Here is a 57671-nt window from a genome sequence, read left to right as displayed (position 1 = left end):
CAATCCTGCTCGCCGTGATGCCGTTTCTGGCGCGTGCCTATGGACCGGCGGCGTTCGGCTCCTATGCGGTGATCGTCGCGGTGGCCGGCATCGTGGCGACGATCGCCGCGCTGCGGTTCGATCTGGCGCTGAGCGGCGCCGAAGACGCGTCGATCGTGCCGCTGAGCCGGGCCGGCTTGCTGCTCCCGCTGCTTACCGTACCGTTCGCGATCGCGGTGCTGGCGTTGGCATTGCGGCTTCCATTCGGCGCGCATCTGCCTTTCCGGAGTGACGACCTGTCGCTGATCGGCCTCATCGCGCTATTTCAAGGATGGGTCTTGCTGGGATCCGCGCTTAGCACCCGCCGTGGTCTCTTCGCGACACTCGCGGCTGCGAAGATCGTGCAGCCGTTGGTGTTCGCGTTCACCGCATTGCTGCTGTTGCATGATCTTTCGCTGGCGATGGCGGTGGGGTGGGCGGCGGCCATGGCCGCCACCCTGCCGGCCTGGCGCCACCTCCCGTCGTCCATGGGCTGGGCGGAAACACGTGCCACAATGCGTCGGCTTTGGCGCTTTCCGGCGATCTCCGCGCCGATGGCGCTTCTCGACGTGCTCGCGTTGTCGTTGCCGCTGCTGGTGTTTGCCGGGGCCTATGGCGAACGGACCGCAGGCAATTACGCGCAGGTGCAGCGACTGATCGGCGCGCCCCTCGTCCTGGTCGCGACCGCCGGAGGACAGACGTTCCTGAAACATGCCGGCGACCGCCTGCGCGCCGGCGTTTCGGTCCTGCCGCTTATCCGGCGCTTCGTGATGGTGATGCTCGCCCTAGCAGCCGTCGTGACCGTTGCCGTCGCACTGGTCGGCCAGCCGGCGCTCACGTTCGTGGTCGGACCCGGCTGGCGGACCGACACGGGATTTCTCCTTCTGGCGCTTTTGCCGGTATTGTGCCGCGTTATCGCGAGCCCGGTCTCCCATATCCTGGTGCTGACCCAGCGTCTCGCCACGCAGGGCCTGTGGCAGATTTCCTATTTCCTGGCGACTGCAGGCGTCCTCGCCATCGCGCCGCGGCTGTTCGGTTTGGAGGGAACGTTGGGGGCGCTGGCATGCAGTGAGTTTCTCCTGTATGGCGCGTATCTTGTTCTGGCAGTTCGCGCCGCCCGTGCGGCGAACCCGCTCCCGGCGCTCTCATCCAAGACGCGCCCGCTTTCCGCGTCGTCGTAGAGGTTCGCATGTGTGGGATCGTTGGCGCCTTCTGGAGACGTCGTCCGGCCGATGCGGAGCAGCGGCTGTCGAATGCGCTCGACAAACTCCGTCTGCGTGGTCCGGATGATCGCGGCGTAGCGATCGAGGAGCGGTGCGGCGGTGCGCTCGCCTTCGGCCATGCCCGCCTTTCGGTGATCGATCTCTCGGCAGCCGGGCACCAGCCGATGCACAGCGCCGACGGGCGGCTGGCGCTGATCTTCAACGGCGAAATCTACAATTATCGCGAGTTGCGTGCCGAGCTGGAGGCGCGGGGGGCGCAGTTCCGCACGGCTTCGGACACCGAGGTGTTGCTCACCGCCTGGCAGGTGTGGGGAGAAGACTGCCTGACGCGCCTCGACGGCATGTTCGCTTTCGCGATTCACGACCGCGCCAACGACCGGCTTACCTGTTGCCGTGATCGTTTCGGTATCAAGCCCTTCTTCTACGTGGTCGACGACGGAGCATTGTTGTTCGGATCGACGCAGGCCGCACTGGTCGCGCTTCGCGGACAGTCGCCGCGGGTGAACTGGCAGCGCTGTTACGATTATCTCGTTCATGGCGACTATGACAGTTCGGATCAGACCTTTGTCGAGGGTGTCCGGCACCTCGCACCGGCGCATCTAATCGAGTTCGACCTGACCCGGGGCGAAGTTGCGCGTCAGCGTCGATGGTGGGCGCCGACGATCGACCGGCGGGACGATCTGTCGTTCGCCGCCGCGGCCGACGCCGTGCGCGAGACCTTTCTGGACGGCGTCCGTTTGCAGCTGCGCAGCGACGTGCCGGTCGGAGCGGCGCTCTCGGGAGGCATCGATTCATCGGCGGTGGTCTGTGCGATGCGCGCCGTCGCTCCCGCGATGGACATCAAGACGTTCAGCTACGTGGCGTCGGGAACCCCGCTCGACGAGGAGCCCTGGGCGGATCTGGTCAATGCGCATGTGGGCGCACAGGCGCACAAGGTCAGCGCCGATGCCGGAGACCTGCTGCGCGACCTCGACGACATGCTCGCCGCACAGGAGGAACCGTTCGGCAGCACCAGCATCTACGCGCAATACCGCGTCTTTCGTCTGGCGCGCGAGACCGGCACGGTCGTCACGCTCGACGGGCAGGGGGCCGATGAACTGCTGGCCGGTTATTCGGGCTATCCCGGCTTCCGGCTGCTGAGCCTGGTGGAACGGGGCGAGTTGACGCGCGCGCACCGCTTCGCGCGCGATTGGGCGCGCTGGCCGGGGCGCAGCTATCGCCTTGCGATGATGGAGCTGGGCCGGGTCGCGATGCCCGATCAGCTTTATGCCGTGGCGCGTAAGCGGAGCGGACGTGATTTCCGCCCGCCATGGCTCGACGTCGCCACGTTCGAAGCGCATGGCGTCAAGTTCCGCGAACAGCGACCCGCCCGCGACCATTCCGCAAGAGGCCGGCGCGTCGTCGAGCAACTCTCCAAATCGCTGCAGGAGCGCGGGCTACCAGCGCTGCTCCGGCACGCCGACCGCAACTCGATGCGCTTCTCGGTGGAGAGCCGGGTGCCGTTCCTGACCGGGCCGCTGGCCGATCTGCTGTTGTCGCTGCCGGAAGAGTATCTCATTTCCCCTGCGGGAGAAACAAAGTCTGTTTTTCGTGCCGCGATGCGGGGGATCGTCCCCGATGCCGTCCTTGATCGGCGCGACAAGATCGGTTTCGCGACACCGGAGCAGCAATGGCTCACCGCGTTGGCGCCAGAATTGCGGGCCAAGCTGGCGACGGACCTCGCCGGAATCCCGTTCCTCCGCGCAGACCCGCTGCTCGCCGCGTTCGATGCGGTCATCGAGGGCCGTCAACGCTTCTCGTGGCAGCTTTGGCGCTGGTTCAATTTCGCGCGCTGGTATAGCGCGTCCGGGATGCGACCGTGACGTGCCGGTGCACGGACCGATCGGCGCAACGACATCTCGCGCGCTTTTGGAGGTAGAACGATCGTGAAGATATTGACGGTGGTCGGCGCGCGCCCACAGTTCATCAAGGTCGCGCCAGTGTCGCTGGCGATCGCCGCCGTTCCTGGAGTCAGCGAGGTGCTGGTGCATACCGGTCAGCATTTCGACGCCAACATGTCCGACGTCTTCTTCGACGAACTGGGTATCGCCGCGCCGCGATACAATCTGGGCATCGGCGGGGGCACGCACGGGCAGAATACGGGTCGGATGATCGAGGGGCTGGAACGCCTGATGATCGAGGAGAAGCCCGATTGGGTGCTGGTCTACGGCGATACCGACTCCACGCTGGCCGGCGCTCTGGCGGCGGTAAAGCTGCATGTTCGGGTCGCGCATGTCGAGGCCGGGCTGCGATCGTACAATATGGTGATGCCGGAGGAGGTGAACCGCCGGGTCACCGACCATGTCAGCACGCTTCTGTTCACCCCCAGCGCGCATGCCAGTACGATCCTGCGCGGCGAAGGGATCGCTGACGATCGCGTCCTGAACGTAGGGGACGTGATGTACGACGCCGCCCGCCTGTTCGGGGGACGGGCGACGCAGCGTTCGGAGCTGCTCGCGCGCTTCGGGGTGACGGCCGGCGATTACGTGCTCGCGACGATCCACCGCCAGGAAAACACCGATGACCCGGTGCGGCTCGCCGCGATCTTCGATGCGCTGGGTCGATCCGGTCGCCCGATCGTGCTGCCACTGCATCCGAGAACCAGAAACAGCCTGGCGCGGGCGGCGATCACGCCGGCGGCCAATATCGTCGTGACCGAGCCGCTCGGCTATCTTGACATGAATGCGCTCGAAAGCGCCGCCGCGCTGATCGCAACGGACTCGGGTGGGGTGCAAAAGGAAGCCTATTTCCACCGCGTGCCGTGCATCACGTTGCGCGACGAAACCGAATGGGTCGAGTTGATCGACCTCGGCTGGAATCGGCTCGCGCGGCCGGGGGCCGACGATCTTGCCGCGATCCTGCAATCGTCCCCGGCACGCGGGCGAGACGACGTGATGCCCTACGGCGATGGTGCGGCGGCCGTCAAAATCGTCGACGCTCTGGTGGAGCGCACAAGGTGACCAAGCCTGAACCGGATCGGGGTGTCGTCTGCCATATGACGTCGGTTCACCGGGTAAACGATATCCGGATATACCATAAGGAATGCGCCACGCTGGCGGCGGCGGGTTACGATGTGACGCTGATCGGGGTCGATGCCGATGCACCGGATCGCGGGGTCGACGTGCGGCGTCTGCCCGATGGGGGCAATCGCCTGCGGCGGATGGTGGGCCGCGGCTATGCGGTCTATCGTCAGGCGTTGATGCGAAAAGCCGACCTGTACCATTTCCACGATCCCGAGCTGCTGCCTTACGGATTGATGCTGAAGCGGCGCACCGGAGCGATCGTGATCTTCGACTCGCACGAATGTTTCCGCGAGGATGTCGTCGCCAAGGACTGGATTCCGCGTGTCCTGCGGCCGCTGGTCGGCGGCACCGTCGGCATGATCGAAGACCTGGTGGTGCGACAGATCGATCAGGTGGTCGCGGCCACCCCGCATATCGCGGAATCCTTCGCCGGCAACGCGCGACGGGTCGTGACGATCAACAACTATCCGCTGGGCAGCGAATTCGCGCACGCCGCCGGATCGACCACCACGCGCGACGCGATCTGCTATGTCGGCGCGATCAGCTTCGTTCGCGGGATCATCCCGTTCCTTGACTCCCTGTCGTTCGTTCCCGCCGACGTCCGGGTCGACGTCGCCGGCCTGTTCGCCAGCGATGCGGTGGAGAAAGCCGTTCGCTCACATGCCAACTGGCACCGCGTCACCTTCCACGGGCATACCGACCGCACGCAGGTCGCGCGCCTCTATGCACGGGCTTTCGCGGGGATCGTCACCTTCCTTCCGGCGCCCAATCATATCCACGCCCAGCCGAACAAGCTGTTCGAGTATATGTCCGCCGGCATTCCCGTGATCTGTTCCCATTTCGCCCTGTGGCGTGAAGCGGTGGAAAAGGGTGGCTGCGGCATCGCCGTCGATCCGGACGACCCACGCGCCATCGGCGCCGCTATCACCCGGCTGCACGACGACCGTGGTCTTGCGGAGCAGATGGGGTCGAGGGGAGGGCGCTGGTACGCGACCAATATAATTGGGAGCATGAGGGGCGACGCCTCGTGGAGAGCTACGATGAGCTTCTTGCCGGCTGAGCAGCGTCTCACGGGAGCCGACGCGGAAACCGCCGCCGCCATTCGGCTCGGCGGCGCCCGTTTCGTCAGTGTCGCGGCCATGCTCGGCCTCTATCTGCTGCTTGGCGGATTGTACGACAACGTGGTGGCGCCGCGCTATGCGTTCGGGGCGTTCCGGATCAGTCCGCGGCCAGACAGTTGGGTAGAACTCGTCACGGTGCTCGCGGCGGGCGTGGTCCTGCCTATCGAGACCAAGCGGATGAGTCAGATCTTCGCCTGGCTGTCGACGGTGTTCATTCTGATCCCCGCAGCCGTTCTGTCCGCGCGTCAGGGTAGCGACCGGGTGGCGATGTTTCTGATGTTCGGCGGCGTCTGGCTGGTGATGTTATTATGCCGGTTACTGGCCGACAGCAACATCCTGTTCGGTCTGGACACCACGCGCGCCACTGCGCGGATCGGCCTGTACAAGATGCTGGCAATGCTTGCGGCTGTGCTGGTCCTCCTGGGGCTTCATGTCGAGGGACGTATGAGCTTCTCGCTTGCGGACGTCTATGAATATCGCTTCGACTTCAATGAATCCCTGTATTTTCCATTGAATTACCTGCTGCCATTCGCCGCCGGGCCGCTTGCCGGATTTACCACCGCGTCGGCGCTTTACAAACGGCGCTTTGACGTGGTTGCGGCGGTGATGGTCATGGGCCTGCTGTTCTTCGGGTTTTCCTCTCACAAGGCGATGTTGTTCTATCCGCCTTTCGTTATCGCCATTTACGCAGCTATTGCTAGTCGCTATGGCCATCTCTATCTCATGGGGATTTTCTTCTTCCTCTCGGTGCTAACATTTCTCTCCGTTGGAACGGCATGGGAAGATTTGCTCGGCTCGTCCTTCGCCAATCGCCTTGTCTTCATTCCTGCCCAGATACACTATTTTTTCTTTCGTGAGTTTGGTGAGATCGGGCCGCAGATCTGGGCGGAAAGCCGGTTCGGGCTGGGGATTTTCCAGTCCGACTTGCCGATCCCGTCGGTCAATTATATCGGTCTGATCATGACCGGCGATGCGCAGATCGGTGCCAATACCGGCTGGATCGCCAACGGCTATATGAACGGCGGATGGTGGGGGATCATGTTGTACGCAACGATCCTGGCGGTGACGTTGCACGCCATCGATCGACTGGGTGATCGCTACGGCTATCCGCTGGTCGGTGCTTCGTTCGTGATTCCGATCTTCAGCATGATCAACTCCATCGACCTTCTTGCCGGCTTCCTTACCGGCGGGCTGCTGCTGCTCTTCGTTTTCGTATTCTGGCTGATCCGACCGGAGCGAACGGCTGCCGCGCCCCCGGAGCGGATTGCATGAGTGCCGCGAACAGCGAGCAACCACCGACCGTCACGGTGGTCATTCCGTGCTACAATCACGCGGCCTATGTCGCGCGCGCGGTCGCGAGCGTGCTGGACCAGGACTATCCCGGCATCGAGCTGGTCGTGATCGACGATGGTTCGCAAGACGGATCGATCGCGGTTCTGGAGGCGCTCGCGCAGGAGCGTCCCTTTCGACTGGTGGTTCAGGCCAATCGGGGGATTTGCCGTACGTTGAACCGCGCCGTTCGCGAGTTCGCCAGCGGGGAATGGATCGCGATCCTGGCGTCGGACGATTTCTGGCGGTCGGACAAGATCCGGCGGCAAATGGAGGCGCTACGCGAAACACCCGGCGCACGCTTCTGCTTCAGCCAGGCACGCGAGTTCCGCGACGAGACGCAAGCAGAGCAGGGGCGCGTGTTTCCGCGCCGTGTCCTTGGCGGGGAAGTGCTCGAGCGGGTCTTCGTACGTCAGCACGTGCCGGCGGGGACGATGCTGTTTGCACGATCCCTGTTCGACGAGTTGGGCGGTTTCGATGAAGCGCTTCGCGAGGAGGATTGGGACTTTGTGATCCGCAGCGCGGCTGCGGGCCCGCTCTGTGCGGTGCCGGAGCCCTTGCTCTATTACCGCGCGCACGCCGGCAACACCATGCGGACGGCGGGCCGACGACGCATCTTCCAGCAGAAGGCGATGATCCTGTCGAAGAACATGCATCTGGTTTCGCCGTGGCGCTGGCTTCTCGCCATCGGCGTCCACTTCGCGCATGACATCGTCCTCGCAGCGCTGCGCCGCCGCGGAGCCTGACCACCTCCCGGCAGGAGACCATGCTGTGACAAAGGCCTATATCCATCCGCTGGCGGACGTTCACGACGATTGCGAGATCGGCGACGACAGCCGCGTCTGGCAGTTCGTGGTCATCCTGCGCGGCGCCCGTATCGGAAGCGGATGCAACATCTGCGCACAGGTGCTGATCGAGAGTGACGTGCACGTCGGCAACCGGGTGACGGTCAAGTCCGGGGTGCAGCTATGGGACGGAATCACGCTGGAGGATGACGTCTTCGTCGGTCCGAACGTCACCTTCACCAACGATCCGCATCCCCGCAGCTGCGTTCGCCCGGACGCGTTCGCGCGCACGCTCGTGCGAAGCGGCGCCTCGGTCGGCGGTGGCGCGGTCATCCTGCCGGGCGTGACGATTGGCGAGCGCGCAATGGTGGGGGCCGGCGCGGTGGTGATCCGCGACGTGCCGGCCGGCGCGACGGTGGTCGGCAATCCGGCGCGCGTGATCCAGCACGACAAGGCTTGACGAAATGTCCGTGACCGATTGCCGCCTGCTCGATCTCCCGCATCTTGCCGACTCCCGTGGCGATCTCAGCTTCGTGGAGGGCGGCCGGCACGTGCCCTTCGATATCCGGCGCGTCTACTATCTTTACGGCATGCCGCAGGGGGCGGAGCGCGGTGCGCACGGTCATAGAGCGCTGGAGCAATTGATCGTCCCGCTCGCCGGCTCGTTCGAGATCGAACTGGATGACGGTCGTGCGCGCCGGACGGTCCGGCTCGACCATCCCGCGCGCGGTCTCTATGTTTGCCCGATGATCTGGCGTGATCTACGCGGCTTTTCGAAGGGAGCGGTGGCGTTGGTGCTTGCCTCGCTGGTCTATGACGAAGCCGACTATTTCCGTGACTACGACTGTTTTCTGGAGGCTGTTGCGAAACGATGAAAGTGCCCTTCCTCGACCTGCGTTCCGCTTATGATGAGATCCGCGGCGAGATCGAGCCGGCGGTGCTCGCGTCGCTGCGATCGGGGCAATTCATCGGAGGACCCGATGTCGCCGGGTTCGAGGCAGCCTTCGCCGATTATTGCAACGTCGGTCATTGCGTCGGGGTCGCGAACGGCCTCGAAGCGCTGCAACTCGCGCTGGTCGCTCTCGGCGTCGGAGAGGGCGACGAGGTGATCGTGCCATCTAACACCTTCATCGCGACCTGGCTGGCCGTCAGCCAATGCGGCGCCGTGTGCGTGCCGGTCGAGCCGGATCCGCGGACCTACAACATGGACCCGGATCGGATTGCCGCGGCGATCACGCCGCGCACGCGCGCGATCGTACCGGTCCATCTTTACGGACAGCCCGCTGAGCTGGACGCGATCCTTGCGGTCGCACGCGCCCACGGACTGCCGGTCATCGAAGATGCCGCGCAGGCGCAGGGCGCGCGCTATCGTGGACGCCGGATCGGCGGGCACGGCACCTTGTGTACCTGGAGTTTCTATCCAGGCAAAAACCTGGGTGCGCTGGGCGACGCCGGGGCGATCACCACCGATGACGCGGCGCTGGCCGAGCGGTTGCGGTCCTTGCGCAACTATGGCGCGCCCGTGCGCTATCAACATGATGAGCGCGGCTTCAATAGCCGGCTCGATCCGGTGCAGGCGGTCGCGCTTGCGGTCAAGCTGCGCCATCTCGATCGCTGGAACGAGCGTCGGGCGGCGATCGCGGCCCATTATCTGAGGGCATTTGCCGGGTCGGATCTGATCCTGCCGCATGTTCCCGATCATCTGGCGCCGGTATGGCACCTCTTCTGCGTCCAGCACGACCGTCGCGACGAGTTGCGCGAGCGGTTGCGCGCGGCCGGTGTGGAAACCCTGATCCATTACCCGGTGCCGCCGCATCTGCAGAACGCCTATGCCGACTTCGGCGCCGGGATCGGCAGCTTTCCCGAGGCCGAGACGATCGCGCAGCGGATACTGAGCCTGCCGATCGATCCGATGATGGACGATGCACAGCGTGATCATGTCGTCGCGGCGGTGCTCGAGGCGCTAGACGCGCTGCGCTGATGGCGGCCACTCGTACCTTGCGTCCGGCGAGCGAGGCCGATCTCGGCACCATCGCCGCGATCCATCGCGCGGCCTATTCCCGGCGTCACTTCACCTCGCGCCTCACTCCGGCGACGTTGATCGATTATTACCGGCTCTTCCTGTCGGGCGGACCGACGACGCTGCTGCTGATCGAACGCGCTCCCGACGGCGGCCACGAGGAGGTTCTTGGTTTTGCCGTCTGCGGAAGCGAGATCGCGGCGCGGATCGCATTGTTCAAGCGAACGCATATCGGCTCGATCCTGCGCGCCTCGGCGGCTAATCCGGTCGCCGCCGGGAGCAAGGGCATCAAGCGTCTGGTGACACGCGCGCTTCACGGCCCGGCCGGTCCGGCAGCCGACTACCTCTTGCTGTCGATCGCCGTGGCGCGCCCGGGGACCGGTGCCGGCGGAATGTTGCTCGATGCCGTGCTCGACCATGCCGCGTCCGACGGCGCCGGCCGCATCGGCCTCTACGTCAACGTCGACAATCTCGCGGCGATCAATGCTTATACAAGCCGTCGCTTTACGTTGCGCGAGCTTTACGGTCAGCAATATTACATGGAGCGCGCCGTCTGAGCGCGCCGCGCTCGCGGCCTGACCGATCGTCCAACGCCAAATCATCGGAGCATCATGTCTGCATCGACCCGAAAGGCTGTGGCGAACAGCCGGTGGAGCCTTCCCTTCATCCTCCTGTGCTTGCTGCTGGCCGTGCTCTGCCTGGCGGGTGGGGCGTCGCGCGGTGAGGTGAGCGGTCAGCTCGTGACGCGGGCGGCAACCTGGGCCTTGCTGGTCGGAGCGGCGCTGTTCGCGGATCGCCCGCGCGTCGATGGAACGCGACCCGTCTTGCTGATCCTGGTCGCCGCACAGGCGATCGTGTTGCTGCAATTGATCCCGCTGCCGCCGGCGTTGTGGCAAGCACTGCCAGGCCGCGCGCTGTTCGCGGAGGCGGCGGTAAGCAGCGGGCAGCCGCAGCCCTGGCGGCCGCTGTCGATCGTGCCGGGCGCCACGATCAATGCCGCCGCGTCGCTGGTGGTCCCATGGGCGGTCTGGGCGTTCGCGAGCGGGTTGCGCGATGCGGAGCGACGTCGATTGCCGGCGCTGCTGCTGGTGCTGGTGACGGTGGCGACGTTCGTCGGACTGCTGCAGCTGTCGGGTGGCGGCTTCGATAATCCGCTCCTCAACGATACACCGGGCCAGATCAGCGGTACCTTCGCCAACCGCAACCATTTCGCCCTCTTCCTCGCGTTCGGCTGCCTCATCGCGCCCGTGTGGGCCTTTCAGGAGGATCATCGCGCCGGGTGGCGCGGCCCCGTTGCGATCGCGTTGGTGCTGCTGCTGGTGTTGACGATCCTGGCGACCGGATCGCGTGCCGGCCTTGCACTGGGCGGCGTGGCGCTGCTGTTCGGGCTGGTGATCGTCCGGCAACGGTTGCGACGGCTGTTGGGTCGTTACCCGCGCTGGGTGTTCCTTGCCCTCATCGGGGGGATGCTGGCGGTGATCGCGATCTTCGTCCTCATCAGCGTCGCTGCCAATCGCGCGGAATCGATCACCCGCGTGTTCGACAATGACGTGGGACAGGATATGCGTCGGCTTGGGTTGCCGGTGGTCCTGTCGATGGTGCGGACATATTTTCCTGCCGGGACCGGCATGGGCAGCTTTGACCCGATGTTCCGGGTGCACGAGCCATTCAGCCTCCTGAAGCTGACCTACTTCAACCATGCGCACAACGATCTCGTGGAGGTCGTGCTGGACGCAGGAGCGGCAGGGCTCGTCCTGCTTGCGGCCGCGCTCTCGTGGTGGCTGTACGCTGGCTGGCGCTGCTGGCGCGGCGACGGTGCGGGCGGCGCAATGCTGCCGCGGCTTGGATGGACGATGATCCTGCTGATGGTCATCGCCAGCGCCTTCGATTATCCGGCGCGAACGCCGATGATGATGGCGGTGCTGGTGATCGCGGGCATGCTCATGGCTTGGCCCGACGTGAAGCCGTCGCGGGGCGGCGGCAGTGGTCGTGGTGAGAAGCCGTGACGCGGCCCTGCTTTACCGGGCGGGGAACAGCATCTATAGGCGCAGCCCTCCTAGATTAAGCCGAAAGCCGCTGACGAATATGCGTACGCTTGGTGCAGTTCTGCTGTGCGCCGCCGCTCTGACGGCTTGCGGAGAGCGACAACCGATCCAGAGTACGTCCAGCCTGACGGTCATCCCCGACCGCTCGCAGCTGCCCGCACCCGACCGCAACGATCTGACCGCACCCGATCGCCCCTCATTGATCGGACCGCTCGATACGATCCAGGTCGACGTGTTCAACGTCCCCGATCTGAGCCGCGAATTGCAGGTGGACGCCAGCGGAAGGATTTCGATGCCGCTGGCCGGTACGATCGACGCCCGGGGCAAGACGGCAGCCGAACTTGCGAGCGCGATCGAGGGTACGCTGCGGGGGCGTTACGTCAGAAATCCCGAGGTGACGGTCAATATCAAGAGCTCGATCAGCCAGGTCGTCACAATCGACGGGCAGGTCGTCGAGCCGGGCCTCTATCCGGTGACAAACCAGATGACGTTGATGCGGGCGGTCGCATCGGCAAAGGGGCTGTCCGAATTCGCACGACAGGATGACGTCGTGATCCTCCGTACTGTCAACGGGCGCAAGATGGCGGGCCTCTACAACATCGACGCCATCCGCCGCGGGGCCTATGACGATCCCGCGATCTACGCCAATGACGTGATCGTCGTCGGAGACTCGCCGCAGCGCCGCCTGTTCCGCGATTTTGTCTCGCTCACCCCGATCATCGCCGCGCCGCTCATCGCGCTTCTCCAGTAAGGCACGTCTAGTAGATGAATCTGCTCACATCACCTTCGCGGGGAATAATCGACACGCAGCAAGCCGTCGGCGGCGCGCGGGGCGACGAGGCGGAATGGAAACCCGTGATCCGTCAGTATCTGCGGATCGCGATGCGGTGGCGCTATGTCATTCTCGGCATCACCGTATCATGTGTACTGCTGGGTCTCATCATGACCTTGTTGACCACGCCGAAATACACGGCCGTGGCGACGGTCGAGATTTCTCGTGAGTCCGACAAGGTTACTGACTTCCAAGGCGTCGAGCGCGAAACCAGCGTGGCCGACCAGGAATTCTATCAGACCCAATACGGACTGCTCCGCTCGCGATCCCTGTCCGAACGGGTCGCGACGCAATTGCGGCTGGTCGACGACCCGAGCTTCTACCGGCTGCTCGGGGCCTCGGACCGGGATCCTGCGCTCGAGCAAGTCAACGGCCGCTACGCCGCGGCGGGACGCGCACAACGGCAGCGCATCGCCGGCGAGTTGCTGCTCAAGCATCTGAACGTGGCGCCGACGCGTCTGTCGCGTCTCGTCGACATTGGGTTCACCAGTGCCGATCCGCAATTTTCCGCCAAGGTGGCGAATGCCTGGGCCGAGAATTTCATCGATACGAACCTGGAACGGAAGATCCAGGCCACCTCGTACGGCCGCAACATGCTTCAGCGGCAATTGGTGCAGTTGAAACAGCGGCTCGATGAATCGCAGCGTCAGCTGGTCGGCTATGCTTCGGCCGAGCGCATCATCAATCTTCCCTCGCAGACCGCGGGCGACGGCAAGACGACCAGCGAGCGTTCGATCGTCGCGGACGATCTCGCGGCGCTGAACGGGGCGTTGTCGCAGGCCACGGCCGAGCGTATCCAGACCGAGGCACGGGTACGGCAAAGCGGGAAGAGCGGGGCGTCCACCGAGGCCCTGCGCAACGTGGCGATCAACAATCTGCGACAGCGCCGTGCCGAACTTGCAGCTGAATATCAGCGCCTGATGGTGCAGTTCGAGCCTGCCTATCCCACGGCACGTGCGATCCAATCGCAGATCAGCCAGCTGGATCAATCGATCGCGCGCGAGGAGGGCCGGGTTTCAAGCTCGCTGCTCGCCGACTATCGTGAAGCCGCCGACCGCGAGAGTGCGCTGCGTCGCAAGGTGGACGAGCTAAAGACCAGCTATCTCGATCTGCGCCGGCGCAGCATCCAGTACAATATTTACCAACAGGAGGTGGATACCAACCGGGCATTGTACGATGGGCTGCTCCAGCGCTTCAAGGAGATCGGGGTCGCCGGCGGGGTAGGCGTCAACAACATCTCCGTCGTCGATGTCGCCGATGTGCCGCAGAAGCCATCGAGCCCGCGACTGATGTTGAACCTGTTGGTCGCGCTGCTCGCGGGTATCGGCCTGGGTGGGGTTGCAGCATTCGCCCTGGAGCAGATCGACGAGGCGATCGCCGATCCGGCGGAGGTGGAGCGTCGGCTCGGCCTGCCATTGCTTGGCTCAGTGCCGAAGCTCAAGGACGGCACGCCCAAGGAAGCGCTCCTCGATCGCAAGTCCGATCTGGTGGACGCCTATCTGGCGGTGCAGACCAATCTAGGCTTCACGACAGAGCATGGCGTGCCGCGTTCCTTTGCCGTCACGTCTACGCGCCCGGCCGAGGGCAAGTCCACGACCGCATTGGCGCTGGCGACGACCTTGGCGCGTGCGCAGCGGCGGGTCATTCTCGTCGACGGCGACATGCGATCGCCGTCAGTGCATCATCTTGGCGGGGTCGGACACGAGCATGGGCTCAGCAACTTCCTCTCGGGCGTCGACGACGTGCAGTCGCTTACGTTCGAAATGAGGGATCTGGGCTTCACCGCCATGTCCGCCGGGCCGATCCCGCCGAATGCGGCGGAATTGCTGACCGGCAATCGCCTCGCGGTGCTCGTCGAACGCCTGCTGGAAAGCTATGATCACGTCGTGATCGATTCACCGCCCGTGATGGGTTTGGCGGATGCCCCGTTGATCGCCGCCCGGGTCGAAGGCGTGATCTACGCCGTCGAATCTCACGGCATTCGCTCGACGATGGTGAAAACCGCATTGCGCAGGCTGACCAGCGCCAACATCCGGGTCATCGGTGGCGTGCTCACGAAGTTCGAGGCACGCAAGGCGCATTACGGTTATGGCTATGAATATGGCTATGGCTATGGTCGCGAGCGCGCGGGGGATAGCTGATGTCGCGGCGCGTTGCCTTTTCGCGCCAATCGACTGGTGAGTGGCGGGTTCGCGGACTGATCACGCTTGTTGGCTTGCTGCTCGCCTACGTAAGCCTGTCACAGACGTTGGCCAGCGTGGTGCGACAGGGCAATCCGGAGCGTGCGCTGGCGCTGGCTCCCAATGACGGGCGCTCGGCGGCCGCGCTTGCGCAGAAGCTGTCGGGGCCGGAGGCGAGCGCAAGGCAGCGCGCGCGGGCTTCAGCGCTGGCGCGCAGCGCGTTGCGTGAAGACCCGACTACCGCCGCGGCGGCGTCGACGCTGGGGCTCAACATTCAGTTGACCGGCGATGCCACCCGGGCTCGGCGACTTTTCGCCTACGCCGAGCGCCTGTCGCGGCGGGACTTGCAGACGCAGATCTGGGCCATCGAGGACGCCGTCGCGCGCGGCGACGTAAGTGGTGCCCTTCGCCATTATGACATCGCGCTGCGAACCTCCCGCGATGCGAGTGGGCTGCTCTTCCCGGTCCTCGCCACCGCCATCGCTGAACCTGGCGTGCGTCAGGCTCTCGCCACGACACTGTTGGGGCGACCGGCCTGGGCAGCAAGCCTCATCGATTATCTTGCCGCAACCGGCCCGGAGCCGCGCGCGACCGCCGCGCTGTTCACACAGCTGCGTCGCGGCGGAATAATGATCAACCCGGCGGCGAGTGCCGGCGTGATCAATGCCCTGGTCGCCCGTGGCGCGCTCGACGATGCGTGGCGGTATTACGCCTCGCTGCGTGGCGTCACTGACCGGGGAGGTCGCGCGATCCTGGCTTTGCCGCGAATCTTGACGCGCCGTCGTCATTCGACTGGGTTCCGATCAATGCATCGGGAAGCAGCGCCTCAATCCAACGGACGGAGAACGGGGGCTGGTGGATTTTTCAGCGGCCTCCAGTGTTGGCGGGACGCTGTTGCAGCAGGTGCAACTGCTGCCGCCAGGCAATTACCGGCTTGATGGGCACAGTATTGCCATCGAACAGCCGGCCGGCGCAGCGCCGTTCTTTTCCCTGACCTGCCAGGGGGGCAGCAACTCGGGCGCGTTGAGGTTCCGAATTCGGCGGTGGCAGGCGGTCGCTTTTCCGGCCGTTTCAACGTACCCCCGGGCTGTCCGATCCAGGTGTTGATGCTAGTGGCGCAACCGTCGACGGCGGTCGGCGGGCTTTCCGGTCAGCTCGACCGGGTCAGTCTGACACCGGAGCGTGGATCATGACCGCGCGGGCGCTGGCGGCTACGGCGTTGCTGACGTTCGCCTGTCTCGCGGCAGGAGCCGCCGCTGCACAGAGTGCCGCGGGCCGCGTGTCTTCCTCTTCGGCGGGCAAAGTCGGCGAGCGGCGTGAGCGCGCCGGTGTGAACGGCAGCGTCGCCGCTGCACAGCGGATCGATTTCCGGATCAAGAACCGGGTCGATTCCCGGATCAACACCCGGATCGATCGCGTCAATGGCATGCAGGGAGACGCCATCGTCGCGAAGGTCGCCGCTGATCGGGCGCTGCAACGCGCTACGCAACAGCAATTACCGGCGCCCGGCGACCAAGATTGAGCCGGACGGCACCCGCCGGCCTGCCGGGGCACCCTGCGGCGGCAACCTGTGCGACCGTCGGCATCATTCCCAGCCGGTCATCAGGCCTGTGCGGGCGACGGAGGTCATCGACTGGATCAGATCGGCCAGCCCATCGCCGTTGACATCGGCCATCACCCAATCGGCGGACGCCGGTGCGACGGCGGGCCACGCCGACGCCGCTTCGAAGCCGGTTCCTGTCGCATGGAAAACCGTCGGACCCGCTCCATCGGGTAAGGACCGTACGAGGTCGTCGCGCCCGTCTCCGTCAACATCGCCGATATGCCATCCGCTGGCGCCCGATCCCGCCGGGCTCCATACCCCCTGGTAAACGAAGCCTTTGCCGGTCGAGGTAAAAATTTCGACGCCGACGCCGGCGATCGTTCGCAGAATATCATCCTTGCCGTCGCCGTTGAAGTCACCGACTTCCCACCGTGTGCCGCCGTTCCACGCGTCGGTCCACGAGCCGTCATGGACGAACCCCTTGCCGTTCGACAGGAACATGTCCGCACCGGACTGCCCCGGCATGTAGCGGAAGATGTCGGCGCGCCCGTCGCCGTTGAAGTCGCCCACATACCAGCGGGACCCGCCATCCCAGGCATCGGTCCACGAGGTGTCATGTACGAAATCCTTGCCTGTCGAAAGAAAGACGTCCGCGCCGGAGGAGCTGGGCATGTAGCGGAAGATATCGTCACGGCCGTCGCCGTTGAAGTCGCCCACGTACCAGCGGGATCCGCCGTTCCATGCGTCGGTCCACGATCCCGCGTGTGCGAAGCTGCTGCCGGTCGATTGCAGCATGTATGCGCCCGTCTCACCAGGAACATAGCGAAACAGGTCTGTCTTGCCGTCGCCGTTGAAATCGCCCTTGTACCACGGCTCGCCGCCTGAGGAGGCGATCGCCCACGATGCTGCCGCCTCCCACATCCTGCCGCCGGAGCGGCTCACGACGACGCCACCGTCAGTCGACGTCGCATCGGCTCTTTGGGAAAGGGCATTGACCAACTGATCGCCATACGTCCGCGTCCGCAGCCAGGCATCCAACGAATAGCTTGTCCCGACGTCCAGGCTGTCGTTGGCTGCCGAGACGAGAACGGTGTGCGGCAGGTTGGCCAGCGCAACGCTGTACGTTGATGAACCCCTCATGCTACCGGCCGCCGCGAATGCGATCGTGTTGACCACCGAGTCACCGGAACGCAGCGTGTCCCAGTCGCTCTCGAACGCAAGGTCGCTGGTCGGGTCCAGCACATAGGTGCCTTGCTCCAGTCGCGCCTCGACGAACATGTGGTTTCCGGCAGCGATGGCTCGGCCATCGATGCCGTCGCTCATCAGCAGCCACGCCAGCAGCGCAGCACGGTCGCCAGGCGAGGCATCTGCCGAGGACAGCAGGTCATGCGCAGTGAGGCCGCCAGGAAGGGTGTCGCTGCCCAGTCCCCAGAGACCCGAGACATATTGCAGCTGGCCCAAAACCTTTGCCGATGAACTTGAGACGGCATCGGGCGGAGACGCGACGTCGTTGATATGGCCCAGCAGGTCGCCGTAGCTGATGATCCGGTCACGCCAGTCGCTCGCACTCGCCGCCGAGGAAAGCGCGTCATGTTTCTCCGTGATGCGCAATCGCTCGAGTGAGGCCATGGCAATCAGCGATTGTGTATCGGCGGCGGATGCGGGCCGGTCGGCGATGCGCACGGGCGCTGATGCCGCCCATCCTGACAAATCCAGCGCGTCGGTGAACACCGCGCCATAATCGTAGCTCTTCAGAAAACTGATCGTCTGATACCGGCTACTGTCGGGAAAGACGCCTTCGTCGAGCAGGCTGAGATGCTCATGCATCGCTGCGGCGAGCCGTGCGCGGTACAAGGGAGATTCCTCGGTGCGGCCGACCTGATCGAACTTGATGACCCGCGGAGCCGTTGAAGGGTCGAGTACCTGATCGAACGCTCCCTCCATCGCCAGTCCGAAGCTGGGATCCAAGGTCCACCAGTTGCCGTCGATCAGCACCTCGTTGAACACATGGGATGGGTTCATGACGACCCGGTTCTGATAGCCATCAAGGGTCAGCAACACCGCAAGCGTTGAGGCGAAATCCTCGCAATCGCCGATCGGCGAACGCATAAAAAGACCGAAATTAACATTGGCGGCCGCCGTTCGCCCGAGCACCTCGTTGTCGGTGACTTGGCCGGCGCCGCCATGTTGAATGTTGCTGCCGTAGGCCCAGAGCCCGGACACGAACTGCAGCAGGTAGAGCGCCTCATCGAGCCGGGAAGCCGGCCCGCCGATCGGGGCGACCGGATCGGCCGCCCGATGCATCAGGATGGCGGTGCGCAGATCGGCGAAGCTGGTGACGTCGGCACGCCAGTCAGTGCCGCTGGCGAAGGCGGATACGTTGCTATGAACCTCCTCGATTTGCAGGCGGTGCACGGCGGCAACGGCCTTGCCTGCATCTGTGTCCATCACCATCGATGATCGACCGCCATAAATCTCGGCCGCAGCTGTCTCCACTCCACCCGCCCTGATCTGGACGGTCCAGTCATATTGCCCGGGGTGCGTCGGTACGAAGGTCAGATGATCACTGGTCGACCATGAGGAATAGGTGGCACCCTCCTCACTCGTCACCATCAACCGAGCTTCATAGTGCTGCGGCAGCCCCGTGATATGCACCACCTGCGGCGTCTGAACATAGCCGAGCCGTGGCGCCGCCTCGATTGTCACTCCGTCGAGCTCGGCGCGAGTGCCCAGCACGCCGGGAAGAAGGTTGGCGGGTATCGGTCCGGTGGCATCCACGGTGACCAGGCCAAACCCCGATGAAGTCTTCACCACGGCGATCGCCGGATCGACTATCGCCTTGGCGGGGGTGAACTGCGAGCCGTCCGACAGCATGACGTTGCCCGCGTTGTCGACCAGATCGTCACGGCCGTCGCCGTTCATGTCGACGACCGACCACCCACCAACCGGCGATACTCTCGACCAGACACGGCCTGGCATGAACGAACTGCCGGTGGAGAGCAGGACCTCGGCACCCGCAACGCCCGGCGTGACACGCAGGAGATCGGTCCGCCCGTCACCGTCGAAGTCGCCGAGTGACCAGCCGTGTGTGCCGAAGCCGGCAATGGTCCATTGTCGAGCCGGACCAAAATGGTTTCCCTCCGATAGATAGATGCTGGTGCGGAAGGTATTCGGATCGATCGTCAGCAGATCGTCGCGGCCATCCCCGTCGAAGTCGCCGACCTGCCACGGTCCGATCGCGGCATCATAGGGGAGCCACGAGCCGGCGGCGTTGAACTGCTTGCCATCGGAAAGAAAAACCTCAGCGCTGGAGCCACCGACAATGATGCGGAGGATGTCGTCCTTGCCATCGCCATCGAAATCGCCGATCGTCCAGCCTCCCGGGCCGTTCCACGCGTCCGTCCAGCTGCCGATGCCGGTAAAGGTCATGCCCGAGCCCAGATACATGTCTGCACCCGTCAGCCCCGCGACATAGCGAAAGGCATCAGAGACGCCGTCGCCATTGAAGTCTCCAAAAGACCATTCGCGACCGCCGGCTTTCCAGCTAACCATCTGGAACACGCTCCTTTACTCAACACTGCGCACACCGCGGAGCTAAGCGCCAATTCTACCATCTAGGAAGAATCTTAAGAAGGTGTGAGCCAATCCAAACTGTCAGAAACGATGGGGAATCAAGCAATTTACGTTAGTAGCTGGCGACGCTCTTGTTAAAATCGTCAGAGCAACTCACCGATCGCGGGCGTGATCGGTGGAGCGGACGTGTTTGGCGATCTTCGTTTCGGCAAAGTAGCGAGGCGGTTCGCTTTGTCCTTGTGCCGACCGGTGTCGTCCCGCGGAAACAAGCGCGGCACTGTTGCCGCCAGTTATAAAAGGCACATTCTGCGCCAGATAAGAATGACATTCGTGGTGGCAGCGGGGGCAGCGTGGAGCCTTCCCGCAGCGCAGCGCTCCCCCCTTCGCTGAGGCGGTGACCTCAAGGCTCATGTGCCCCGGACCCACTGCGTTAGCAGCGGGCTCGGTAACGCCAGTCGGATGTCTAAACGTGCCCCAATAGTACTTGCCCTTGATGTGACGTTTCGCCATCTCCTGCTGGCGGTTCGGTCAATCCCGGCCGTGGGGCGTCGTAACCCCGTTATCACGTTGTCTGGTCGAGCTTCTCGGCCGGGTGGCCGACGCACATGTCCAAGGTTCTGCCTAAAAGCGGCGGCGCCTTGTGCAACGTGCAGGGTTACGAACGCCCGGCTTATCGAGCCGGGCACGCCTCCGACTCTCGAGGAGGCAGAACGACGTGGAACATACCGGCATCTTTATTAACGGCGGCGCGGATCCGATGGAAGCGCGGCTGCGAGCAATGATCGACATCCTGCGGATGGAGTTCGGGGCGTCAGTCGACGACATTCTGGAGGCGACCGTGGAGGTGCTGTCACAGATTGATCCTGAGCTGATTGATCCTGCGGAAGTGTCGGATATCGCTACCGCGGCCAGTGAGACCGTGAGCTGGAACGTTGAACAGCGTCAGGTCAGCCGACGCAGGCTCCGAGCCCTCGGGCTCGACGACTGACGACGGAGGCACGACCAATGCTATTGACGTTTGCACGAGACGGAACCACCGTCTTCGAGGTTGAAACCGACGCCGCTCCACAGACGGGCGACAAGGTTGTTTTTCGCATGGCGGTCGATCTGGATGGCCTCGAAAAGGGGGCTTTGGTTTCGGCCATTGTCTCGGCGGATCATCGTCCAAAATATGATTTTGACACATTGGCGCCTCGCGTCTGGTTGGGTCTTACCATCCTGACGCCGAAGCCGATGTTCGAGTAGAAAGCTGGCTGAATGGCACCTCTAGGGCGGAGGAACGCGCCTGTTGAGAGAAGCATTTGATCTCAGCAGCCGGATGTCCCGGCGACCAGCTTCTTCGAGTGAAGAAATACTATGAAGTCGGCAACCGAAAACCTTTTTCCGAAGGGGTTGCCGATCTTCATCCGGCGGCTGGAGGGTCTATGATATCGTCGTGAACTCAGCCGCTGGCTTGCCGTTGATTGAGAGCACCGGGGCATAGGCCCGTCCCATGCCTGACCGGCGTGGGTGATATGACAACGAGCGCTCCGGGTTGCTGGGCGCGCCCGTATACCATCACGACGACACGATGGCAGCTCACCAATCAGCCAAGGAAACAGACATGATCGCGAGGCAGACTGACCATGTTACAGCGGTAGACCGAACACTGGCTGGTTGGGAGGTGGGACCGCTCAGCGGCATGCTGGGGATCGTCCATCTTCCTGTCTCCGCCATCATGCTGATGGGTTCGCTGGCAGTAACCTTTTTCGGCGACAAGACTGCGGCAATGACGCTGCTCGTCGGGTTCGCTTTATGGCTCGCTATCGCGGTTGCCAATTTCTCCCGAAGCATGTGGATCCGCATGCATCCCCTTGCTTCACAGCGGTGGCTGAGCGGGGTGAGAGAAGCAGTCGGTGACGAGGTCTTTAGCGACGCCATCAATCGCCTGAGGACATGCTTCGGGCGCGAGCCGGCTTATGCAATTCGCCGCGCCGATTTAGCGCTTGCGATCAGGGTCGTGCGCGCGATCGCTCGAGACGACCAGCAACGTGCCGGCGGCATCAGTCTGACTGCCTGACGCGTTCGAAGCACGATATAAGAGCTGCCCAGGGTTAGAGCGAAAGCGGGCGCTTTGACTGTATCTGCCCGCGACACGCAGGATCTGGTTTGCGCGGTTCGGACGACCGAACATCGTGCGTGTTCGTGAGTGCTAAAGTGACCATCGAAAGCTCGTCGTGATCAGGCCAAGTGCGCGTCAGATAAAGCGCAAGATTACGGCCAATCGAAGCGAACCCGCCACCCTCATCCATCGCTGCAGCCGGTCCGCCAGCAAGGCCCGTGCGGTGCGATATAGCTGCTTGCCGAAGCATGTGTCGCAAATGCCGACCCGGTGGCTAAGCGAGCCGAGATGCTGCCCGACGCGCATGACTGACGCTGTGGTCGGCGGCAAGGTCGGCTGATCGACGATGCACAGTTTCGCGGTCGATGCGTGCGCATTTGGCAGGAGCAATCGACCGGCGACATCCGGCGCGGCCTTGGCTCAATCCCGATGGCGCTCCCGTGTCGGAGGTTGCGAGCGGCAACGCATTCGCCCTCCTCGCGAGCCTTGAATTGGACGAGGAGTTGTGCGGAACAATCCCGATGTCACAACTTCGGCAACGGCTCATGGATCCACGCATTCGCCGACGGCTCGATGAGGATCCACATATGTCCCAATACGTCGAGGCCGTGACTACCATGGCGGCCCTAAACAGGCCGAGGGAGAATACCATCTCGCATGGACCTAACGGCCCAGCAATACGCGCTTACCGACCCATAGGGACGCCCAGCCTACCGGCTGGTGCGTCCCTATTTTGCCTGCCAATCTCAAGACGGCTACGCCTCTATTCCGTCTGAAAAAGAATGGCCGCATGAGGTAGCAGCCCCATGCGGCCATCGCCGTGACCATGGTCTTGAACCGGCTCAGGCTTACGCCGTGAGCCGCTTCTCGACTTCGTCGACGCCCAGCGTCTTCACCGCCTTCATCAGCCCCTCCAGTCGATCGAGTGGGACCTTGAACAGACCCGCCTTCTCGACTGCTCCGACAGCCGCCTCCCGCACCTTCGCCTGATGCGCCTGACGGCGCTCGGCGAGCTTGCGTTCTTCAGCTGCGATCGCGGCCAGCTCAGCATCCAGTGACTTCGCCGTAGTGTGTCCTTTTCGGTACGGCTTATCGGCTCTGAACGGGATCGATATACCTGTCATTGAGGCGCTCTGAAATCCACTAGAACGACCATGGAGCAATCCGATGATTTTTCATCTGACGATGCCTCTCAGATCCGGCGCGCAGCGCCCTTGGGCATCCGCTTTCCGCCTAGCGGCGGTTCTGATCCCGGCGGAAACCCGGGACGATCCGAGGTCAGTCCAGAAGAGTAGAAGGACCAGAACGATACGGAGGAATCGGGACTACAGTAGAGCACACCCTACGCAAGCTTCGCTTCTCTTTTACCGTGGTTTTTTAGTTAGTTAGCAGCCGCCTATTGAGGGTCACAATGTGTTACGTTTTGTGGCACAACGCGGCACACTCGAAAAACGGCTGAAATCCGCCATTTTCGCGTTACACAACGTGCCACAAAATCGTCGCCTCCATGAACGATCCGCTTGATCGGGGAACGTAGAGCCGATAAATAGAGGCTTCCGTAGAGCTCACCAGCCCCCTGCTAGGGAGCTGGCTCTTGAGTACCAAAACACACTGCACGGTCCGGATCCCTCGCGATCTGAGTGACCAAGTTGATGCGGTCGCAGCGCGTCAGAATCGTACCCCGTCGGACGTGATCCGACTGGCGATCGAGCATTTCGTCGCCGGGGCGAAGCGCGTCGACGACAGCCAGCTCCGCCACATGCGCGTGACCGAATATACGCAGATCGCCCTCGATGCGATCATCCGCGAAAATCACCCAGAGCTGCGTGACCATTTGATCGCCCAAACCGACCTTCGGATGGAGCAGTATCATGGCACGCGATAACCCCAAGAACGTGCGTCGTGACATCCGCAACGATGGCCGCGCCATACCTCAGGAGCATCATTCCGCACGGGGCGAGCTACCGCGTAATTTGGGCAACTTCACGCGCGGTTTGCAGCTCCTAAATACCTAGGTCCTGATGTGGCTTCAGGGGGCAAAACTGCCGATCCTGATGTGGCTCGGCGTATTCGCCCTCTCCTACGTCATCATCCTCTCGATCACCTTGGACGAAAATAACGTCCAGCTGATCTGCATGAGGATCCTGGCGAGCCTGTGGAATTGGGTGGCGCTCGACAACCTGAAGCAGGTCGACCTGCGGATGCCCGACAACACACTGCACCGGACGATCATGGGCTATGTTCCCTACGTTCCGGAGGTCGCCCGCGCGTGGGATAAAGCCGTTCGTGGATTCATCGGTTCGTGCATGATCGCCTCGTGCATCACGGTGCCGCTGGCCATCTGGTACGTCGACTTTTCCAAGCGACGCGGCAGGGCCATGGTGCAGGAGCGGCACGAGCGCGGTGCCATGCTGGTCGACCGGAATGTGCTTTACGCCGAGATCGTCCAGCACAACAAAATCGAGTTCGTGAAGGAGGCTCAGAGCCTCTTCCCCAACAAGACCCCGAGCAGGTCCTGAAGCTGCCCTTCGGGGCGCGGAAGGCAGGTGGAATCCACCACCCTTACACCATCGCCGGCATCCCCTACCCGCATCGCCTTGAGCAGTCGCATTCGCTGCTTTTGGGCACGACCGGCGCCGGTAAAAACGACCGCACTCCGGAAGACCATCGCGCAGATCCGGGAGCGCCGGGACAGCGTCGTCGTCTTCGATCTAACGGGCGCCTACGTAGAGGCATTCTACGACCCGGAACGCGACACCATCCTGAACCCGCTGGATGTCCGCTACCGGCCCGTTCGATCTCCAACGACTGTCGGACCTACAGTGAGTTCACGGTCGCAGCCGCTGCGCTGATCCCGTCCGACGGAGGTTCCTCCGAGCCCATCTGGGCGCTCGCCGCTCGCCCCCTCTTCATCGAAATGTGCATGAAGCTCATCGAGAAGAGAATGATGTCGAACCTGGCGCTGGCCGACAACCTCATGACGGCCGACCTGAAGCAGGTTCCCAAGCGCCTCGCCAAGACGATCGCCGACCCGCTAGGTGTTTAGTCCTGGCATTTGGTGGATCGGGTCGACGATGAACCGGTCTGGCTCTGACGTCCAGATCTTGGCGATGTATTCGTAGGGCGTGAGACCGCTGAGCGTCTTGAGCCGGCGGGCGAAGTTGTAGGCGGCCATGAAGTCGGCGAGGTGCGTGCGCAACTGGTCGTGGCTTTCGTAGTGGAAGCGTTTGACGGTCGCCTCTTTGATGGTGCGGTTCATTCGCTCGACCTGACCGTTGGTCCATGGATGGTTCGGTTTCGTGAGTCGGTGCTCGATGCCATTTGCGTCGCAGATCATGTCGAAGCGCATCTGGCGCGACCAGGCGGTGTTGCGATTACGCGGCTGCTCGGCGAACTGGATGCCATTATCGGTGAGGATCGTGTGAACGCGGTAAGGTACGGCTTTCAGCAGGTGTTCCAGGAACTCCCAGGCTGTCCGCCTGTCAGCCTTCTCAACCAGTTGGGTGACCGCGAACTTGCTGGTGCGGTCGATGCCGACGAAAAGGTACAGTTTGCCTTCGGCGGTCTGCACCTCGGCAATATCGATGTGGAAGAAGCCGATCGGGTAGCGCTTGAAGCGCTGCCGCTTCGGCTTGTCGCCTTCGATGTCCGGCAGGCGGGAGATGCCATGCCGCTGTAGGCATCGGTGCAGCGCTGACCGGGTCAGGTGCGGGATCGACGGCTGCAGAGCGTAGAGGCAGTCGTCGAGCGGCAGCAACGTGTGGCGCCGGAACGCCACAACCATTGCCTCCTCGGCTTCAGTCAGGGTCGTTGAACGAGGGGCCTTCGGCCCGGTCTTCAGGTCCTCGACCGTCGCCCTCTTACGCCACTTCGCGACCGTCTTCGGGTTGATCCCGAGTTCCCGGCTCAGCGTCGCGAGCGAAGCTTGCGATCGCTGTATTGCTGCTCGGACGGCGTGCGTGGTCGTGGCGCACCCATGACGTACCTGTCCCATACGGCTTCCTTCCATTCCAACGAAAGGATCGCACCATCAAACCGTGGGATCAAACAGGCTGGCGGCAGCAGGTGCCGAGCCAAAGCCGGTCATTTTGACGCGACCTACCTGAAGGCGCACCGCACGGCATCGAGCCTGCGGGTTAGAAAGGATCTCGGCCGCCTAATCGGGCGCATCAAAGGCGGCATGAACATCAAGCTCCATGCCATCGCCGACGCGAACGGCCGCCCTTTACATCGCTCTGCGGTTTCAAGCCGAAGTGCGACGCGCCTTGTGGCAGCGGGGGCAGCGTGGAGCCCCCAAACAGCTCAGCGCTGCCCCCGCTGAGACGCTGTCCTATCGGTTCTTGCACTCGAGCTTCCCAATCGGAAAATGCGCAACTTACCACTCTCACCACAAGCCGAGGATGTTTCAGCCTTTAAAGACGATCGTCTTCTTGCCGTTACGGATAACCCTGCGCGCCACATGCCAAGCGACGGCCTGCCCCAGTACTTGATTTTCAATCTCGCGACCCTTGCGAACGAGATCGTCGGGTGAATCCTCATGGGTCACGCTTTCGACGCCTTGGTGGATGATCGGCCCCTCATCCAGATCGGCGGTGACGTAATGAGCGGTCGCGCCAATCATCTTCACGCCGTGGGCGTGAGCTTGATGATAGGGTTTCGCGCCCTTGAAGCTGGGCAGGAAGCTGTGATGAATGTTGATGCAGCGGCCCGACAGATGGGCGGCCAGATTATCCGACAGGATCTGCATGTAGCGTGCGAGCACGACCAACTCGGCGCCGCTGTCTTGCACCAACACCTTGATGCCGGCTTCCTGCTGCGCCTTGGTGTCGCGCGTAACCGGCAGATGGTGGAAGGGAATGTCCCGAAGATCGGTTGCGGTCAGCGCCGTGGCCGGATGGTTCGATGCGATCCCGACGATCTCAATTGGAATCTCCCCGATCCGCACCTTGTAGAGCAGGTGCGCCAGGCAGTGATCGAACTTCGACACCAGGATCAGGACTTTGACGGGCTGGTTTGTCGGTACCAGCTTCCACTCCATATCAAATCCTTCGCCGAGGGTTGCAACCGCAGCCGCCAGTACGGTTTGTTCGCGCCCGCTTTCGAAGACGACTCGGAGGAAGAAGCGGCCTGTCTCACGATCCTCGAACTGGCGGGATTCAAGGATGTTGCCGTCATTCTCGAAGATGATCCTGCTGACGCTGTAAACGATGCCGGGACGGTCCGGGCAGTCGATGACCAGCGTGTAGGATCGTGACATTCGCTGTTCTCCGAAAGCGTGGCTGGCGGCGGAAGGGACGCGCTGGCTTACGGCGTCACCCAATCCTCGTCCATTGCTCCTGCCTCGTCCGTGCAGCGTAGGCTGAAGGCGCGCGCGAACATTCTCTGGAGGGTACGATCAGCTTCGTTCGACCTCACGCCCGAGTGTGAAAGCTGACTGAGGCGGAACGTTGCTCCGCTTCAAATGCCTGGTTCTGGTGGAGAGCGGTCATTCGCTTGCTGCGCCGCGAGTGCACCGATATCCCTTCGCGATGGACACCGTTTTCGATCTTTGGTTCACCCGCGAATATGATCATCGCGAGGATACGGAGCTTCATATCGGCATCTATGCATCCGAGCGGGACGCCTTGGCGGCGGTTAAGGCCCTCAAAGAAAAGCCTGGCTTTTCCGATTATCCGGACGGCTTTGATGTCATTCCCACAAAGCTCGGGTTAACCGGCTGGCAAGATGGATTCGTGACAAGCATCGGACCGCCGCCGAAAGACGCGGCTGGAGAGGCATTCGACCTTCCCGGTTGGTTGCAATGAATGTTCGGAGCTGAGCGAGAGCGGAAGGACCGCTTTCAAGAAGCGGTTTAGACCGACCTTGATATCGAAAACGGAGATCGCTTACGCTTTACCTTTTAAATATGAGCTCTATTCCGCGCCCATCCGGGTCGCTCAAGAATAACTGCACCGCACCTACTGCTTCGTCCTCGACTGTTTCAAACGGAATAGATCGCTGACCTAGCGTGTCGCGAACCGCCGGTAGATTGTCGCACAGGAAAGCGACGTGATTGATTGATTGTCGACCAGCCACGATGGAATTTTCAACGCTATCGTCAACCGCGATGTGAAGGACGTCCCGGCCATTAGCATACAGCCACCTTCCATCGATATCAACGGCCGGCCGATGACCTACTTTGAGCCCGACAATACAGACGTAAAAGTCTACAAGCGCATCCAGGCGATCGCTTGTGACGCGTAGGTTGTAGTGATCGAGACCCAACGTTGCCATGTGCCTACCCTATCGTGCTTCAGTCTTCATAATGTGGCTCTAAGGTTGCTCAGGCAATACCCAGACCGACGCTGAAAGGCGCGCTTGGAGAGGCATTCGACCTTCCTTCCTGGTTGCAATGAATGTCCGAAGCTGGGCGGCAGCCGACCGGTCGCTTTTGCCGTTTGCCAGGTCCGGCTTCCCGCTCATGCGAGAAGCCGGTGTCGGTCAGACCTCGACGCCTTCCGCCAAGCTCAGCGCATCTTCCACGTCCACGCCCAGGTAGCGGACGGTATTTTCGATTTTCGCATGGCCGAGCAAGATCTGCACAGCGCGCAGATTACCTGAGGCCTTATAGATGATGGATGCCTTGGTACGTCGAAGGGAGTGCGTTCCGTATTCTTCGGGGCGTAAACCGACACCGTCCACCCATTCGGCGACCAGCCTGGCGTACTGTCGCGTGCTGAGCGGGCGAGCATGATCCGTTCGGCTCGGAAAGACATAATCGGCGAGAGAGCCACCGCGCCTCTCTAACCAAGCCAGCAGGCTTGCTCGCGCGTCCGCCATCAGCTCGAACTGAACGGCCCTCCCGGTTTTCGCCTGAACGACGATCGCCCGGCTGCGCACATGGCCGCCAAGAACGATGTCACCAATCCTCATCTTCAGGACGTCGCAACCGCGCAGCTTGCTGTCGATGGCGAGATCAAAAAGCGCCCGATCACGCAGTCGGCGGTGCTGGTCGAGGAAGAAGCGAATGGCCCAAACCTGCCGTGGTTTGAGGGCGCGCTTGGCACCAACCTTCCGCCCAACATTCCAGGGGCGGCGTTCACCTGCATTTGGATCGAACTCTGACGTACCCATTGCCGTTCTCCGTGACCACCATGGCCAACGGAGCAACGGGTCTGACGTCGGTAGCCGGTCATATCTCCGGAAAAGCGGCCAGTCGGCTGCCGCCCAATCCTTGTCATTTAGCTGGCACCGACGCCTTCCCAAAACCGGTCGTTCGTTCATGTGACCCGTAGTGGCCGACATTGGGGACTTTCCCGCTAGTCAGCTTTCAGGATTGGGACGGTCGAAAGCCGCCGGTATGTGGTGGCACAACCGTTCGGTTGTGACACCTTATGAAGCTTTAGCGATGCCCGGTAGATTGGTAGTCTTCTCGATGGGCAGCCAAGCTCGCGTTGAGGTGTCAGATGCCGACTTCTGTGATCGATCGACTAGGCTTGTCTGTCCCCCTCGTTCAGGCCCCGATGGCAGGGGTATCCACACCGGCCCTTGCGGCCGCGGTATCCAACGAAGGCGGCTTAGGGTCGATCGGCGTTGGCGCAACCGATGCTATCGGCGCACGCGGCATGATCGAGGAGACGCGCGCGCGGACCGGTCGAGCGTTCAACGTCAACCTGTTCGTTCATGGCACCGCCAATGCGGATCCTGTCGGGGAAGCCGCTTGGCTCGACTGGCTCGCGCCGGTTTTCGCGGAGTTTGATGCCAAGCCCCCGTGGCACTTCGAACGATCTACAAAAGCTTCGCCGACGATGCCGACATGCTGACGATGCTGTTGGAACTAGCGCCGCCCGTTATCAGCTTTCATTTTGGCTTGCCCTCAATTGAGGTCATCACGGCGCTGCGCGAGCGGGGCGTCGTGATCATGGCCACGGCCACCAGCCTGCACGAAGCCCGTGCGATCGAGGCGGCTGGCATTGACGCGATTGTCGCACAGGGGATCGAAGCTGGCGGCCATCGTGGTGTGTTCGATCCCGCCGCGCCAGACGACGCGCTCGGTACTGTCGCACTGACGCGGCTTCTGGTGCTCAAGACCAGACTTCCGGTGATAGCGGCGGGGGGCATCATGGACGGTGCCGGGATCGCCTCGGCGCTCAATCTGGGCGCAGTTGCGGCGCAGCTCGGCACCGCCTTCATTGCGTGCCCCGAGAGCGCTGCCGATGACGCCTATCGTGCCGCGCTCACGGGGCCAGGCGCTTACCACACGACCCTGACGTCGCTCATTTCGGGCCGATCCGCTCGGGCGCTCGCCAACCGGTTCACCGGACTTACGGCTACGGTTGGCGATCTCCGGCCCCCTGATTACCCTATTGCGTATGACGCCGGTAAAGCACTGCACGCGGTCGCCAAGGCCAAAGGAGAGCATGGTTTCGGTGCTCAATGGGCCGGGCAAAGCGCACCGTTAGCGCGGGCGATGCCGGCGGCCGAGCTGGTCCAGGCGCTTCGAGCAGAGTGGGAGAGCTGTCGGGGCACGCAATGAGGACAGTCGCTTTGCTCAGCCATCCCACTCTCGCGTCCCGTTGAACCTTCATTTGCGGGAAGGTGCGCGTGGTCAGGCAGGGTCGGACATCCTGCGACTATGCAGATGCTCCAGTGGTGATGAGAGCAGCGGCGAAAGCTGATCCACGACGCGCGTAACGTTCGGATGGACGGCATGCGAGGCCAGCGCAGCCTCCGATGCCCAACCGTCGAGAAGTACGAACGTGTCGGGACGGTCCCGCTCCTGATAGAGATCATAGTAGAGGCAACCGGCTTCCCCTCGCGCCGGCGCGACAAGCTCCAGGAGCAGTTCGCCGACGCGGTCCCGATGCTCAGGCTGGGCATGTACGGTGCAGACGATGTGAATTTCGTCCTGTTTGCTCGTCGTCATCGATCGACTTTTCGTTGCTGATTCAGACATCAGGCCTTGCCCGCGTAGACGCGGGTCATGCCGCCATCGACGACGAGATCGATGCCGCGCACGTACTTGCTGGCATCGGATGCCAGGAAGACCAGGGCGTCACCCATTTCGCGAGAGGTGCCGACCCGGCCTGCCGGGATCTCCTTCGACACGCGCTCGACATACGCATCGACGTCCGCCGGGCTCATGCCCTGCTCGTCGCTATATCCTTCGGTCGGGACGACGCCGGGGCTGATCGTGTTGACCCGGATGTCGCGGTCCTTGAGGTCGGTCGTCCAGCTCCGCGCCAGCGAGCGGACCGCGGCCTTGGTGGCGGCGTAAACCCCGAAGCCGGGCAGGCCCATGTCGGCGGTGATCGAGGCATTGAGGATCACCGACGCGCCGTGGCTCAGCACGCCGAGCATCGACTGGACGGTCAGGATCACGCCCTTGAAGTTGACGCCGATCTCCTTGTCGATCTGCGCCTCGGTGAGGTCGGGGAACGGCGTTGCATGGCCGAGGCCCGCATTGGCGAAAAGAATGTCGAGCTTGCCGTGGCGTTGCCTAATTTTGTTCAGCGACAGCGGTCATGTCGGTCTTGCTCGAAGCATCGGCTTCGATCCCGATCGCCGAACTGCCGAGGCGGGCCACGGCGGTATCGAGCGCTTCCTTGCCGCGGCCTGTGATGTAAACGAACGCGCCTTCCTCAATCAGTCGCTGCGCCGAGCCGAAGCCGATGCCCTTCGATCCGCCGGTGACGAGCGCGATCCGGCCCTCCAATACGGGGGTGTTCATGATGCAATGTCCTTGTGAGACGTGTGGGAAGCGGGCGGCGCGAGGCGCGCCGCCCGGATGCGCTTAGCGGTCGATCGTCGCCTGCATGGCGGGCGTGTAGCGGTCGCCTGTCACCGGGACCTGCGCCAGCAGATCGCCCAGGGACTTCAGATCGTCCGCGGTCAGATCAACGTCCGCACCGCCCGCGTTCTCTTCCATGCGGTGCTTCTTCGTGGTGCCCGGGATCGGCACGATCCAGGGCTTCTGCGCAAGGAGCCAGCCGAGCGCGACCTGTGCCGGCGTCGCGGCCTTCGCCTCGGCGATCTCGCCGATGCGCTTGACCAGGTTGGCGTTGGCCTCCCGCGCTTCGTCCTGGAAGCGTGGCAAATTATTGCGGATGTCGCCCTCTGCGAACTTGGTAGCGGTGTCGATCTTGCCGGTCAGGAAGCCCTTGCCGAGCGGGCTGAAAGGCACGAGGCCGATGCCAAGCTCGTCGAGAACCGGGAAGAACTCATCCTCCAGCTCACGGCTGAACATCGAATACTCGCTTTGCAGCGCCGCGACCGGCTGCACCGCATGGGCGCGCCGGATGTTGGCGATGCCGGCTTCGGACAAGCCGAAGTGCCGGACCTTACCCTCGGCGATGAGGTCCTTCACCGTACCGGCGACATCCTCCATCGGCACGTTCGGATCGACGCGGTGCTGATAGAACAGGTCGATCACGTCCGTCTTGAGGCGCTTTAGCGACTGCTCGGCGACAAGGCGAATGCGGGCCGGGCTGCTGTCGAGGCCGGCGGCCGAGCTTCCGTCCTTGAAGCCGAACTTCGTCGCGATCACCACCTTGTCGCGGAACGGCTGCACCGCTTCGCCCACCATCTCCTCGTTGGCGGCGCCATAGGCCTCCGCGCTGTCGAAGAAGGTGATGCCGCGGTCATAGGCGGCGCGGATCAACGCTACTGCGTCCGACGTATCGGTCGCCGGGCCGTAGCCGAAGGTCAGGCCCATACAACCCAGACCGATCGCCGAGACTTCGGGTCCGTTGCTTCCAAGAATGCGGGTTTTCATCATGATCGCTTTCCGGCCCGTGACGGGCTCATCCATGCTGTTCGATGGATGTGAAATAGCCTTTCGGACCTATCAGGATTAGACATGAAAGCATGCAAGAGGATATGAGCATTGCTCATGAAACTCGCGTTATCGCACATCAGGCCTCCCGATACGCGGCCCGTTTATGGCGCGTGAGAACCTCAACGATCTGGTCGCGTTCGTTGCGGTCGCACGGGAGCGCAGCTTCACGCGGGCGGCGGCTCAACTCGGCGTTTCACAATCCGCACTAAGCCATACTCTCCGGGCGCTTGAAGAGCGCATCGGCGTTCGCCTGCTGACGCGCACCACAAGGAGCGTGGTGCCGACAGAAGCCGGCGATCGGCTGCTTGCCACGGTGGGAAACCATTTGGACGGAATCGAGGCGGGATTGGCGGAGCTGGGCGAGCTGCGCGATAAGCCGGCCGGCCATTTCCGCATAACGTCCACCGAGCATGCAGCGGAAACCCTTTTGTGGCCCGCCATGGAGACGATCGCCAACTCATATCCCGACATCACACTGGAGATCGTGATCGACGTCGGCCTGTCGAATATCGTAACCGAGCGGTACGATGCTGGCGTGCGGATCGGCGAAGCGATCGAGAAGGATATGATTGCCGTCCGCATCGGGCCTGATCTTGAGATGGCCGTCGTCGGAACGCCCGCCTATCTCGAAGCACGCGGCCTGCCCGAAAGCCCTCAGGACCTTGTAGGTCACAACTGCATCAACCTGCGCCTGGTTTCCGCAGGAGCCCTTTACGCGTGGGAGTTCGAGAAGGACGGACGACAGATCAACGTGCGTGTCGATGGCCAGTTCACGTTCAATACCTCAGGCCTGATCCGCAAGGCCGCCCTTGCCGGTCACGGTCTGGCGTCCATTCCCGTTGACCAGGTTCAGGATGATCTCGCCTCCGGCAGGCTGGTGCGCGTGCTGGCTGACTGGTGTCCGCCGTTCTCGGGCTATCACCTGTATTATCCGAGCCGACGACAAAACTCCTTGGCGTTCCGTTTGCTGGTCGATGCGCTGCGCCTCAGGAGCTAGTCTGCGACAGAATTTCGCTCAAAGATCGAGAGCCTTCACAGTGCGTATCGGGACGGCTTGGTTGAAGGTGATGGCGTGCAACAAATAACAGCCGAAGGTGTCAGAACCGGTCGGTTTTGACGCTGCAGACGCGACCACGGTTTTTCGCGGGTTTGCGTGTGTCAGAACCCCGGTCCAGAATGTCAGCTTCCAAGACCGGCAACTTGCCTCGGCTACGACCGCCTTTGGGTCGCTAGCCGCCGTTTCGAAAGGCTAGCCTCAATGGCAGCTATCGCATTTTTCCGCCCAAAAGCGGTCGGGCAGGAATCCACCAACTTCAGACGCCCCGGCAATTCGCATCTGGCGCACTAGCGGACGTTACCGGGCGTACTCGCCCAGGCCGCGTGCAACCAACTCCTCATTGGACAGGCGAGGCCCGCTCTTGAGGCGGCTGTTGCCCAGCGTGCGGCGATCCAGCTTTGGCCCGGAGGGAGCAGGCAAGGTCGCCTTGAAGACGCCGGCGGGCTGGGCAGTGCGCGCCGGCTCGTTGTTGTTGCGCTTGCCGTGGTGCGGCTGAGCCTGCTGGATGGCATGTGCCAGCGCCAAGGCCGCGTCGAGGTGCTTGTTGTCGACCACGGGCGCCTGGTTCACCCTGCGCATCTTGTCGAACATGCGATAGGGCAGGGCCGTGCCCTTGTGCTGGATCTCGAGCCGACCGTCTGGGTACTCGCACACGTCCACCTTCTTGCGCGCAAGCGCCTGCGCCACAGGCGAGGGCTCCAGTATGAACATGGCTTTATTGTAGTGCAGGGTGAGGGCACCGGTGACGGTGCGCTGCTCGCGCCACACCATCTCCGCCTGGAGATCCTCGTGAACGGACAGCGGTCGGTGCAGATCGCGCGGGTCGAACGGCGCCTTGGCGAACCGACGATTGTGCTGCGCCATGTAGGAGGGGAGGAAGGCGTTGGCTTGTTCGATGGTGCAGATGCGGTGAAGCCGCATGGCTTTGACCAGCCGGTCCTGCAGCGTGGCGTTGGCCCGCTCGACGCGCCCCTTCGCCTGCGGCGAGTTCGCGCAGATGAGCTCGATGTTGAGGCGATCCAGCGCGCGCCCGAGGTGGGTCATGCCGTCGCCGTTCGCCGAGGCCGTGTTGTTGCGGAAGGCGCTGTGCTTGTCCGTGTAGAGGGCAACGGGCTTGCCATGTCGCTCCAGGTACGTCCGCGTGGCACGCATGTAGGAGAAGGTGCTCTCGCTCTCAACCATCTCGAGGTGCATGAGCTCGCTGGTCGCATCGTCAATGAACACCAGAAGCGTGCACTGGGGCCCGCGGTCCTCAAACCACCAGTGCTTCGAGCCGTCGACCTGAACAAGCTCACCGCGGCAGTCGCGCCGATAGCCTGGCTGGTGGAGCTGGGAGCGCTTCGCGACCTTGGCCTTCCACAGTCCCGCCTCGATCATGATCTGCCGCAACGTCTCCCGCGCGAGCCCGAGGCCGTGCCGCTCGGCGAGGTACTCGCGCGCCAGCGTTGGTCCAAAGTCAGCGTAGTTCTCACGCACAAGCGCAACGACCTCGGCACGGAAGGCATCGCTGAGCCGCCTGTTGCTCGGCCGCCCGCGTTTGCGCGAGACGAGCCCCGCAGCACCATCCTGTCTGAGGCGATCGAGCAGCCGGTACACCTGCCGCCTTGCCAGGCCGAGCAGCTCCATCGCGTCCGCGATCCGGATCTCGCCGCGATCAAGCCGCATCAGCGTGTCGAAGCGGGTGATCTCAGCAGAACTCATCGCCAGCACCGTCATACAATGCGCGTCCTCGTTGCCGAGAACGGCCATGGCACCGTCAGCCCGCCGATGGTACAAAGAGTGCCATTTCTATCTGGCGGGATGGTGTCATTTGTACTTGGCGCTTACAATCCTCGAGCAAATTCATCCCCGATAAGCAATCTTATGTAAACTGCCGCCCTATTTCCCCGTTACCCACGCCTCGGCTTCGTCCACCGCAGTGAAATACGCCGCCTCGCGCTCCGATGCCGCGCGCTTGATCTGCAGCCGCGCCAGCGAGCGCGCGACGACGAACGCCAGCCGGCGTGACGTGTGCCGCGGGTCGGCGAGCACCTGCTGGAAGGCGGTGACCGTCTCCTGCGACTGGATCTGCATCGCGCGCATGTCGACCAGCGTTACATGCGCATTGGGGCCGCAGCGCAACTGGCGGTGCGCGGCGTCGCGCGCGGCGACGAAGCGCTCGACATCGTCGGGGGTGAAGAACCCGGCCAGCGTGATCCGCACCAGATCGCGATGGGGCTCTACGTCGAAGGACATGCGCGGCGTCATCCGCGAGCCTCTAACGGTTAACTATAGGAAGTCTTTCACTTATGTCGGTGAAAGCCACCCGCCTGCGAACCCGGCGCGCTCCAGCCCAGCGCGAATGTACGGGTTCTTCTGCATCGTCTTCCAGATAAGGCCGCTGCGCCAATTCTCGATCATGCACGCGATCGGCCCCTGGTCGATGCCGAGGAAATCGTCCGCGACCCAGCCGATATAGGGCACGACCTTGCCGTGCTGGAGCTTGACGTCGGTCAGCGTCAGCGTCGGGTTGAAGCTGTCGCGAAAGCCGTAGCGGTCGTAGATCGCGGTGCCGTAGGTCGAATACATCGCGCGTGCCGCGGGCAGCACGATCTCGGGCGCGAACGCCACCGAGCCGAGCGCGGCGGTCGGCGCGATCGTCCCGTCGTCGCGGTCGCCGGGGCCGCGCGCCGAATACGAGAAGAATTCGCGGTTGCGCCCGTCGATCTCGCGGACGAAGTCGCCCGGCCCGTCGCACGCGGTCAGCCCCCAGACGTTCTCGCCATAGCCGCGCCAGCCGGCCGGGTTGCGCATCGCATAGCGGCGCTGCGCATAGGTGGCGCGGCGGCTGTTCTCGAAATAATCGAACCCGCGCCGCTTCGAATAGGTGTCCATGACGCCGCGGAAGTCGATCCACACCTGGCTGTACTGATGCCCGAACAGTGGCGGGAAGGCGGTGAAGGGATTGGCGTAATTCTCGTCCCACGACGGGTCGAACTTGGCGGTCCACGCATCCCAGGTGGTCGGCGGCAGCGCGTGGGTCGGCGATCCGAGCGCGAGCACGTACAGGATCAGGCTCTCGTTATAGATGTTCCAGTCGGAGCCGATGAACCCGCTCTCGGGATGCCAGCCCATCGAGACGAACGGCTTGCGCGGGGTGATCCAGTCCCATTCGACCGCGCGATAGAGCTGGTCGGCGAGCGCGCGGATCTCGCGTTCGGCAGGATCGGCCTCGTCATCGAACCACGTCTGCGCGAACAACACCCCGCCGAGCAGCAGCGCGGTGTCGATCGTCGACAGCTCGGTCCGGGCGAAGCGATGCCCCTTGGTGACGCCGAGGAAGTGGTAGAAGAAGCCCTTGTAGCCGCTGACCCCGTCCTTGCCCGGCCCCTGCGGCGCATTGGCGAAGAAGCGCAGCGTGGCGAGCGTGCGCTGCGCGGCCGCGGCGCGCGTGATCCAGCCGCGCGTCGCCGCGATCGGATAGGTGGTGAGCGCGAAGCCCACCGCGGCGATCGAGGCAAAGCTCGGCGTCGGCCAGCGATCGGGGGCGAGCCCGGTCACCTGATCGGTGGTGTTCCAGAAATAGCTGACGGTGCGGCGCTGGATGTCGTCCATCAGCGGGTCGCTGGCGCTGGCGGGCGTGGTGCCGATCTCGGGCAGCACGCCGGGGAACGCCAGCCGCGGCGCCTGCTTGGGGGCGAGCGGCCCGGCGGTGCACCCCGCCAGCCACCCCGCCCCGCCGAGCGCGGTCGCGCGCAGGATGTCGCGTCGGTCGAACGTCATGCGGTCCTTTCCGTCATCCTTGCCCCTGTGATCGTCATTCCTGGCCCCTTGCCGTCACCCCGGCCTTGAGCCGGAGTGACGGTGAGGAGGCATCAGAAGTTGAACCCCGCCGACAGCTTCACCGTCCGCGGCGGGTTGCCGCCGATGCTGTAGGTCGACACTTCGCGATAGACGCTCGGCGAACCGGGGGTGCGCGTCGTGTCGCCGGGGTCGTTGTTATAGTCGACGTAATTGCGGTCGTTCATCGCGTTGATGATGTCGACGCGGATGCGGATCCGCGTCTCGTCGCTGATGAAGCCCAGCGGCACGTACTTGGTGAACGCCAGGTCGAGCTGACGCCGGCCCCAGCGATCGCCCAGCCCGAACACTTCCGAGCCGACCAGCGTTCGCTGATACGGTGTCGAGGTGTTGAGCAACGCGCGCTGGAAGGTCGGGCTCTCGATCTGGAACTTCGCCGACAGCGTCACGCCCAGCGGCGTATCGGTGCTGCCCGCCACCACGAAGCGGTGCCGCGGCACCACGCCCGAACGCAGCATCGGGTAATCCGAGGCCTTGGGGAAATCGAGCAGGAAGTACGACGACTGGTCGTTGTTCGGCCGGTTATCGACCGCCGCGGTGAAGGTGTAGGTGGCGTCGATGCTCCACGGCGAGGCCGCCGAATAGGCCTTGGTCAGCTTGGCATAGGCCGAGTCCGCCTTCGTCTCGAGCCCGTTGTCGCCCAGGATGATCGCGCCGTAACCCGCGGGCGCGAAGCCGGTGTTCGGGCTCTGCGGCGTGCCGTCGGTCGGCGACGGTGCGAAGAACGAGCCGTCGGTGCGGCGCGTGCCGAGCAGATAGACGAACCCGTCCTTGCTGACGATCCGCGTATAGCCGACCTCGACCTCGACCGGATTGAACCGTCCGCGCAGCCCCAGGCTGAACTGGTCCGAATACGGCACCTTCAGGTCGTTGTTGATGAAGCGGAACTCGCGCCCGCCCGGGCTGCCGCCCGCGATCAACTGCTGGCGGCCAGCCTCGGTCAGATAGACCGGGTCCCAGGGGATGCAATTCGGCCCCGGAGTGCACGGGTTCACCGTATCGGCGTTCTGGAACAGGAACTCGCGACGCTGGAAGCGGCCGTTCGACAGCTCCTGCTGGAGGAAGTCGAACTGGTTGCGGTCGTAGGAGCGGCCATAGCCGCCGAACACCGTGAACCGGCCCTGCTCGTCGAGGCGATAGGTGAAGCCGACGCGCGGCTGCCACGCGCCCTTGAACGCCTTCCGCTGGCTGCCGTTGGTGATGTAATCGTTGATGTTATAGTCGGCGTTGACCAGGTTCGGGTAATTGGCCGGCGACACCGCGGTCACGTTCTCGGCCGGCGTCACGTAATTGAGGAACGCCGGGGTCCGCTCGTAATCCCAGCGCAGCCCGAGGTTCAGCGTCAGCCGGTCGGTCACGTCCCAATCGTCCTGCGCATACAGGCCGAGCTGGAAGTTCTTCGACCGGATGCGCGGATCGCCGAGCGGGCCGATCGCGCCGAATTGCAGGCTGTACGGCGTCTCGTCGTTGAACCCGCTCGCGACCGGCAGCGTCGAGTCATACAGGTACAGCGGGTTGATCAGATTCTGCTCGAGCGAGTTGAGCGTCACCCACTTCGCCTTCGCGCCGACCTTGAACGTATGGTTCTCGACGCCGGTCCAGGTGAAATCGTCCTGGATCGTCCAGCCCTTCTGCCCCTTGTCCTGGAAGCCGAGCCCGGCGCCGGTGCGGAACAGGTCGAAGGTCGAGGTGCTGGTGCCGTTGCGCGTCGTGGTGCGGAACTGCTGGCCGATGCCGTTCTCGGCCGGCTGCGGCGACCAGGCGACGTCTTCATAGGAAAGGCGGATGTCGTTGATCCACTTTTCCTCGCTATGCTGCCAGCGCAGCATCCCGCGCTTCTCGTCGACCTTGCTCAGCGTGCGCGTCGAGAAGGCGGCATTGCCGTTGCCGATCTGCACGCCGGTCTCGTTGCGATATTTGCCCGTCAGCTCGATCAGGTCCTTGTCGGTCGGCTCGAAGTCGATCTTGCCGAAATACAGGTCCTGGCTGAACGTCGAATTCGCCGAGCCGAAGATGTCCTGGTACTTCGCGGGCAGGCTCGACACCGCCACGCCGTTGGTGGGCAGGATGTCGATCGGCACCTGCCGGCGCTTGCCTTCGTAGCTGACGAAGAAGTGCGCGACGTCCTTGACGATCGGCCCGCCCAGCGCGGCGCCGAACTGCTTGTCCTCCGAGGCGATCTTGGCGATCTTGTTCGGGAAGATCTCGGTCGGGCGGCGTTCGCGCAGGCTCTGGTTGGTGAAGTCGAAGAAGCCTTCGCCGTGGAATTCGTTGGTGCCCGATTTGGTGCCCGCGATGATCGCGACCGAGCTGACCTGATCCAGCTCCGCCTTGTAGTTCGACGACAGCACCTGATACTCGCCGATCGCGAGCTGCGGGAACGGATTGCCCGGCGAGCTGTCCTGCCCGGTCAGGCCGCCGCGCAGCACGTAATCCTTCTGGCTGACGCCGTCGATGAACACGTTGACCGAGTTCGACCCCTGCGCACCGCCCTGGATGCGCGAGCTGCCGTCGGAGCCCTCGAGGAAGCGCACGCCCGGCGCGAGATCGGCGAAGGCGAGGAAGTTGCGGCTGTTCTGCGGAAGCTGCTCGATCAGCCGCGGGGTGATGTTGACGCCCACCTGCCCGCCGGACAGCGAGCGGATGCGGCTGCCGGTGACGATGATATCGCCTTCCTGCGCTTCTGCAGGAGGCGGCGCGGTCTCGCCGGCGGTGTTGTCGGCGGGTGCCGGTTGCGCCGGGGCGGCTGCGGTGGTCAGGTCGAGGTCGAGCCCGGCGTTCTGGCCGACGCGCAGCGTGAACTGGTCGGAATTGCGCGTGCCCTTCTGGAGGCGGATCTCCAGCCGGTACGCGCCCGCGCGCAGCGACGGGAAGTTATAGCTGCCGTCCGCACCGGGCACGACGGTGCGGCGGAAGCCGGTGTCGACCTCGACCAATGTCACGTCCTGCACCGGATTGTCGGGTGCCGAGCGGATCACGCCGCGCAGCGCCGCCTGCCCTGCCTGCGCCGCGGCCGGCGCGCTCCACGTCACCGCGGTGCCCAGCCCTGCCAGCATCGTCGCGCCGGCGAGCGCCAGCCGGAAAGCGTTGCTCTTCATATCCCTTGTCCCTGCCTGCTTGTTTCTATTGTCGTTTCACGCACCACCAGATGCGGGACGATTGCCTCGTCCGCTCCGCTGGATGCATCTTCCAAAAACCCGTCACGCGTCGCGGCGATCCGTGCCGCAAGCTGTGCGACCGCGCGCGCGCCCATCGCGGCGATGTCGATCGCGACGCTGGTCAGTGCCGGCGACACGAGCCGCGCGAGCGGAATGTCGTCGAACCCGGCGACCGCCACTTGTTCGGGCACCGAAACGCCGTGGCGCTTGAGCGCCATCAATGCGCCGATCGCCATCATGTCATTGCCTGCGAAGATCGCGTCGGCCTCCAGCGTCCCCGCCGCGACGCACTCGCCGACCACCGCGCCGCTGCCCTCGCGAAAGTCGCCCTCGACGACGCTCAGCGCCACGCCCGCAGCCGCGGCGGCTTCCTCCGCGCCCGCGCGGCGTTCCTGCGCGTCGAGATTGTCCGCCGGGCCGGAGAGATGGACGATCCGCTGCGCGCCGGCCGCCGCCAGATGCGCGACCGCCGCGGCCGCCCCGGCGCGATTGTCGATCCTGAGGCTCGGGCTGCCGTCCTGCGGCGCGCACGCCAGGAACACCGTCGCCACGCCGCGCGGCATATGCTGCGCGACGACCGCCGGATCGAGTTGCGGCGCCATCACCACCAGCCCGTCGACCTGCCCGCGCAACGCCGCCAGCGTGTCGAGCCCGCGCCCGTCGTGGAGCACCGTCAGCAACAGCCCCAGCCCGCGCGTGCTCGCCTCGCGGTCCATCCCGCGCAGCAATTCGGAGAAGAACTCGCCGTGCAGATCGGGTAGCACCACCCCGATCGCGCCGGTCCGCGCCATGCTCAGGCTGCGCGCCCCGGCGTGCGGCACGTAACCGAGCTGCGCCGCGGCCTCCTCGACGCGCGTCCGCATCGCCGCGCGGACATGATCGCGCCCGTTGAACACCCGCGACACCGATGCGACCGACACCCCGGCCACGCGCGCGACGTCATGGATCGTCGCATGCGTGATCCGCGGTGCGGGGGCGGCACTGGAATTAGGTCGGGCAGGCGACATGGCCGGCAAGGCATCCTCTCGGCAACGCGGGCTTGTAACCGCTTACAGAAACCGCTTACATGAGGTCAGGATGATAATCAATCGCTCGTCATTGCGAGCGCAGCGCGGCAATCCAGGGCCGGATCAGGACGCCCTGGATTGCTTCGATACGCTCACAATGACGAAGGGGTGGGGCACCGGTTGTGTGGCGGAACACCCCCACCTGTCACCCCGGATCAAGTCCCGGGCGACGGCGTAGGTAGCACGCGCTGACCGCGTGGATGGCGCGCGGACGAAGCGGAAAGGGAGCAGGATGAACGGACAGGATCGACACATCTCGCGGCGTGCATGGCTGGCCGGCGCGGGCGCAGCGCTGGCATGGTCGGCGAGCCCGGCGCGCGCGTTGCTCGCGACTGTCGCCGCCCGCCCCCTCCCCGCGTCGGTCGAGGCGCTGATCCCGCGGATGACGCTCGCTGAAAAGGCCGGGCAGCTCAACCTGCTCGCCGCCGCCTGGGCGGGTGGTGCGGCGATCTCGCTCAACCCGGCCGGCGCGGCCTCCAACTTCGACGCGCAATTGAAGATGGTCCGCCGCGGCGAGCTGACCGGCGTCTTCAACGGCAATGGTGCCGAGATGGCGCGGCGGATGCAGACCGAGGCGGTGCGTCGCTCGCGGCTGAAGATCCCGTTGCTGTTCGCCGCCGACGTCATCCACGGCCTGCGCACCGTCTTCCCGGTCCCGCTCGCCGAGGCGGCCAGCTTCGACCCCGATCTCGTGCGCCGCACCGCGCGCGCTGCGGCGGTCGAGGCGTCCGCCTCCGGCATCGACTGGACCTTCGCGCCGATGGTCGACATCGCGCGCGATGCGCGCTGGGGGCGCGGGGTCGAGGGCGCGGGCGAGGACGTGCTGCTCGGCCGGATGATCGCGGCGGCGCGCGTCGAGGGCTTTCAGGGCAGCGGCATTGCGTCCCCCGATGCGGTGGCCGCCTGCGCCAAGCATTTCGTCGCGTATGGCGGGGGCGAGGCCGGGCTCGACTATAACAGTGTCGACATGTCGGAACGTACACTCCGCGACATCTACTTTCCGCCCTTCCAGGCGGCGTTCGCGGCCGGCGCGCCGACCGTGATGGCGTCGTTCAACGATCTGTCCGGCATTCCCGCGACCGCCAATCCGTGGCTGCTCAACACGATCCTGCGCAAGGAATGGGGCTTCGGCGGGCTCGTCGTCTCCGATTACACCGGCGACGAGGAGCTGATCGCGCACGGTTTTGCCGAGGACGGTCGCGACGCCGCGCGGCTCGCCTTCCTCGCCGGGGTCGACATGTCGATGCAGAGCGGGCTGTACCTCAAGCACCTGCCCGACCTCGTCAAGAAGGGCGAGGTGCCGATGGCGCGGCTCGACGAGGCGGTGCGCCGCGTGCTCGCGCTCAAGGTCGCGCTCGGGCTGTTCGACGATCCGTTCCGCCGCATCGATCCCGCGCGCGAAAAGGCGCGGCTGCGCACCCCCGAGACGCTGGCGCTTGCGCGCGAGGCCGGCGCGCGCAGCATCGTCATGCTCCGCAACGAGGGCGATCTGCTTCCCCTCCCCGCTCGGGCAAGAAGATCGCGCTGATCGGCCCGTTCGCGGGCGGCGGCCACGACCTGATCGGCCCGTGGAACGTCTATGGCACCGACCGCGAGGCGGTCGACCTCGAAACCGCGGTGCGCGCGATCGCGCCGGGCGCGACCGTCGACGACGGCAGCGACGTGGCGCGCGCGGTCGCCACGGCGCGCGCCGCCGATGTGGTGGTGCTCGCGATCGGCGAGACGCAGAACATGTCGGGCGAGGCGCAGTCGCGCACCGAGATCGTCGTGCCCGCCGCGCAACAGGCGCTCGCCGAGGCGATCGCCGCGACCGGCAAGCCCTATGTCGTGCTGCTGCGCACTGGCCGCGCGCTCGCGCTGGCCGGCGCGGTGGCCAAGGCACCGGCGCTCCTGGTGACATGGTTCCTCGGTTCGCAGGACGGCCCGGCGATCGCCGACGTGCTGTTCGGCGCGGTATCGCCCTCGGCGCGGCTGCCGGTGTCCTTCCCGCGCGCCAGCGGGCAGGTGCCTTATTATTACGCGCATCGCAGCACCGGCCGTCCCAATCCGCCGGGTGCGCTTGAGCCCTATAAGGCGCACTTCCGCGAACTTCCGAACAGCGCCGCCTTCCCCTTCGGACACGGCCTGACCTACGGAAAGATAAGTTATTCCGACCTTTCGCTTAGCTCCCGCGCCCTTACCGACGCCGCGCCGCTGACGATACGCGCCACCATCGCCAACAACGGGCGCGTGACGGCGACCGAGGTGGTCCAGCTCTACGTCCACGATGTCGTCGCCAGCGTGACGCAGCCGGTGCGGCTGATGAAGGCGGTCACCCGCGCCACGCTCGCTCCCGGCGAGCGCCGGACGGTCGAGTTCACCCTCACCCGCGCCGATCTGGCCTTCACCGGCCGCGACCTGAAACCGACCACCGAACCCGGCGCCTTCCGCCTGTGGGTCGCACCGTCTGCGGAGGCCGAGGGGCTGGCGGGGATGTTTACGCTGGGGTGAGGTGCTCACCGTTCGACGAAGCTCGGGGCAGGACAAGCTTTAATGCTTCGGCGATACCTTTCCCCGTAAGTCGCGGGAAACTCGCGAAAGCCCTTCCCCTGTACACCATCCACCACGACCCCGCGGCGCACCGGCTGACGATCGTGACCCACGGGTTCTGGACCCCTGGCGTCACCGCTGCCTTCATCGCCGAGCTGCTCGCGCGCGGCACCGCGGCGCGATTGCGGCACGGCCCGTTCGTGGTGCTCGCGGATCTGAGCGCCGGGGCGATCCAGCCGCCGCAGGTCGTCGACGCGCTCGCCGCGATGATGCCGCGCGCACTCAAGGTCACGTCGCGGCCGATCGCGGCGGTGGTCGCGAACAACCTCGCGAAGTTGCAGACCGAGCGCTATCTGGTCGGCCCCAATTGCCGCACCTTCCTCGACCTGGGCGAGGCAGAGTGCTGGCTGACGGCATAATTGCTCGTCATTGCGAACGTAGCGCGGCAATCCATGGCGTCCTGATCGGCCCTGGATTGCCGCGCTGCGCTCGCAATGACGGATCGGGGCATCCGCCCCCGCCCCTTCCGCAAGACGTTTGGGTCCTTCACCCCACCACGCTAAGCCCGCGCGCGATGCCCCTGCCCTCCCCCACCCGCCGGCTGCTGCTCGCCGCGCCGTTGCTGCTCGCGCTCACCGCCGTCGCGCCACCCGGCGCCATCGTCACGTCCGAATATATCGACCCCGCCCCGCCCTATCCGCAGGCGCACGCCTCGACGATCGTCGAGCTGCCCGACGCCACGATCGCCGCGGCGTGGTTCGGCGGATCGGGCGAAGGGCGTCCCGATGTCGCGATCTGGTTCGCGCGCCGTAGCGCCAAAGGCTGGGAGCGCCCGGTCGCGGTCGCGCGCGACGCGAAGTATCCGACGTGGAACCCGGTCCTCTTCCAGCCCACCGGCCGGCCGCTTCACCTCTTCTACAAGGTCGGCCCCAACCCGCGCGACTGGTGGGGGATGGTCGTCACCTCCACCGACGGCGGCCGCCACTGGAGCGCGCCGGTGCGGCTTCCCGACGGCGTGCTCGGCCCGATCAAGAACAAGCCGGTCGTGCTCCCCGACGGCACCTGGCTGTCGCCGTCGAGCCGCGAGGTCGGCACGCCCGAGCACAATCGCTGGTTCCTGCGCATCGAACGCTCCACCGACCGCGGGCGGACATGGACCGCCGGGCCTGAGATCGCCTCGCCGGTCGGTCTTGAGGCGATCCAGCCGAGCGTGCTGACGCTCCGCGACGGCACGCTCGCGCTGGTCGCGCGCACCCGGCAGGGCGTGGTCGCCACCAGCCGCTCGCGCGACGGCGGGCGGACATGGTCGCCGCTCGCCGCGCTCGCGCTGCCCAATCCCAATGCCGGCACCGATGCGGTGACGCTCGCCGACGGGCGGCAGCTGATCGTCTACAACCATGCCGCGCACGATCCCGCGACCCCCGGCGACGGCCCGCGCTGGCCGCTGAACGTCGCGCTGTCCGACGACGGCGTGCACTGGCGCGCGGGGCCGACGCTGGAAACCCGGCCGATCAAGGACGGTTACGCCTATCCGGCGGTGATCCAGTCGCGCGACGGCCGCATCCACATCAGCTATACGTGGAACCGCATGCGGATCCGCCACGTCGTGCTCGATCCCCGCCAATTGAGGTAAGTCATGGCCGAACGCTTCGAACGCCACCGCCAGCCGTGGCGCCCCGACGAGATCCAGAAGCTCCACCAGCTCGCCAAAAAGGGCATGGCGCTCAAGGCGATCGCCAAGGCGCTGACTCGCAGCGAGGAATCGGTCAAGGACCGCGCGAAGGAAGACGGGCTGTCGATTGCGAAGCTGCGGTAGATCGGGCGGATACCGGGCCGATCGACGAGTCCGGATCGACGTGACGTCATCACACCCAGTGATGACGCTCCCGCAACGAAAAGAGAAATATATCAAAGGTCTGTTAGGATGTTGCGTAAGGCCTTGATCGCGTTACGCAATGGGGCTGGCGCAATTTTCCTGCGCTAGGGCGGCCCATTAATCAAAATCTAACAGGCGGGATCGGTAGAATGTAACTTTCTGCCAAACCAAGCCGAATAGGGCCGGGACTACCTATATATAAAGCGTGACTTTTATGTGACTGTATCGAAAGAAACATTTATTACAGTTGCGCAATCACGCGCTCGCGGCTTGTCACTGCGCCGATCAGTGGTCTTCATGAACCCCATATGAAAAAGGGGTTAATTCCATGAAGTTGTCGCGTTACCTTTGCGCCACGGCGATCATCGGCGCTTTTGCCGCCATCCCGTCGGTCGCCAGCGCGCAGACCGAGACCGGCGCGCTCGCCGCCCAGCCTGAAACCGCGGGCGTCGATGTCGGCGGCGAAGACGTCGTCGTCACCGGCTCGCGCATCCGCCGTCCGAACGAGGATTCGGCGATCCCGATCACGACGATCACCCCGCAGGAAATCCTGCAGACCGGGCGTATCTCGATCGGTGACGCGCTCAACCAGCTGCCGCAGCTGCGCCCGTCGCTGGGTTCGCAGAACTCGACCTCGGGTCTGGGTACGCGCGGCCTCAACTTCCTCGAGCTGCGCAACCTCGATCGCGCGCGTACGCTGGTGCTGGTCAACGGCCGCCGCCACGTCACCGCCGACATCATCAACAACGGCAACGCCGTCGACATCAACACGATGCCGACCGACCTGATCGAGCGCGTCGACATCCTGACCGGCGGCGTGTCGTCGGTCTACGGGTCGGACGCGATCGCGGGCGTCGTCAACTTCGTGCTGAAGCGCGACTACGAAGGCGCGCAGATCCGTGCGCAGGGCGGCATCAGCGACAAGGGCGACGCGGGCAACCAGATCGTCTCGCTGCTCGCCGGCAAGAACTTCGCCGACGGCCGCGGCAATATCGCGATCAACGCCGAATTCGCGCACCAGCAGGATTATTACGCCGCGGGCCGCCGCAACCTGCGCCAGAACGACGGCTTCGTCGTCGTCGACACCGATCCGGCCAGCGCGCCGGCGGACAGCGTGTTCGACCGCACCTTCTACCGCGACATCCGCAGCACCACGATCGGGCTCGGTGGCCAGCTCGGCTTCCGTTACGGCAACGGCACGCCGGCGTGCGGCGCCGATGCGGTCGGCTCGGCGTTCACCTGCGCCTATCTGTTCCAGCCCGATGGCAGCCTGACGCCGCAGACCGGCCAGCGCGTCGGCCTCGGCCCGAACGGCAATTTCGTCGGCGGCAACGGCGCGACCGGGCGTGACGGCAAGCTGCTCGTCCTGTCGCCCGACACGACCCGCTACGTCGTCAACATCCTCGGCCGCTTCGAGGTCACCCCGGCGTTCGAGCCGTTCATCGAGGCCAAGTACGTCCGCACCGAGGCGTTCGGCTCGCAGAGCGGCCCGTTCTTCTCGCAGGGCACGACGCTGGGCGACGCCGCGACGATCTCCGGCTTCACCGACCGTTCGTACTCGAACGCGGGCACCAGCAACGTCAACCGCGAGGGCATCCGCCTCGACAACCCGTATCTGTCGGCGGGCGCGCGCGGCACGATCTCGCAGCAGCTGGTCGCCGCGATCAACTCGGGCGTGAACCCGAACACCGGCTCCGCCTTCAAGACCGCGAACAACACCGCCGAACAGGCCGCCGCCAACCAGGCCGCGGCGCTGGCACAGGTCGCGGCGGGCACCTACCGCTTCTCGTCGCGTCGCAACTGGGTCGATCTCGGCACGCGTGACGAGCGGTTGCAGCGCGACACGTTCCGCGCGGTCGTGGGTGTGCGCGGCAACTTCAACGACGACTGGAACTACGAAGTGTCGGCCAACTACGGCCAGCACAAGGAAAACAGCGTCATCACCGGCAACGTCAACACGCAGCGTTTCCTGCTCGCGCAGGACACGACGCTGAACGCGGCCGGGCAGATCGTCTGCCGTTCGCAGGTCAACGGCGCCTATGCCGGCGACGACGTCGGTGGCGATCCGGCGCGGCTGGCGGCGGACGTTGCCGCCTGCGTTCCGCTCAACCCGTTCGGTCAGGGTTCGACCAGCGACGCAGCGCGCAACTACCTCGTCTCGCCGACCACCGCGAGCGGCAAGGCGACGCAGTTCGTCGTCAACGGCTTCGTCGCGGGTGACCTGAGCCAGCTGTTCGAGCTGCCGGGCGGCCCGGTCGGCTTCTCGGTCGGTGCGGAATATCGCCGTGAGACGCTGAGCTACGACCTCGATCCGCTCACGCAGGCCGGCTACAACTTCTACAACGCGATCCCCAGCTTCCGCGCCCCGGCGTTCGAGGTAAAGGAAGCGTATGGCGAGCTGTCGATCCCGCTCCTCAAGGACGTGTTCCTGTTCAAGGAACTGCGTCTGAGCGGCGCCGGCCGTGTCGCCGACTATAAGGGCGGCGCGGGCACCGTTTATGCGTGGGACGGCCGCCTCGAATGGCGTCCGGTGCAGGACCTGCTGCTGCGCGGCGGTTATTCGCGCGCGGTGCGTGCGCCGTATCTCGGCGAAACCGGCGCACCGCTCGGGCAGAACTTCAGCCCGGCCCCGAACGATCCGTGCTCGTTGCGCAACATCGGCACCGGCTCGGCGACGCGCGCGGCCAATTGCGCCGCGGCGGGCATCCCGACCAACTACGATTTCGTCTATACCTCGTCGATCGAGATCCGGAGCGGCGGCAATCCGGACCTGAAGGCGGAGACCTCGAACTCGCTGACCTTGGGCGGCGTGTTCCAGCCGACCTTCCTGCCTGGCCTGTCGATCTCGGTCGATTATTACGACATCAAGGTGAAGGACGTCATCACCGGTCCGACCGTCCAGCAGGCGCTCGACGCGTGCTATGACTCGCCGACGCTCGACAACCAGTTCTGCGCGCTGTTCCAGCGCGCGGGTGCCGATGGCGGTCCGGCCGGCGAGGTGCCGTACCAGATCCTTCAGGGAACGTATCGCGACGTGCCGCAGAACTATGCGCAGCTGCGTACGCGCGGCATCGATACGGAGGTCGTCTACAGCCGCGACTTCGGGTTCGTGCGCGCGAACCTGCGCGGCGTGTGGAACCACATGATCCAGCTCGACCGCTTCACCGATCCGGCGCGGCCGAACTTCAGGAACGTCCAGACCGACGAACTCGGCCTGCCGTCGGATCGCTTTAACATCCTGTCGAACCTGACGTTCGGGCGTGTCCGCATCGGGCACACCCTGCGCTGGATCGACAGCATGTACCTGAACACCTGGGAAGACTATAATGCGGTGAACGGCCAGCCGGCGCAGAACACCGATTACGCGCCGATCAAGAAGTATCCGGCGGTCACCTACAACGACATCAACTTCAACATCGAGGTCAACGACAAGGTCGACTTCTATGGTGGTGTCAACAACGTCGGCGACGTCAACCCGCCCTACGGCCTGACCGGTATCGGTCTCGGCTCGGGCATCTACGACAATCGCGGCCGCTTCTTCTACGCGGGCATCACCGCCCGCTTCTGATCCGGCCGGGTCATGCTAAGGAAAGGGGTCGGGCCTAGCCCGGCCCCTTTTCGTTTGAGGAGACCACCGCGATGGCCGACGTGCGGACCGCTCGGGCCGAACAACTGGCGGCGACTGGAGAAATCGACGTCGCGGTGACATTGCTGTCCGAGGGCGCGGCCGCCGGCGATGCCGAGGCGGCGATGTTGCTGGCGGTCTGGCATCTGCGCGGCGCGCCGGTCGCGCGCGACCTGTCCCGCGCGCGGGCCCTGCTGCGCCGCGCGGTCGAGATCGGGCATGTCGACGCCGCGCTCATGGAGGTCGCGCTGACCGCGAACGGCAGCGGCGGCGCACCCGATTGGCCGGCGGCGCTCGCCTTGCTGCGCACTGCCGCACGCGGCGACACCGTCGCGGCGGCGCACCTGGCGCTGGTCGACGCGATGGCACTCGATGCCGATGGCGCGCCGTCGTCGCCCTCGCCCGGCGAGCCGCTCGCGACGACACCGCGGATCGTCCACTTCCCCGGCTTCCTCACCGCGGCCGAATGCGCGCACGTCGCCGGTGTCGCGGGCGCGATGCTCGAGCCGGCGCGGATCATCGATCCGGCGACCGGGCGCTGGGTCCCCCACCCGATCCGCACCTCCGACGCTGCCGCGATCGGCCCGGTCCACGAGGACCTCGTGGTGCGCGCGATCAATACGCGGATCGCGGCGTCCAGCGGCACCACCGTCGCACAGGGCGAGGCGCTGACCGTGCTCCGCTATCGTCCCGGACAGGAATATCGCCCGCATTTCGACACCATCCATGGCACCGACAATCAACGGATCGCGACGATGCTGATCTATCTCAACGGCGGCTTCGCGGGCGGCGAGACGCATTTCCCCGCCGCCGATGTGACGGTGACCCCGCGCGGCGGCGATGCGTTGCTGTTCTTCAACACGCTGGCCGACGGCCGCCCCGACCCTGCCAGTCGCCATGCCGGACTGCCGGTCCGCAGCGGTGCCAAGTGGCTGGCAACGCGCTGGATCTCGCGGCCGCCCGCTTGACCTCTGGAATGTTTCCGACAATCCCTAATGGCGTGACACCGTCGCGCTTCCATGCCACAGGAATATCATGATCGAGCTCTCCCGCGAACTGGTCGCTTATGCGATCATCGGTGTGCTGGTGATCGCCGCGGTGCCGACCGGCATCGTGGTGATGCGCAAGCGGCGCCGGGAAAAGCTGCGCCGCCGTGGCATCAAGACCTACGGGCATTGATCGCGCGTAGCGGTCGGCGCGTAACATGGCGAAACGGCGCCATTATCTGACCGCGCGGCTACCCGACGGCTATATCAAGACGATCGGCCCGACCGCCCAGCCCTTCACGCATTACTGGCGGATCGTCGCCACCCTGGAGAACGGCAAGACCGAGATCTTCTGGGGCCACACCAATTCGCTCGCCGAGGCAAAACGCAAACGCGCGCCCCTGGCCGAAGCCGCCCGCCAACGCGGCTGGCGCGATCATGCCTTCGAGATCGTCGAACTGGAGCGCAGCGAAACGGCGCCCTAGGTGTCGTCGATCCGACTTGTCGACACATCGACGCTTGTCGAACCGCACTGGCGCAGCGCGTGCCGGGATGCGATGCTCGGTCAACGATAAGGACGAGAGGATCGACATGGCGGCGGCGCAACCACGGCTCACACCGCACACCCCGCGCGAGTGGCTGATCTGGGGCGCGGTCACCCTGCTCGGCGTCGGCGCGCTCGGGGTCGTCGCGCTCCGTCGCGGCGAGCCGGTCAACGCGCTGTGGATCGTCACCGCGGCGCTGTGCATCTATCTCGTCGCCTACCGCTTCTACGCGCTCTTCATCGCCACCCGCGTCGCGCAGGTCGACCCCGCGCGCGCCACGCCCGCAATGCGGCGCGCCGACGGGCTCGACTTCGTGCCAACCGACCGCAACGTGCTGTTCGGGCACCATTTCGCCGCGATCGCCGGCGCCGGTCCCTTGGTCGGGCCGGTGCTCGCCGCGCAGATGGGCTACCTGCCCGGCACGCTCTGGCTGCTGGTCGGGGTGGTGTTCGCCGGCGCGGTGCAGGATTTCCTGATCCTGTTCTGCTCCATCCGCCGCGACGCGCGCTCGCTGGGCGACATGATCCGCACCGAGATGGGGCGCGTGCCCGGCACGATCGCCTTGGTCGGCGTGCTCGCGATCATGGTCATCCTGCTCGCGGTGCTTGCCTTGGTCGTCGTCAAGGCGCTCGCCGATAGCCCGTGGGGGACGTTCACCGTCGCCGCGACGATCCCGATCGCGCTGTTCATGGGGCTGTACGGCCGCTTCCTGCGCCCCGGCCGGATCGCCGAAATGTCGGGGATCGGCTTCGTGCTGCTGATGGCCGCGATCGTCGGCGGGCAGCATGTCGCCGCCTCCCCTGCCCTCGCAGCCGTCTTCACGCTCGACGGGCCGACGCTCGCGCTGGCGCTGATGGCCTATGGCTTCATCGCCTCGGTGGTGCCGGTGTGGCTGCTGCTCGCGCCGCGCGACTATCTGTCGACCTTCCTCAAGATCGGGGTGATCGCCGGCCTCGCGCTCGGCATCCTGATCGTCCGGCCCGAGCTGCAGATGCCCGCGGTGACGCGCTTTGTCGACGGCACCGGCCCGGCGTTCGCGGGCGCGCTGTTCCCGTTCCTGTTCATCACGATCGCATGCGGTGCGGTGTCCGGTTTCCACGCGCTGATCGCCAGCGGCACCACACCGAAGATGATCGCGACCGAGGGCGACCTGCGCTTCATCGGTTACGGCGCGATGCTGACCGAGAGTTTCGTCGCGGTGATGGCGCTGATCGCGGCGTGCGTGCTCGACCCGGCGGTTTATTTCGCGATGAACGCCCCCGCCGCGCTGATCGGCACCGACGTCGCCAGCGCCGCACAGGCGATCGGCCAATGGGGCTTCCAGGTCCAGCCCGAGACGCTGACGCAGATTGCGCGCGACGTCGGCGAGAACACGATCCTCAGCCGCGCGGGCGGCGCGCCGACGCTGGCGGTGGGGATGGCGCATATCCTCAGCCGCGTGATCGGCGGACAGGCGCTGATGGCCTTCTGGTATCATTTCGCGATCCTGTTCGAGGCGCTGTTCATCCTCACCACCGTCGACGCGGGGACGCGCGTGGCGCGCTTCATGATCCAGGACCTGCTCGGCAGCGCGATCCCGGCGATGCGCGCGACCGAGAAGCTCGGGCCGAACCTGCTCGCCACCGCGCTGGCAGTCGGGGCATGGGGCTGGTTCCTGTACCAGGGCGTCACCGATCCGCTCGGCGGGATCAACACGCTGTGGCCGCTGTTCGGCATCTCCAACCAGATGCTCGCCGCGATCGCGTTGACGCTGGCGACCGTGATCCTGTTCCGCATGAAGCGGCAGCGTTATGCCTGGGTGACGATCGCGCCGACGCTCTGGCTGCTGATCTGCACGCTGACCGCGGGGTGGCAGAAGCTGTTCCACGCCGACCCGCGGATCGGCTTCCTGTCGCACGCCGACACGTTCGCGACCGCGCTGGCGGAGGGCCGCCGGCTCGCCCCCGCCAAGACCCTCGCCGACATGGCGCGGATCGTCTTCAACGACCGGGTCGACGCCGCGGTGTGCGCGTTTTTCGTCGTGCTGGTGCTCGCGATCGTGGTCTACGGCGTGGCGGTGGCGCGCCGCGCGCTCGCCAGCGACCGCCCGACCGCGCAGGAGATCGGGCAGGAGGTCGGCGATGTCGTGGTGGCGTAAGGCGGCACAGACTGCGCGGCTGATGGTCGGCGTCCCCGATTACGACGCGTACCTCGCGCATCGCGCTGCGCACCACCCCGGCGAGCCGGTGCTGGACCGCGGGGATTTCCACCGCGACCGGATCGAGCGGCGTTATGGCGTCGGCAAGGGCGCGCCGCCGCGCTGTTGCTGAAGGGGCGCCTCCTCTCCCTGCCCCGGTGTGGTCGCTCCTGCGGGGACAGCGACCGCTATCTCTCGGCTGCGGGCACGACATCGCGACATGTCGGCATGTCGACATGTCGCGATGTCCACGGAGTCCGGCTGGAGGATGACCGTAAACCTGCGCTGAGAAGCCATCTCGGTTCGGCGCGTAAGGAGACCCTAAGCGACGAACGCCGTCTCGTTTGGGGAAGATAGATGTGCGGCTTAGCGCCTGAGGCCATTGGAGTGATAGAAGGCTGCCAGCGCCTTGGTCGTCGTGATCTGCACCTTGGGCAGGCTGACGCCGTCGATCATGTCCCGGTAGCGGATGCGGTTGGCTCTGGTGGCGACGATGATGTGCCGGATCATGTCCCTTTTCACGCTATCGCGACCGCCCTCCAGCGCGCCGCGACGATCGCGCTCGAACCAGCAGCGCCGAACATAGCGATACAGGCTGGTCGTCGTCGGCACGTCGAGAAGGATGAAGCCGGTCGCTCGTTCCAGCCGTTGTGGAAGCAGCCGGGAGTAATTGCCTTCGATCACCCAGCGGTCGCCGGTGATCGCCGTATCATGAAGCGCCGCGAACTCGTCCGGCGGTCGTGGAACCCAGTCGGTGTGCGGAAGATGGTGGAGCCGATCGAGGTGGACCACCTCCAAGCCCTGCGTTCGTCCGATTGCCTCCGCGAGGATCGACTTGCCGCTGTTCGACGGTCCCATGATGCAGATGCGTGTGCCCAGCTCGTTGAGCGTCATGGCCCAGAATACCTCCTCGCGATGTGCGATATGTCTGCGGACGGACTCTCACAATGGAGGGTGAAGGGAGAATATCGCTGCGATCCGTACCGTCCATCGCGCAACGTCGCCTTCAGAACGGGCAGTCGAGGTCGCGCATTCCTTCGACGACCGCGACGATCCCGACCTGATCGGCGTCGGCATCATGCTCATAGAGGATCAGGTAGCTTCCGTGGACGAGCGTGCGGGCACCCGGCCGAATGTCGTCGCGCGCCGTGTTGATGCCGGGAAAGTCCCGTAAGCGCTCGATCTTGGCGTCCAGCGCTAGCAGCAGCCTGTCGGCAGCATGGTCGTCGTCAAGCGCGATATAGGTCCAGATCCGTTTGAGATCCTCGCGGGCGCGACGCGATAGGACGATCGCGGTGATCTCAGCGCGCGGCGTCGGCCTCGCTGCGGGCTTCGTCGATGATTGCCTTCATGTCGAGTGGACCGGCAACGCCGCTGGCCTTGCCCTTGTCCTAGGCGTCGCGCAGCAGCCGCAATTCCTCCGCCCGAAAGGCGCGGCGTTCGTTCCACAGGCGCATCGCATCGCGCACCACTTCGCTCGCCGACGCATATTCGCCCGCTGCGATGGCGGCATGGATCGTCTCCGCCATCGGCTCGGGGACCACGATGGTCATTCTGGCATATGCCGCCATCATCACTCTTGCCTCTGTCAGGCTGTTCATAATGATTCATAACCGCAGGCCTGCAAGGATGTCGTCCGCAAGGCAGGCGATCTGCGCGAGGAACAGCGCGTTGCGCGGAGAGCGCGATTGAGAGCGCTTTCTCCAATGGGATGGTGAAACGGGAAAGTTGGATCAGCGGCTGCTCACGCGCTCCAACCGCCATCGATATTGTAGGTCGCGCCGGTCACGAACCCCGCCTCGAGCGAAGTGAGATATGCGACAAGTCCGGCCACTTCGTCAGACGTGCCATGTCGGGGGATTGCAGGCGGGCTTCGATTTGCGACGGCATTCGGCCCGTCCGCTGGATTGCGTTCAGTATCGATCGGGCCCGGCTGCACTAGATTGGCGGTTATACCTCGCTCACCCAAATCTCGGGCCAGGCCGCGTGTCATACCCCCAATGCGGCCTTGCTCGCCGCATAGAGCGTGCCGCCAGCGCCGGGCATCCTGTCTGCCACGATGCTTCCGATCGTGACGATCCGGCCGCCCTCGGCCATCAAGCCTGCCGCCTTCTTTGCCGCAAGGAATGGTGCCCTGACGTTGAGCGCGAAAGAGCGGTCGAACGCATCGTCCTCGTAAGCCTCAAGCGGTCCTACAATCGCGGTTCCAGCGACGCTCACCAGAATATCGAGGCGGCCGAAATGCTTTACGATGCGATCGATTGCGTCGTTGAGCGCCCCTGCATCGCTTACGTCTACTTGCACCATCAGCGCATGATGCCCGGCCGCGTGCAACTCGCCCGCAAGACGCTCGGCGTCACCTGATCGACGTAGAAAGGTTGCCCCAATTGATGCGCCATCATTCGCCAACCTTCGACTAATCGCTGCACCGATGCCGCGCGTGCCGCCGATGACGATCGCAACCTTCCCGTCGTGAATCCGCATTGCTTTCCTCGGTGCTCGTCTCGGCCTTGATGCACCGTAGCGTCACCCTCGCCGTCCACGATATTGCCGTTCGACGTCGCTGAAAACGAAGGTTCGGGGAGACAGCCGAGCGGTGCCAGCCGATTGCGCGGTCGCGCTCGACAGGCTTTACCAGAACGTGTTCCCGGATGGGCTTTCGCGAGATGGCATCACGGACAGGGAGAAACGAGACGCTTCACAGGCGGCTGTTCGGGTGACGATCACAGGTTTCGCCTCGGCGTGGGCTATCCTCGTCACATGCCCTGTAACGCTGACTATGCATCACCGATGACGTCTTGGCGTACACGGCATAAGCTGTTCGACATGTCGAAATGTCGACACCATACGAAGCGCCAGTGGTGATAGCCATGGGCCCCTGCCTGCGCAGGGGAGACGGCGAGTTGAGTGCCGAGGCTGCGAATGTCGGGACGTTGCCACCCTACCCTCCACGACCGATGTCGACACATCGACACGTCGAATGGCTATTCCGCTCCAAATTCTGCGATCAGCGCCGGATAGGCATCGGCCGGCGGGAAGCCTGCGTAACGATGGCGCGCGGGCGTCGTCATCCAGGGCAGCGCCTCATCGGTCCAGGTCTCGATGAACGGCACGAACCAGCCCGCGTCGTCGAGCGCGGTCGCGCGGATGTTGACGAAGCCCATGTCGGGCTCGATGCGCGTGAACAGCCAACCCTTGCAGCGGTCGCAATGATGATGGCGGACCTGCGCGCCGTGCAGCCCGCCGATCACCGGCGTGCCCTGCGTCACCGCGAAGCCCGGCGTCGGCACCGCGATCGAGGTCGAAAAGGCGCTGCCCAACATTCGCTGGCAACCGGTGCAATGGCAGGCCATCGTCATGAGCGGCGGCTGCGCGATGCTGAAGCGGACATCGCCGCAACGACAGCCGCCGGTCCAGGGAAGCGTAGGAAGGGTCATGTCCTTCTTCTGGGCCGCATCGCCGCCGGGCACAAGCTGTCGGGCTGTCTGGTTGTAGACATGTCGATTGGCCGACATGCCGACAGCCCCCTTCCCTCCCCTCCCCGCGCGCTACACCGACGGGCATGATTCCGTTCGTGCTCAAGTCCATCGTCTCCGGCTTGCTGATCGCCGGGGCCTCGACGCTCGCGAAGCGCTATCCCGGCGTCGGTGCGCTGGTCGCCTCGCTGCCGCTGGTGTCGGTGCTCGGGATGATGTGGCTGTGGCATGAGAAACCCGACGCCGCGAACATGGCGGCGCACGCCGGCGCGACCTTCTGGTACGTGCTGCCGTCGCTGCCGATGTTCCTGCTGATCCCGGCGTTGCTGCGCCACGGTGTCGGCTTCTGGCCTGCGCTCGTCACAGGCTGTGCGCTGACGGTCGCGCTCTATACGGCGATGACGTTGATCGGCCCGCGCTTCGGCCTGCCGCTATGATCGACGTGTCGCTATGTAGGCGCGTCGACATGGCGACATGTCGTTCCCGTTATTGCGAGCGCAGCGAAGCAATCCAGGGCGTCTTGATCCTTCACTGGATTGCTTCGCTGCGCGCGCAATGACGATCTGATCGTCGATCATACGACATGTCGATTGATCGACACGTAGACGCGAAGACACGACGACAACTTCTGCTTCATACCCCCTTCTGCGACACCTTCGCCAACATCAGGACAAACCGCATCGCCCGC

Annotated in this window: 49 protein-coding genes and 5 pseudogenes (1 of these 54 running past the window's edge); 34 read left to right on the top strand and 20 right to left on the bottom strand. The window is 64.6% G+C overall.

What is annotated here, in order from left to right:
• The 14 genes from QP166_RS18650 to QP166_RS18580 all read left to right on the top strand — a co-directional run.
• On the top strand, positions 1 to 1199 hold the 3' portion of the coding sequence (locus tag QP166_RS18650) for a lipopolysaccharide biosynthesis protein (RefSeq protein WP_333917439.1). The gene continues 52 nt to the left of window position 1, outside the view; 1199 of the gene's 1251 nt are visible here — the last part of the coding sequence; its start codon lies off the left edge, out of view; the stop codon is at positions 1197 to 1199.
• 8 nt (positions 1200 to 1207) lie between these two features.
• Positions 1208 to 3103, top strand: a complete 1896-nt coding sequence (gene asnB / locus QP166_RS18645; RefSeq protein WP_333917438.1) for an asparagine synthase (glutamine-hydrolyzing) — start codon at positions 1208 to 1210, stop codon at positions 3101 to 3103.
• A gap of 63 nt (positions 3104 to 3166) precedes the next feature.
• A complete protein-coding gene (gene wecB / locus QP166_RS18640; RefSeq protein WP_333917437.1) occupies positions 3167 to 4240 on the top strand; it encodes a non-hydrolyzing UDP-N-acetylglucosamine 2-epimerase in 1074 nt (357 codons plus the stop codon).
• Positions 4237 to 6696, top strand: a complete 2460-nt coding sequence (locus tag QP166_RS18635; RefSeq protein ID WP_333917436.1) for a glycosyltransferase — start codon at positions 4237 to 4239, stop codon at positions 6694 to 6696. The genes wecB and QP166_RS18635 overlap by 4 nt, the downstream gene beginning before the upstream one ends.
• Complete coding sequence (locus QP166_RS18630; protein WP_333917435.1) at positions 6693 to 7499, top strand: glycosyltransferase; 807 nt, start codon at positions 6693 to 6695, stop codon at positions 7497 to 7499. The genes QP166_RS18635 and QP166_RS18630 overlap by 4 nt, the downstream gene beginning before the upstream one ends.
• 25 nt (positions 7500 to 7524) lie before the next feature.
• The gene (locus QP166_RS19095) at positions 7525 to 7998 is read left to right on the top strand and encodes an acyltransferase (RefSeq protein ID WP_443027258.1); all 474 of its coding nucleotides are present in this window, start codon (positions 7525 to 7527) and stop codon (positions 7996 to 7998) included.
• 4 nt (positions 7999 to 8002) lie between these two features.
• On the top strand, positions 8003 to 8413 hold the full coding sequence (locus QP166_RS18615) for a sugar 3,4-ketoisomerase (RefSeq protein WP_333917434.1): 411 nt from the start codon (positions 8003 to 8005) through the stop codon (positions 8411 to 8413).
• The gene (locus QP166_RS18610; RefSeq protein ID WP_333917433.1) at positions 8410 to 9519 is read left to right on the top strand and encodes a DegT/DnrJ/EryC1/StrS family aminotransferase; all 1110 of its coding nucleotides are present in this window, start codon (positions 8410 to 8412) and stop codon (positions 9517 to 9519) included. Before QP166_RS18615 ends, QP166_RS18610 begins: the two co-directional genes overlap by 4 nt.
• Positions 9519 to 10115, top strand: coding sequence for a GNAT family N-acetyltransferase (locus QP166_RS18605; RefSeq protein ID WP_333917432.1), 597 nt, complete (start codon positions 9519 to 9521; stop codon positions 10113 to 10115). Before QP166_RS18610 ends, QP166_RS18605 begins: the two co-directional genes overlap by 1 nt.
• A gap of 54 nt (positions 10116 to 10169) precedes the next feature.
• Positions 10170 to 11564, top strand: a complete 1395-nt coding sequence (locus QP166_RS18600; protein ID WP_333917431.1) for an O-antigen ligase family protein — start codon at positions 10170 to 10172, stop codon at positions 11562 to 11564.
• Between the two features lie 79 nt (positions 11565 to 11643).
• Entirely contained in the window at positions 11644 to 12354 is a 711-nt protein-coding gene (locus tag QP166_RS18595; protein ID WP_333917430.1) for a polysaccharide biosynthesis/export family protein, read from the top strand.
• A gap of 14 nt (positions 12355 to 12368) precedes the next feature.
• Positions 12369 to 14576 (top strand): GumC family protein, encoded by a 2208-nt coding sequence (locus QP166_RS18590; protein WP_333917429.1) that lies wholly within the window; start codon positions 12369 to 12371, stop codon positions 14574 to 14576.
• Complete coding sequence (locus tag QP166_RS18585; RefSeq protein WP_333917428.1) at positions 14576 to 15553, top strand: hypothetical protein; 978 nt, start codon at positions 14576 to 14578, stop codon at positions 15551 to 15553. Before QP166_RS18590 ends, QP166_RS18585 begins: the two co-directional genes overlap by 1 nt.
• Positions 15554 to 15804: 251 nt before the next feature.
• Positions 15805 to 16137, top strand: a complete 333-nt coding sequence (locus tag QP166_RS18580) for a hypothetical protein (RefSeq protein WP_333917427.1) — start codon at positions 15805 to 15807, stop codon at positions 16135 to 16137.
• 63 nt (positions 16138 to 16200) lie between these two features.
• On the opposite strand, the gene QP166_RS18575 is transcribed toward QP166_RS18580, so the two are convergent.
• Positions 16201 to 19710 (bottom strand): FG-GAP-like repeat-containing protein, encoded by a 3510-nt coding sequence (locus tag QP166_RS18575; RefSeq protein WP_333917489.1) that lies wholly within the window; start codon positions 19708 to 19710, stop codon positions 16201 to 16203.
• A 736-nt stretch (positions 19711 to 20446) separates the two neighbouring features.
• On the opposite strand from QP166_RS18575, the gene QP166_RS18570 reads away from it, so the two are divergent.
• The 3 genes from QP166_RS18570 to QP166_RS18560 all read left to right on the top strand — a co-directional run bounded on the left by QP166_RS18570 (position 20447) and on the right by QP166_RS18560 (position 21790).
• On the top strand, positions 20447 to 20719 hold the full coding sequence (locus tag QP166_RS18570) for a hypothetical protein (protein WP_333917426.1): 273 nt from the start codon (positions 20447 to 20449) through the stop codon (positions 20717 to 20719).
• 17 nt (positions 20720 to 20736) lie between these two features.
• Positions 20737 to 20976 (top strand): hypothetical protein, encoded by a 240-nt coding sequence (locus QP166_RS18565; RefSeq protein ID WP_333917425.1) that lies wholly within the window; start codon positions 20737 to 20739, stop codon positions 20974 to 20976.
• Between the two features lie 358 nt (positions 20977 to 21334).
• Positions 21335 to 21790 (top strand): hypothetical protein, encoded by a 456-nt coding sequence (locus QP166_RS18560; protein ID WP_333917424.1) that lies wholly within the window; start codon positions 21335 to 21337, stop codon positions 21788 to 21790.
• A gap of 890 nt (positions 21791 to 22680) precedes the next feature.
• Here QP166_RS18560 and QP166_RS18555 read toward each other — a convergent pair.
• Entirely contained in the window at positions 22681 to 22956 is a 276-nt protein-coding gene (locus QP166_RS18555) for a hypothetical protein (protein WP_333917423.1), read from the bottom strand.
• A gap of 566 nt (positions 22957 to 23522) precedes the next feature.
• On the opposite strand from QP166_RS18555, the gene QP166_RS18550 reads away from it, so the two are divergent.
• Together QP166_RS18550 and QP166_RS18545 are read left to right on the top strand one after the other, a co-directional pair.
• Positions 23523 to 23717, top strand: coding sequence for a hypothetical protein (locus tag QP166_RS18550; protein WP_333917422.1), 195 nt, complete (start codon positions 23523 to 23525; stop codon positions 23715 to 23717).
• Positions 23704 to 24869: pseudogene (locus tag QP166_RS18545) on the top strand (type IV secretion system DNA-binding domain-containing protein); the annotation flags it as partial. The gene QP166_RS18550 and the pseudogene QP166_RS18545, both read left to right, overlap by 14 nt.
• Here the strand turns inward: QP166_RS18545 and QP166_RS18540 are convergent.
• On the bottom strand, positions 24867 to 25826 hold the full coding sequence (locus QP166_RS18540; RefSeq protein WP_333914047.1) for an IS481 family transposase: 960 nt from the start codon (positions 25824 to 25826) through the stop codon (positions 24867 to 24869). The pseudogene QP166_RS18545 and the gene QP166_RS18540 overlap by 3 nt on opposite strands.
• A 93-nt stretch (positions 25827 to 25919) precedes the next feature.
• On the opposite strand from QP166_RS18540, the pseudogene QP166_RS18535 reads away from it, so the two are divergent.
• Positions 25920 to 26060, top strand: a pseudogene (locus tag QP166_RS18535) (IS5 family transposase); the annotation flags it as partial.
• Positions 26061 to 26237: 177 nt separating this feature from the next.
• Here QP166_RS18535 and purU read toward each other — a convergent pair.
• Positions 26238 to 27089 carry a formyltetrahydrofolate deformylase gene (gene purU / locus QP166_RS18530; RefSeq protein ID WP_333917421.1) on the bottom strand — a complete coding sequence of 284 codons (852 nt, stop codon included), beginning with the start codon at positions 27087 to 27089 and terminating at the stop codon, positions 26238 to 26240.
• A gap of 190 nt (positions 27090 to 27279) precedes the next feature.
• On the opposite strand from purU, the gene QP166_RS18525 reads away from it, so the two are divergent.
• Positions 27280 to 27636 carry a hypothetical protein gene (locus QP166_RS18525; protein ID WP_333917420.1) on the top strand — a complete coding sequence of 119 codons (357 nt, stop codon included), beginning with the start codon at positions 27280 to 27282 and terminating at the stop codon, positions 27634 to 27636.
• 88 nt (positions 27637 to 27724) lie between these two features.
• Here QP166_RS18525 and QP166_RS18520 read toward each other — a convergent pair whose 3' ends face one another.
• A complete protein-coding gene (locus QP166_RS18520; RefSeq protein ID WP_333917419.1) occupies positions 27725 to 28105 on the bottom strand; it encodes a VOC family protein in 381 nt (126 codons plus the stop codon).
• Between the two features lie 207 nt (positions 28106 to 28312).
• Positions 28313 to 28945 carry a tyrosine-type recombinase/integrase gene (locus QP166_RS18515; protein ID WP_333917418.1) on the bottom strand — a complete coding sequence of 211 codons (633 nt, stop codon included), beginning with the start codon at positions 28943 to 28945 and terminating at the stop codon, positions 28313 to 28315.
• A 332-nt stretch (positions 28946 to 29277) separates the two neighbouring features.
• Between QP166_RS18515 and QP166_RS18510 the strand changes: the two are divergent.
• A pseudogene (locus QP166_RS18510) lies at positions 29278 to 30347 on the top strand (NAD(P)H-dependent flavin oxidoreductase).
• A 72-nt stretch (positions 30348 to 30419) separates the two neighbouring features.
• Here QP166_RS18510 and QP166_RS18505 read toward each other — a convergent pair.
• The 4 genes from QP166_RS18505 to QP166_RS18490 all read right to left on the bottom strand — a co-directional run bounded on the left by QP166_RS18505 (position 30420) and on the right by QP166_RS18490 (position 32585).
• A complete protein-coding gene (locus tag QP166_RS18505; RefSeq protein WP_082441649.1) occupies positions 30420 to 30737 on the bottom strand; it encodes a putative quinol monooxygenase in 318 nt (105 codons plus the stop codon).
• A 29-nt stretch (positions 30738 to 30766) separates the two neighbouring features.
• Complete coding sequence (locus tag QP166_RS18500) at positions 30767 to 31288, bottom strand: SDR family oxidoreductase (protein ID WP_333917488.1); 522 nt, start codon at positions 31286 to 31288, stop codon at positions 30767 to 30769.
• A gap of 22 nt (positions 31289 to 31310) precedes the next feature.
• Positions 31311 to 31541 (bottom strand): SDR family NAD(P)-dependent oxidoreductase, encoded by a 231-nt coding sequence (locus QP166_RS18495; RefSeq protein WP_333917417.1) that lies wholly within the window; start codon positions 31539 to 31541, stop codon positions 31311 to 31313.
• A 63-nt stretch (positions 31542 to 31604) separates the two neighbouring features.
• Positions 31605 to 32585, bottom strand: a complete 981-nt coding sequence (locus QP166_RS18490) for an aldo/keto reductase (protein ID WP_192191490.1) — start codon at positions 32583 to 32585, stop codon at positions 31605 to 31607.
• 166 nt (positions 32586 to 32751) lie between these two features.
• Between QP166_RS18490 and QP166_RS18485 the strand changes: the two genes are divergently transcribed.
• Positions 32752 to 33645 (top strand): LysR family transcriptional regulator, encoded by an 894-nt coding sequence (locus QP166_RS18485; protein ID WP_056422376.1) that lies wholly within the window; start codon positions 32752 to 32754, stop codon positions 33643 to 33645.
• A 357-nt stretch (positions 33646 to 34002) separates the two neighbouring features.
• Here QP166_RS18485 and QP166_RS18480 read toward each other — a convergent pair whose 3' ends face one another.
• From QP166_RS18480 to QP166_RS18460, 5 genes are all read right to left on the bottom strand, one after another.
• Complete coding sequence (locus QP166_RS18480) at positions 34003 to 35421, bottom strand: ISNCY family transposase (protein WP_333917416.1); 1419 nt, start codon at positions 35419 to 35421, stop codon at positions 34003 to 34005.
• Positions 35422 to 35583: 162 nt separating this feature from the next.
• Positions 35584 to 35940 (bottom strand): STAS/SEC14 domain-containing protein, encoded by a 357-nt coding sequence (locus tag QP166_RS18475; RefSeq protein ID WP_333917415.1) that lies wholly within the window; start codon positions 35938 to 35940, stop codon positions 35584 to 35586.
• Positions 35941 to 35991: 51 nt separating this feature from the next.
• Complete coding sequence (locus QP166_RS18470) at positions 35992 to 37467, bottom strand: glucoamylase family protein (RefSeq protein WP_333917414.1); 1476 nt, start codon at positions 37465 to 37467, stop codon at positions 35992 to 35994.
• Positions 37468 to 37559: 92 nt separating this feature from the next.
• Positions 37560 to 40643, bottom strand: coding sequence for a TonB-dependent receptor (locus QP166_RS18465; protein ID WP_333917413.1), 3084 nt, complete (start codon positions 40641 to 40643; stop codon positions 37560 to 37562).
• Positions 40640 to 41710, bottom strand: a complete 1071-nt coding sequence (locus QP166_RS18460) for a LacI family DNA-binding transcriptional regulator (protein ID WP_333917412.1) — start codon at positions 41708 to 41710, stop codon at positions 40640 to 40642. The genes QP166_RS18465 and QP166_RS18460 overlap by 4 nt, the downstream gene beginning before the upstream one ends.
• Positions 41711 to 42002: 292 nt before the next feature.
• Here QP166_RS18460 and QP166_RS18455 point away from each other — a divergent pair.
• The 10 genes and pseudogenes from QP166_RS18455 to QP166_RS18410 all read left to right on the top strand — a co-directional run bounded on the left by QP166_RS18455 (position 42003) and on the right by QP166_RS18410 (position 53640).
• Positions 42003 to 44260 (top strand): annotated as a pseudogene (locus QP166_RS18455) (glycoside hydrolase family 3 N-terminal domain-containing protein).
• Positions 44261 to 44403: 143 nt separating this feature from the next.
• The gene (locus QP166_RS18450) at positions 44404 to 44718 is read left to right on the top strand and encodes a hypothetical protein (RefSeq protein WP_333917411.1); all 315 of its coding nucleotides are present in this window, start codon (positions 44404 to 44406) and stop codon (positions 44716 to 44718) included.
• A 155-nt stretch (positions 44719 to 44873) separates the two neighbouring features.
• On the top strand, positions 44874 to 45932 hold the full coding sequence (locus tag QP166_RS18445; RefSeq protein ID WP_333917410.1) for a sialidase family protein: 1059 nt from the start codon (positions 44874 to 44876) through the stop codon (positions 45930 to 45932).
• Positions 45933 to 45935: 3 nt separating this feature from the next.
• Positions 45936 to 46115, top strand: a complete 180-nt coding sequence (locus QP166_RS18440) for a hypothetical protein (RefSeq protein WP_028964939.1) — start codon at positions 45936 to 45938, stop codon at positions 46113 to 46115.
• 388 nt (positions 46116 to 46503) lie between these two features.
• Positions 46504 to 49743, top strand: coding sequence for a TonB-dependent receptor domain-containing protein (locus QP166_RS18435; protein WP_333917409.1), 3240 nt, complete (start codon positions 46504 to 46506; stop codon positions 49741 to 49743).
• 71 nt (positions 49744 to 49814) lie between these two features.
• On the top strand, positions 49815 to 50768 hold the full coding sequence (locus QP166_RS18430) for a 2OG-Fe(II) oxygenase (RefSeq protein WP_333917408.1): 954 nt from the start codon (positions 49815 to 49817) through the stop codon (positions 50766 to 50768).
• A 67-nt stretch (positions 50769 to 50835) separates the two neighbouring features.
• On the top strand, positions 50836 to 50979 hold the full coding sequence (locus QP166_RS18425; RefSeq protein ID WP_333917407.1) for a hypothetical protein: 144 nt from the start codon (positions 50836 to 50838) through the stop codon (positions 50977 to 50979).
• 25 nt (positions 50980 to 51004) lie between these two features.
• Positions 51005 to 51271, top strand: a complete 267-nt coding sequence (locus tag QP166_RS18420) for a hypothetical protein (RefSeq protein ID WP_333917406.1) — start codon at positions 51005 to 51007, stop codon at positions 51269 to 51271.
• Between the two features lie 106 nt (positions 51272 to 51377).
• Entirely contained in the window at positions 51378 to 53468 is a 2091-nt protein-coding gene (locus QP166_RS18415; RefSeq protein WP_333917487.1) for a carbon starvation CstA family protein, read from the top strand.
• On the top strand, positions 53452 to 53640 hold the full coding sequence (locus tag QP166_RS18410; protein ID WP_333917405.1) for a YbdD/YjiX family protein: 189 nt from the start codon (positions 53452 to 53454) through the stop codon (positions 53638 to 53640). Before QP166_RS18415 ends, QP166_RS18410 begins: the two co-directional genes overlap by 17 nt.
• 233 nt (positions 53641 to 53873) lie before the next feature.
• Here QP166_RS18410 and QP166_RS18405 read toward each other — a convergent pair whose 3' ends face one another.
• The 5 genes and pseudogenes from QP166_RS18405 to QP166_RS18385 all read right to left on the bottom strand — a co-directional run bounded on the left by QP166_RS18405 (position 53874) and on the right by QP166_RS18385 (position 56944).
• Positions 53874 to 54401 (bottom strand): AAA family ATPase, encoded by a 528-nt coding sequence (locus QP166_RS18405; RefSeq protein WP_333917404.1) that lies wholly within the window; start codon positions 54399 to 54401, stop codon positions 53874 to 53876.
• A gap of 112 nt (positions 54402 to 54513) precedes the next feature.
• Positions 54514 to 54798, bottom strand: coding sequence for a type II toxin-antitoxin system RelE/ParE family toxin (locus QP166_RS18400; protein ID WP_333917486.1), 285 nt, complete (start codon positions 54796 to 54798; stop codon positions 54514 to 54516).
• Between the two features lie 100 nt (positions 54799 to 54898).
• A complete protein-coding gene (locus QP166_RS18395) occupies positions 54899 to 55060 on the bottom strand; it encodes a ribbon-helix-helix domain-containing protein (RefSeq protein ID WP_333917403.1) in 162 nt (53 codons plus the stop codon).
• A gap of 191 nt (positions 55061 to 55251) precedes the next feature.
• A pseudogene (locus QP166_RS18390) lies at positions 55252 to 55991 on the bottom strand (SDR family oxidoreductase).
• A 500-nt stretch (positions 55992 to 56491) separates the two neighbouring features.
• Positions 56492 to 56944 (bottom strand): GFA family protein, encoded by a 453-nt coding sequence (locus QP166_RS18385; RefSeq protein WP_333917402.1) that lies wholly within the window; start codon positions 56942 to 56944, stop codon positions 56492 to 56494.
• A 125-nt stretch (positions 56945 to 57069) separates the two neighbouring features.
• Between QP166_RS18385 and QP166_RS18380 the strand changes: the two genes are divergently transcribed.
• Entirely contained in the window at positions 57070 to 57420 is a 351-nt protein-coding gene (locus QP166_RS18380; RefSeq protein ID WP_333917401.1) for a DUF3147 family protein, read from the top strand.
• Positions 57421 to 57671 lie beyond the last annotated feature (251 nt).

Origin of the sequence: Sphingomonas sp. LR60 (assembly GCF_036855935.1) — a bacterium.
Lineage (GTDB): Bacteria > Pseudomonadota > Alphaproteobacteria > Sphingomonadales > Sphingomonadaceae > Sphingomonas.
This window is presented reverse-complemented; position numbering and strand designations above follow the sequence as displayed.

Excerpts from the sequence above, each read along its gene's own strand:
- QP166_RS18505 (WP_082441649.1), bottom strand. The coding sequence starts at position 30,737 with ATGACGACGAGCAAACAGGACGAAATTCACATCGTCTGCACCGTACAT.
- QP166_RS18395 (WP_333917403.1), bottom strand. The coding sequence starts at position 55,060 with ATGACCATCGTGGTCCCCGAGCCGATGGCGGAGACGATCCATGCCGCC.
- QP166_RS18630 (WP_333917435.1), top strand. The coding sequence starts at position 6,693 with ATGAGTGCCGCGAACAGCGAGCAACCACCGACCGTCACGGTGGTCATT.
- QP166_RS18480 (WP_333917416.1), bottom strand. The coding sequence starts at position 35,421 with ATGACGGTGCTGGCGATGAGTTCTGCTGAGATCACCCGCTTCGACACG.
- QP166_RS18380 (WP_333917401.1), top strand. The coding sequence starts at position 57,070 with ATGATTCCGTTCGTGCTCAAGTCCATCGTCTCCGGCTTGCTGATCGCC.
- QP166_RS18490 (WP_192191490.1), bottom strand. The coding sequence starts at position 32,585 with ATGAAAACCCGCATTCTTGGAAGCAACGGACCCGAAGTCTCGGCGATC.
- QP166_RS18515 (WP_333917418.1), bottom strand. The coding sequence starts at position 28,945 with ATGGGTACGTCAGAGTTCGATCCAAATGCAGGTGAACGCCGCCCCTGG.
- QP166_RS18445 (WP_333917410.1), top strand. The coding sequence starts at position 44,874 with ATGCCCCTGCCCTCCCCCACCCGCCGGCTGCTGCTCGCCGCGCCGTTG.
- QP166_RS18475 (WP_333917415.1), bottom strand. The coding sequence starts at position 35,940 with ATGTCCTTCGACGTAGAGCCCCATCGCGATCTGGTGCGGATCACGCTG.
- QP166_RS18580 (WP_333917427.1), top strand. The coding sequence starts at position 15,805 with ATGACCGCGCGGGCGCTGGCGGCTACGGCGTTGCTGACGTTCGCCTGT.
- QP166_RS18415 (WP_333917487.1), top strand. The coding sequence starts at position 51,378 with ATGGCGGCGGCGCAACCACGGCTCACACCGCACACCCCGCGCGAGTGG.
- QP166_RS18420 (WP_333917406.1), top strand. The coding sequence starts at position 51,005 with ATGGCGAAACGGCGCCATTATCTGACCGCGCGGCTACCCGACGGCTAT.
- QP166_RS18460 (WP_333917412.1), bottom strand. The coding sequence starts at position 41,710 with ATGTCGCCTGCCCGACCTAATTCCAGTGCCGCCCCCGCACCGCGGATC.
- QP166_RS18470 (WP_333917414.1), bottom strand. The coding sequence starts at position 37,467 with ATGACGTTCGACCGACGCGACATCCTGCGCGCGACCGCGCTCGGCGGG.
- QP166_RS18430 (WP_333917408.1), top strand. The coding sequence starts at position 49,815 with ATGGCCGACGTGCGGACCGCTCGGGCCGAACAACTGGCGGCGACTGGA.
- purU (WP_333917421.1), bottom strand. The coding sequence starts at position 27,089 with ATGTCACGATCCTACACGCTGGTCATCGACTGCCCGGACCGTCCCGGC.
- QP166_RS18590 (WP_333917429.1), top strand. The coding sequence starts at position 12,369 with ATGAATCTGCTCACATCACCTTCGCGGGGAATAATCGACACGCAGCAA.
- QP166_RS18435 (WP_333917409.1), top strand. The coding sequence starts at position 46,504 with ATGAAGTTGTCGCGTTACCTTTGCGCCACGGCGATCATCGGCGCTTTT.
- QP166_RS18605 (WP_333917432.1), top strand. The coding sequence starts at position 9,519 with ATGGCGGCCACTCGTACCTTGCGTCCGGCGAGCGAGGCCGATCTCGGC.
- QP166_RS18555 (WP_333917423.1), bottom strand. The coding sequence starts at position 22,956 with ATGACAGGTATATCGATCCCGTTCAGAGCCGATAAGCCGTACCGAAAA.
- QP166_RS18495 (WP_333917417.1), bottom strand. The coding sequence starts at position 31,541 with ATGAACACCCCCGTATTGGAGGGCCGGATCGCGCTCGTCACCGGCGGA.
- QP166_RS18610 (WP_333917433.1), top strand. The coding sequence starts at position 8,410 with ATGAAAGTGCCCTTCCTCGACCTGCGTTCCGCTTATGATGAGATCCGC.
- QP166_RS18595 (WP_333917430.1), top strand. The coding sequence starts at position 11,644 with ATGCGTACGCTTGGTGCAGTTCTGCTGTGCGCCGCCGCTCTGACGGCT.
- QP166_RS18440 (WP_028964939.1), top strand. The coding sequence starts at position 45,936 with ATGGCCGAACGCTTCGAACGCCACCGCCAGCCGTGGCGCCCCGACGAG.
- QP166_RS18405 (WP_333917404.1), bottom strand. The coding sequence starts at position 54,401 with ATGACGCTCAACGAGCTGGGCACACGCATCTGCATCATGGGACCGTCG.
- QP166_RS18575 (WP_333917489.1), bottom strand. The coding sequence starts at position 19,710 with ATGGTTAGCTGGAAAGCCGGCGGTCGCGAATGGTCTTTTGGAGACTTC.
- QP166_RS18615 (WP_333917434.1), top strand. The coding sequence starts at position 8,003 with ATGTCCGTGACCGATTGCCGCCTGCTCGATCTCCCGCATCTTGCCGAC.
- QP166_RS18600 (WP_333917431.1), top strand. The coding sequence starts at position 10,170 with ATGTCTGCATCGACCCGAAAGGCTGTGGCGAACAGCCGGTGGAGCCTT.
- QP166_RS18585 (WP_333917428.1), top strand. The coding sequence starts at position 14,576 with ATGTCGCGGCGCGTTGCCTTTTCGCGCCAATCGACTGGTGAGTGGCGG.
- QP166_RS18485 (WP_056422376.1), top strand. The coding sequence starts at position 32,752 with ATGGCGCGTGAGAACCTCAACGATCTGGTCGCGTTCGTTGCGGTCGCA.
- QP166_RS18565 (WP_333917425.1), top strand. The coding sequence starts at position 20,737 with ATGCTATTGACGTTTGCACGAGACGGAACCACCGTCTTCGAGGTTGAA.
- QP166_RS18520 (WP_333917419.1), bottom strand. The coding sequence starts at position 28,105 with ATGGCAACGTTGGGTCTCGATCACTACAACCTACGCGTCACAAGCGAT.
- QP166_RS18465 (WP_333917413.1), bottom strand. The coding sequence starts at position 40,643 with ATGAAGAGCAACGCTTTCCGGCTGGCGCTCGCCGGCGCGACGATGCTG.
- asnB (WP_333917438.1), top strand. The coding sequence starts at position 1,208 with ATGTGTGGGATCGTTGGCGCCTTCTGGAGACGTCGTCCGGCCGATGCG.
- QP166_RS18560 (WP_333917424.1), top strand. The coding sequence starts at position 21,335 with ATGATCGCGAGGCAGACTGACCATGTTACAGCGGTAGACCGAACACTG.
- QP166_RS18425 (WP_333917407.1), top strand. The coding sequence starts at position 50,836 with ATGATCGAGCTCTCCCGCGAACTGGTCGCTTATGCGATCATCGGTGTG.
- QP166_RS18385 (WP_333917402.1), bottom strand. The coding sequence starts at position 56,944 with ATGACCCTTCCTACGCTTCCCTGGACCGGCGGCTGTCGTTGCGGCGAT.
- QP166_RS18410 (WP_333917405.1), top strand. The coding sequence starts at position 53,452 with ATGTCGTGGTGGCGTAAGGCGGCACAGACTGCGCGGCTGATGGTCGGC.
- QP166_RS18540 (WP_333914047.1), bottom strand. The coding sequence starts at position 25,826 with ATGGGACAGGTACGTCATGGGTGCGCCACGACCACGCACGCCGTCCGA.